Source organism: Arthrobacter sp. NPDC055585 (genome assembly GCF_053619115.1).
Genome location: NZ_JBSHIT010000011.1, coordinates 56768 through 113652 on the forward strand (window position 1 = coordinate 56768; position 56885 = coordinate 113652).

52 protein-coding genes (2 of these 52 running past the window's edge) are annotated in these 56885 nt (G+C 66.1%); 43 read left to right on the top strand and 9 right to left on the bottom strand.

Features of this window, described 5'->3' with window-relative positions; genetic code table 11:
• Positions 1-248, bottom strand: partial view of a MoaD/ThiS family protein gene (locus tag ACWGQ2_RS16560; protein WP_452019212.1) — the 5' portion only. Its footprint begins 13 nt before the window's first position; only the first 248 of its 261 coding nucleotides appear in the window; the start codon lies at positions 246-248; its stop codon lies beyond the left edge, outside the window.
• Positions 249-1349 carry a GTP 3',8-cyclase MoaA gene (moaA, locus tag ACWGQ2_RS16565; protein ID WP_452019214.1) on the bottom strand — a complete coding sequence of 367 codons (1101 nt, stop codon included), beginning with the start codon at positions 1347-1349 and terminating at the stop codon, positions 249-251.
• Positions 1350-1495: 146 nt separating this feature from the next.
• Between moaA and ACWGQ2_RS16570 the strand changes: the two genes are divergently transcribed.
• The 5 genes from ACWGQ2_RS16570 to ACWGQ2_RS16590 all read left to right on the top strand — a co-directional run bounded on the left by ACWGQ2_RS16570 (position 1496) and on the right by ACWGQ2_RS16590 (position 9232).
• Positions 1496-3028: a molybdopterin-dependent oxidoreductase gene (locus tag ACWGQ2_RS16570; RefSeq protein WP_452019216.1), complete on the top strand. Its 1533-nt coding sequence runs from the start codon at positions 1496-1498 to the stop codon at positions 3026-3028.
• 252 nt (positions 3029-3280) lie between these two features.
• Entirely contained in the window at positions 3281-4513 is a 1233-nt protein-coding gene (locus ACWGQ2_RS16575; protein ID WP_452019218.1) for a CaiB/BaiF CoA transferase family protein, read from the top strand.
• Positions 4513-5307: a citryl-CoA lyase gene (locus tag ACWGQ2_RS16580; protein WP_452019219.1), complete on the top strand. Its 795-nt coding sequence runs from the start codon at positions 4513-4515 to the stop codon at positions 5305-5307. The genes ACWGQ2_RS16575 and ACWGQ2_RS16580 overlap by 1 nt, the downstream gene beginning before the upstream one ends.
• Positions 5308-5367: 60 nt before the next feature.
• Complete coding sequence (gene acnA / locus ACWGQ2_RS16585) at positions 5368-8151, top strand: aconitate hydratase AcnA (RefSeq protein WP_452019220.1); 2784 nt, start codon at positions 5368-5370, stop codon at positions 8149-8151.
• Positions 8152-8173: 22 nt separating this feature from the next.
• Entirely contained in the window at positions 8174-9232 is a 1059-nt protein-coding gene (locus ACWGQ2_RS16590) for an MBL fold metallo-hydrolase (RefSeq protein ID WP_452019222.1), read from the top strand.
• A gap of 9 nt (positions 9233-9241) precedes the next feature.
• Here ACWGQ2_RS16590 and ACWGQ2_RS16595 read toward each other — a convergent pair whose 3' ends face one another.
• From ACWGQ2_RS16595 to ACWGQ2_RS16605, 3 genes are all read right to left on the bottom strand, one after another.
• Positions 9242-10096 carry a fumarylacetoacetate hydrolase family protein gene (locus ACWGQ2_RS16595; protein ID WP_452019224.1) on the bottom strand — a complete coding sequence of 285 codons (855 nt, stop codon included), beginning with the start codon at positions 10094-10096 and terminating at the stop codon, positions 9242-9244.
• Positions 10096-11124, bottom strand: a complete 1029-nt coding sequence (locus ACWGQ2_RS16600) for a cupin domain-containing protein (protein WP_452019226.1) — start codon at positions 11122-11124, stop codon at positions 10096-10098. Before ACWGQ2_RS16600 ends, ACWGQ2_RS16595 begins: the two co-directional genes overlap by 1 nt.
• A 116-nt stretch (positions 11125-11240) precedes the next feature.
• A complete protein-coding gene (locus ACWGQ2_RS16605; protein WP_452019228.1) occupies positions 11241-12182 on the bottom strand; it encodes a LysR family transcriptional regulator in 942 nt (313 codons plus the stop codon).
• 111 nt (positions 12183-12293) lie between these two features.
• Between ACWGQ2_RS16605 and mdlC the strand changes: the two genes are divergently transcribed.
• The 13 genes from mdlC (at position 12294) to ACWGQ2_RS16670 (ending at position 28521) form a co-directional block, all read left to right on the top strand.
• The gene (gene mdlC / locus ACWGQ2_RS16610; protein WP_452019230.1) at positions 12294-13877 is read left to right on the top strand and encodes a benzoylformate decarboxylase; all 1584 of its coding nucleotides are present in this window, start codon (positions 12294-12296) and stop codon (positions 13875-13877) included.
• 8 nt (positions 13878-13885) lie between these two features.
• Entirely contained in the window at positions 13886-15001 is a 1116-nt protein-coding gene (locus ACWGQ2_RS16615; protein WP_452019232.1) for an ABC transporter ATP-binding protein, read from the top strand.
• Positions 14998-16815 (top strand): ABC transporter permease, encoded by a 1818-nt coding sequence (locus ACWGQ2_RS16620; protein ID WP_452019234.1) that lies wholly within the window; start codon positions 14998-15000, stop codon positions 16813-16815. The genes ACWGQ2_RS16615 and ACWGQ2_RS16620 overlap by 4 nt, the downstream gene beginning before the upstream one ends.
• 72 nt (positions 16816-16887) lie before the next feature.
• Positions 16888-17991 carry an ABC transporter substrate-binding protein gene (locus tag ACWGQ2_RS16625; RefSeq protein ID WP_452019236.1) on the top strand — a complete coding sequence of 368 codons (1104 nt, stop codon included), beginning with the start codon at positions 16888-16890 and terminating at the stop codon, positions 17989-17991.
• Positions 17992-18117: 126 nt separating this feature from the next.
• Positions 18118-19479, top strand: a complete 1362-nt coding sequence (locus ACWGQ2_RS16630) for an MFS transporter (protein ID WP_452019238.1) — start codon at positions 18118-18120, stop codon at positions 19477-19479.
• A gap of 65 nt (positions 19480-19544) precedes the next feature.
• Positions 19545-20732: an acyl-CoA dehydrogenase family protein gene (locus ACWGQ2_RS16635; protein WP_452019240.1), complete on the top strand. Its 1188-nt coding sequence runs from the start codon at positions 19545-19547 to the stop codon at positions 20730-20732.
• Between the two features lie 25 nt (positions 20733-20757).
• Positions 20758-22137, top strand: a complete 1380-nt coding sequence (locus ACWGQ2_RS16640; RefSeq protein WP_452019242.1) for an MmgE/PrpD family protein — start codon at positions 20758-20760, stop codon at positions 22135-22137.
• Positions 22134-23279 (top strand): citramalate synthase, encoded by a 1146-nt coding sequence (locus ACWGQ2_RS16645; protein ID WP_452019244.1) that lies wholly within the window; start codon positions 22134-22136, stop codon positions 23277-23279. Before ACWGQ2_RS16640 ends, ACWGQ2_RS16645 begins: the two co-directional genes overlap by 4 nt.
• Entirely contained in the window at positions 23276-24508 is a 1233-nt protein-coding gene (locus ACWGQ2_RS16650; protein ID WP_452019246.1) for a CaiB/BaiF CoA transferase family protein, read from the top strand. Before ACWGQ2_RS16645 ends, ACWGQ2_RS16650 begins: the two co-directional genes overlap by 4 nt.
• Positions 24505-25308, top strand: a complete 804-nt coding sequence (locus ACWGQ2_RS16655; protein ID WP_452019248.1) for an enoyl-CoA hydratase/isomerase family protein — start codon at positions 24505-24507, stop codon at positions 25306-25308. Before ACWGQ2_RS16650 ends, ACWGQ2_RS16655 begins: the two co-directional genes overlap by 4 nt.
• A gap of 8 nt (positions 25309-25316) precedes the next feature.
• Complete coding sequence (locus ACWGQ2_RS16660) at positions 25317-26807, top strand: aldehyde dehydrogenase family protein (RefSeq protein ID WP_452019383.1); 1491 nt, start codon at positions 25317-25319, stop codon at positions 26805-26807.
• 52 nt (positions 26808-26859) lie between these two features.
• A complete protein-coding gene (locus ACWGQ2_RS16665) occupies positions 26860-27714 on the top strand; it encodes an IclR family transcriptional regulator (RefSeq protein ID WP_452019250.1) in 855 nt (284 codons plus the stop codon).
• 63 nt (positions 27715-27777) lie between these two features.
• On the top strand, positions 27778-28521 hold the full coding sequence (locus tag ACWGQ2_RS16670; protein ID WP_452019252.1) for an IclR family transcriptional regulator: 744 nt from the start codon (positions 27778-27780) through the stop codon (positions 28519-28521).
• Between the two features lie 27 nt (positions 28522-28548).
• Here the strand turns inward: ACWGQ2_RS16670 and ACWGQ2_RS16675 are convergent, their stop codons facing one another.
• On the bottom strand, positions 28549-29760 hold the full coding sequence (locus tag ACWGQ2_RS16675; RefSeq protein ID WP_452019254.1) for an FAD-dependent monooxygenase: 1212 nt from the start codon (positions 29758-29760) through the stop codon (positions 28549-28551).
• Between the two features lie 257 nt (positions 29761-30017).
• On the opposite strand from ACWGQ2_RS16675, the gene ACWGQ2_RS16680 reads away from it, so the two are divergent.
• The 10 genes from ACWGQ2_RS16680 (at position 30018) to ACWGQ2_RS16725 (ending at position 38443) form a co-directional block, all read left to right on the top strand.
• Positions 30018-30794 carry an electron transfer flavoprotein subunit beta/FixA family protein gene (locus ACWGQ2_RS16680; protein WP_452019256.1) on the top strand — a complete coding sequence of 259 codons (777 nt, stop codon included), beginning with the start codon at positions 30018-30020 and terminating at the stop codon, positions 30792-30794.
• 13 nt (positions 30795-30807) lie between these two features.
• On the top strand, positions 30808-31800 hold the full coding sequence (locus tag ACWGQ2_RS16685) for an electron transfer flavoprotein subunit alpha/FixB family protein (RefSeq protein ID WP_452019258.1): 993 nt from the start codon (positions 30808-30810) through the stop codon (positions 31798-31800).
• Positions 31800-33566, top strand: coding sequence for a cytochrome b/b6 domain-containing protein (locus tag ACWGQ2_RS16690; protein ID WP_452019260.1), 1767 nt, complete (start codon positions 31800-31802; stop codon positions 33564-33566). The genes ACWGQ2_RS16685 and ACWGQ2_RS16690 overlap by 1 nt, the downstream gene beginning before the upstream one ends.
• A gap of 45 nt (positions 33567-33611) precedes the next feature.
• Positions 33612-34409 carry a tyrosine-protein phosphatase gene (locus ACWGQ2_RS16695; protein ID WP_452019262.1) on the top strand — a complete coding sequence of 266 codons (798 nt, stop codon included), beginning with the start codon at positions 33612-33614 and terminating at the stop codon, positions 34407-34409.
• A 27-nt stretch (positions 34410-34436) separates the two neighbouring features.
• Positions 34437-35711 (top strand): molybdopterin molybdotransferase MoeA, encoded by a 1275-nt coding sequence (locus tag ACWGQ2_RS16700; protein ID WP_452019264.1) that lies wholly within the window; start codon positions 34437-34439, stop codon positions 35709-35711.
• A gap of 41 nt (positions 35712-35752) precedes the next feature.
• Positions 35753-36247 (top strand): cyclic pyranopterin monophosphate synthase MoaC, encoded by a 495-nt coding sequence (gene moaC / locus ACWGQ2_RS16705; RefSeq protein WP_452019266.1) that lies wholly within the window; start codon positions 35753-35755, stop codon positions 36245-36247.
• Positions 36244-36741, top strand: a complete 498-nt coding sequence (locus ACWGQ2_RS16710) for a MogA/MoaB family molybdenum cofactor biosynthesis protein (protein ID WP_452019268.1) — start codon at positions 36244-36246, stop codon at positions 36739-36741. Before moaC ends, ACWGQ2_RS16710 begins: the two co-directional genes overlap by 4 nt.
• Positions 36731-37171, top strand: a complete 441-nt coding sequence (locus ACWGQ2_RS16715) for a molybdenum cofactor biosynthesis protein MoaE (protein ID WP_452019270.1) — start codon at positions 36731-36733, stop codon at positions 37169-37171. The genes ACWGQ2_RS16710 and ACWGQ2_RS16715 overlap by 11 nt, the downstream gene beginning before the upstream one ends.
• Before the next feature lie 16 nt (positions 37172-37187).
• Positions 37188-37946, top strand: a complete 759-nt coding sequence (gene dapB, locus ACWGQ2_RS16720) for a 4-hydroxy-tetrahydrodipicolinate reductase (RefSeq protein ID WP_452019272.1) — start codon at positions 37188-37190, stop codon at positions 37944-37946.
• Between the two features lie 92 nt (positions 37947-38038).
• Entirely contained in the window at positions 38039-38443 is a 405-nt protein-coding gene (locus tag ACWGQ2_RS16725) for a hypothetical protein (RefSeq protein ID WP_452019385.1), read from the top strand.
• 68 nt (positions 38444-38511) lie between these two features.
• Here ACWGQ2_RS16725 and ACWGQ2_RS16730 read toward each other — a convergent pair whose 3' ends face one another.
• Entirely contained in the window at positions 38512-39684 is a 1173-nt protein-coding gene (locus ACWGQ2_RS16730; RefSeq protein ID WP_452019274.1) for a heparan-alpha-glucosaminide N-acetyltransferase domain-containing protein, read from the bottom strand.
• Between the two features lie 90 nt (positions 39685-39774).
• On the opposite strand from ACWGQ2_RS16730, the gene dapA reads away from it, so the two are divergent.
• The 6 genes from dapA to ACWGQ2_RS16760 all read left to right on the top strand — a co-directional run bounded on the left by dapA (position 39775) and on the right by ACWGQ2_RS16760 (position 47032).
• On the top strand, positions 39775-40695 hold the full coding sequence (dapA, locus tag ACWGQ2_RS16735; protein WP_152228470.1) for a 4-hydroxy-tetrahydrodipicolinate synthase: 921 nt from the start codon (positions 39775-39777) through the stop codon (positions 40693-40695).
• Between the two features lie 5 nt (positions 40696-40700).
• A complete protein-coding gene (locus ACWGQ2_RS16740) occupies positions 40701-42392 on the top strand; it encodes a ribonuclease J (RefSeq protein WP_452019276.1) in 1692 nt (563 codons plus the stop codon).
• Positions 42393-42501: 109 nt separating this feature from the next.
• A complete protein-coding gene (locus tag ACWGQ2_RS16745; protein WP_452019278.1) occupies positions 42502-45351 on the top strand; it encodes a DNA translocase FtsK 4TM domain-containing protein in 2850 nt (949 codons plus the stop codon).
• A 19-nt stretch (positions 45352-45370) separates the two neighbouring features.
• Positions 45371-45976 (top strand): CDP-diacylglycerol--glycerol-3-phosphate 3-phosphatidyltransferase, encoded by a 606-nt coding sequence (gene pgsA, locus ACWGQ2_RS16750; protein WP_452019280.1) that lies wholly within the window; start codon positions 45371-45373, stop codon positions 45974-45976.
• Positions 45973-46476, top strand: a complete 504-nt coding sequence (locus tag ACWGQ2_RS16755; RefSeq protein WP_452019282.1) for a CinA family protein — start codon at positions 45973-45975, stop codon at positions 46474-46476. Before pgsA ends, ACWGQ2_RS16755 begins: the two co-directional genes overlap by 4 nt.
• A 130-nt stretch (positions 46477-46606) precedes the next feature.
• Positions 46607-47032, top strand: a complete 426-nt coding sequence (locus ACWGQ2_RS16760) for a helix-turn-helix domain-containing protein (RefSeq protein WP_422401734.1) — start codon at positions 46607-46609, stop codon at positions 47030-47032.
• 88 nt (positions 47033-47120) lie between these two features.
• On the opposite strand, the gene ACWGQ2_RS16765 is transcribed toward ACWGQ2_RS16760, so the two are convergent.
• Positions 47121-47597, bottom strand: coding sequence for a MarR family winged helix-turn-helix transcriptional regulator (locus tag ACWGQ2_RS16765; protein ID WP_452019284.1), 477 nt, complete (start codon positions 47595-47597; stop codon positions 47121-47123).
• 105 nt (positions 47598-47702) lie between these two features.
• Between ACWGQ2_RS16765 and ACWGQ2_RS16770 the strand changes: the two genes are divergently transcribed.
• The 8 genes from ACWGQ2_RS16770 to dapF all read left to right on the top strand — a co-directional run bounded on the left by ACWGQ2_RS16770 (position 47703) and on the right by dapF (position 55543).
• Positions 47703-47927: a DUF3046 domain-containing protein gene (locus ACWGQ2_RS16770; RefSeq protein ID WP_452019286.1), complete on the top strand. Its 225-nt coding sequence runs from the start codon at positions 47703-47705 to the stop codon at positions 47925-47927.
• A 210-nt stretch (positions 47928-48137) separates the two neighbouring features.
• The gene (gene recA, locus ACWGQ2_RS16775) at positions 48138-49187 is read left to right on the top strand and encodes a recombinase RecA (protein ID WP_422401731.1); all 1050 of its coding nucleotides are present in this window, start codon (positions 48138-48140) and stop codon (positions 49185-49187) included.
• Between the two features lie 9 nt (positions 49188-49196).
• Entirely contained in the window at positions 49197-49769 is a 573-nt protein-coding gene (locus ACWGQ2_RS16780) for a regulatory protein RecX (protein ID WP_452019288.1), read from the top strand.
• A gap of 73 nt (positions 49770-49842) precedes the next feature.
• Positions 49843-51141, top strand: coding sequence for a coiled-coil domain-containing protein (locus tag ACWGQ2_RS16785; protein WP_452019290.1), 1299 nt, complete (start codon positions 49843-49845; stop codon positions 51139-51141).
• Positions 51142-51222: 81 nt separating this feature from the next.
• The gene (locus ACWGQ2_RS16790; RefSeq protein ID WP_452019292.1) at positions 51223-52038 is read left to right on the top strand and encodes an aggregation-promoting factor C-terminal-like domain-containing protein; all 816 of its coding nucleotides are present in this window, start codon (positions 51223-51225) and stop codon (positions 52036-52038) included.
• Positions 52039-52155: 117 nt separating this feature from the next.
• Positions 52156-53691: a tRNA (N6-isopentenyl adenosine(37)-C2)-methylthiotransferase MiaB gene (gene miaB, locus ACWGQ2_RS16795; protein ID WP_452019387.1), complete on the top strand. Its 1536-nt coding sequence runs from the start codon at positions 52156-52158 to the stop codon at positions 53689-53691.
• Entirely contained in the window at positions 53688-54596 is a 909-nt protein-coding gene (miaA, locus tag ACWGQ2_RS16800; RefSeq protein ID WP_452019294.1) for a tRNA (adenosine(37)-N6)-dimethylallyltransferase MiaA, read from the top strand. The genes miaB and miaA overlap by 4 nt, the downstream gene beginning before the upstream one ends.
• Positions 54593-55543: a diaminopimelate epimerase gene (gene dapF / locus ACWGQ2_RS16805; RefSeq protein WP_452019296.1), complete on the top strand. Its 951-nt coding sequence runs from the start codon at positions 54593-54595 to the stop codon at positions 55541-55543. Before miaA ends, dapF begins: the two co-directional genes overlap by 4 nt.
• Before the next feature lie 51 nt (positions 55544-55594).
• Here dapF and ACWGQ2_RS16810 read toward each other — a convergent pair whose 3' ends face one another.
• Positions 55595-56206, bottom strand: coding sequence for a class I SAM-dependent methyltransferase (locus tag ACWGQ2_RS16810; RefSeq protein ID WP_452019298.1), 612 nt, complete (start codon positions 56204-56206; stop codon positions 55595-55597).
• A gap of 144 nt (positions 56207-56350) precedes the next feature.
• Between ACWGQ2_RS16810 and hflX the strand changes: the two genes are divergently transcribed.
• Positions 56351-56885 carry the 5' portion of a GTPase HflX gene (gene hflX / locus ACWGQ2_RS16815; protein WP_452019300.1) on the top strand. The gene runs 1034 nt beyond the window's last position, so only the first 535 of its 1569 coding nucleotides appear in the window; the start codon lies at positions 56351-56353; the stop codon falls past the right edge of the window.

A 56885-nucleotide genomic window follows, 5' to 3' on the forward strand; every position in this document is an offset into this window, starting at 1 on the left:
AACGGGGGCAGGATGTCCACCGTGTCCGCGGGCTCCAGCAGGCGGGAGTGGTCCCGGACCGCCACCTCGTTCACCAGGAACGTACTGCGGCCGATCACGGTCTGCAGGACGGGGGTTCCCTCCGGAGCATCCGGGTGCAGCGCCGACAGTTTCTCCAGGAGCTCAGCGAGCTGCAGGTTTCCTGCGTCCAGGGTTTCTTCTTCGATGCCTGCCGCTGCCTTCGCAGCGCCAAAATAGCGGATCAGCACTTAGCCACCTATCGCACTCATGGTTCGTTCGGGCTGCACGTAGTCCGGTGCGCCCAGGCCGGCATGGTCCATGCCGTGGGCCTTTGGTTTGCCCCACATCGCTTCCTGCCATCGGCGGGCGACGGCGGCGTCGTCCCCGGTGCTGCGCAGCAGTTCCAACAGGTCAGTTTCTTCGTGTGAGAAGAGGCAGCTGCGCACCTTGCCCTCAGCTGTGATGCGGGTGCGCCGGCAGTCGGCGCAGAAGGGCTCGGTGACGGAGGCAATAATGCCGACGACGCCGGCCACCTCCCGGGGAGAGGTCCGGTGCCGCACCTCCCAGCGTTCGGCCGGTGCGCCGTCGCGGTTGCGCGGATCCGGGGTCAGGACGAACTCCTCCTCCAGCCGGGCGCGGATCTCCGCGGCTGTGATCATCCCGTCGCGGGTCCAGCCGTGGTCGGCGTCCAGCGGCATCTGCTCGATGAACCGCAGTTCAAAACCGTGCTCCACGGCCCAGGCCAGGAGCCGGGGCGCTTCGGCGTCGTTGATGCCGCGCATCAGGACGGCGTTGATCTTGATCAGGCCCAGGCCCACACGGGCTGCTTCTTCCACGCCGGCGAGGACACGGTCCAGGAACGGTCTGCGGGTGAGCTGCGCAAAGGTGCCCGGATGCAGGGAATCCAGGGAAACGTTGATCCGGGTCAGCCCGGCGGTCTTGAGCGCGGCGGCTTTTTTGTCCAGGCCCAGTCCGTTGGTGGTCAGCGAGACCGGCAGCTCAGGGTGGTTGGCGCGGATCCCGGCAATGATGTCCACCAGATCCGCCCGGACCAGGGGTTCCCCGCCGGTCAGCCGCAGTTCCCGAACACCCAGGGAGCCGACGCCGATGCCCACCAGCCGGATGATTTCCGCAGCGGTGAGGACCTTGTCCTTGGGCAGCCAGTCCAGGCCCGACGCCGGCATGCAGTAGGTGCAGCGCAGATTGCACTTGTCCGTCAGGGACAGGCGCATGTCAGTGGCGCGGCGTCCGTAGCGGTCCACCAGCCCGTCGAGGGCCTCCGGGACAGCGGTTTCCTCCACAGCAGACTGCGGCCGTGTGAAAGAGGGCATGCCCAGCTCAGTTCCCATCCCCCGAGTGTAGGCCGTTTCACACCGGGTCTCTAGGAAGGGCAGGCGGGCGGGGGCAGCAGCACCGCCCGCCCCTGCCATAATCAAGGAAACGCCCGGAATTCGCCGGCGTGCCGAGCCGTGCTGCGGCGAAGGAGATGACACCTATGCCAGGAACCCGTTGGTTCTCCGCTGCAGCGGGTGTGGTTGCTGCGGGAATCGCGGCAGCCGCCGGGGAACTGGCGGCGGCTGCACTCAGTCCCGCACTCTCACCGGTGACGGCTGTAGGTTCCGTGGTTGTCGACGCCGTTCCGGCTCCGGTCAAAGACTGGGCCATCGCCGTGTTTGGCACATCGGACAAATTGGCGCTGCTCGCCGGCATGCTCCTGCTCATTCTGGCCGTAGGTGCAGTCTGCGGACTGCTGGAAGCGAAGCGGCCTCCGTGGGGTTCGGCTATCCTGGCCGGCTTCGGGGTCCTCGGAGCCGCCGCCGTCCTCACCCGTGCCCAGTTCAGTCCGCTGGCCCTGCTTCCGCCGCTTGCCGCAGGCCTGGCCGGCGTGCTGGTGCTTCGCGGATTGGCTTCCCGGATTCGGCGGTACGGGCAGTCACCCGAAACCGGAGCCGAAACCGGAGCCAGCCGGCGGGATGTCCTGCGGGCAGTCGGCGGGGGAGCTGCGGTGGCAGCGGCTGGGGGCGGGTTGGCTGTCGCCGCCAGGAGTTCCCAGGTTGCGGTGGATGACCTGCGTGCCAACCTGCAGCTTCCCCCCGCGGTTCAGCCGGCAGCTGCCGTCCCGGCCGGGGCAGAGCTTGGTATCCCCGGGGCAGAACCCCTGATCACTCCCAACCCCGACTTCTACCGGATCGATACCGCGCTGCGGGTTCCGCTCATCAACCCGGATACCTGGCGCCTGCGGGTTACCGGGATGGTGGACCGGGAGGTGGAACTTAGCTACGCCGACCTGCTGGCCAAACCGCTGCAGGAAAGCTGGGTGACGCTGGCCTGTGTTTCCAACGAAGTGGGCGGGTCCCTCATCGGCAACGCGAAATGGCTGGGCTGGCCGGTGCGCAGTCTCCTCGCCGCAGCGGGTGTGCAGCCCGGCGCGGACACCGTACTGTCCACCAGTGAGGACGGCTGGAGCGCCACCACCCCGCTCGAAGCGCTGACGGATGCCCGCGACTCGCTGCTGGCCGTTGCCATGAACGGTGAGCCGCTCCCGCCCGAACACGGTTTCCCGGTCCGCCTCGTGGTGCCCGGCCTTTACGGTTACGTCTCGGCCACCAAATGGGTCACCGAGCTGAAGGTATCCCGCTTCGCCGACGAAACCGCTTACTGGACGGACCGGGGATGGTCCGAGCGCGGCCCGGTTAAGCTCTCCTCCCGGATCGACACTCCTTCCCGGGGCGCGGACCTCGCCGCCGGCAAAACCACGGTGGCCGGCGTCGCCTGGGCGCAGCACACGGGCATCAGCGCGGTGCAGGTGCGGGTCGACGACGGCGGGTGGCAGGACGCGCGGCTGGCTGCCGGCATCTCGGCGGACACCTGGCGGCAGTTCTCCGCCGACGTCGACCTTCCGCCGGGGGATCACACCCTGACGGTGCGGGCGGTGGACGCCAGCGGCACCGTCCAGGATGAAGCGCAGCGTCCGGTGGTTCCGGACGGCGCCACAGGGCTGCACACCGTCAGCGTCAGTGCCGGCTGAGTACTCCGAAGCCGGACATCCCGGCACGGGTCCGGGGGAGGGCAGCCCCGTTCCGCTGAATGATCGAAGCGGTTCGGGTTCCGGGGCGGGGTGCATACAGTCCTAGTGGCGGGCTGATCAGCGGCTCGCGGAGACTGGGCACGGACCAGGACGGTTCCCTGCCACGGGAGGGCCAACGGCGGTTCAGCTTGCCGCCGGGCGAATCCGGGCAGCTGGGATCACTGCCTGAACGTGCCCCGGAAAAGGACTGTTATGAGAACGAACCTGCTCGACGGCGTCAGGGTGCTGGACTTGACGAATGTGCTGTCCGGACCGTTTGCCGGCTATCAGCTGGCGCTCATGGGGGCTGATGTCCTGAAAGTGGAAGCCCACACCGGGGGAGACCTCGCCCGGAAACTCGGTGCTTCCTCAGACCTCAGCGCCCGGCATCTGGGCATCTCCTTCCTGGCCCAGAACAGCTCCAAGCGGTCCCTGACGCTCAACCTCAAATCCGAGCAGGGCAAGACCGTGTTCCGCCAGCTCGTGGAGTCCCATGACGTGGTCCTGGAGAACTTCCGCCCCGGTGTGATGGACCGGCTGGGTTTCGGCTGGGACGTGCTGAAAGAGATCAATCCCGGCATTGTCTACTGCGCCATCTCCGGCTTTGGGCAGAGCGGGCCGCTGCGCGACCGCCCCGCCTATGACCAGATCATCCAGGGAATGTCCGGCCTGATGTCCGTTACCGGTGACAGCGGAACCGCCCCGCTGCGGGTCGGAGCTCCGATCGCAGACACCGTGGGCGGGTTCGCCGCCGCGTTTGCCATCGCCTCCGCGCTGGTCCGGCGCGGACGCACCGGCGAAGGAGCGTTCCTGGATGTGTCCATGCTCGAAGCCACCCTCACGGCTATGGGCTGGGTGGCGTCGGACTACCTGGTGGGCGGCAGCACCCCGGTGCCGATGGGCAACGAGAACCGCACGGCAGCGCCGTCGGGCACCTTTGCAACCGCCGACGGCGACTTCAACATTGCAGCCAACAAGCAGGAGCAGTTCGAAGAACTATGCCGGGTGCTTGGACGCCCCGAGCTGGCGGCTGATCCGCGCTTTGCCGAACGGGAATCCCGGAAGTCCAACCGCCTGGCGCTGAAAGCTGAACTGGAGACTGTCCTGAGGACCCGGCCAAGCGCCCACTGGGACAAGGAATTCGCTGCTGCCGGGATCCCTGGAGCTCCCGTGATGGACGTGGCCGAAGTTCTGGGCTCCCCGCAGATCGTTGAGCGGAATCTGGTTTCCACCCTGCGGATCGATGCTGCAGCCGGCATCACCGGCACGGGTGTGGGGCCCGACGGCGATATCCGGCTGCTCGGCGCCCCGACCCACGTGGACGGCGCTCCGGTAGGCCCGGACACACCCCCGCCGCTGCTGGGCGAGCACACCGACACGGTACTCGCAGACCTGGGCTACACCGCCGGGGAAATAACCGCCATGCGCAACGGAGGTGTTATCTGATGGAGAGGTCAGCGTGGTGGAGCACCTCGATTTCGGACATCTCTCCCGGAGTGATTCGCTACTGGGGATATCCGGTGGAACAGCTCATCTCCTCGGGCGACGTGAGTATGGCCGGCATGGCCTGGCTGATGACCAGGGGAGAGCTGCCCAGCGTTGCACAGGCCCGGCTGCTGGAACGTGCCCTTGTCGCCGGGGTGGACCATGGACCGCAGGCTCCGTCCATCGGCATTGCCCGGATGGCCATGACCTGCGGGGTGGGCATCAACAACGCCATGGCCTCGGCAACCAACGTGCTGGGGGACGTGCACGGAGGGGCAGGCCAGGAACTCATGGAGATTTTCGAAACCATCCTTGCAGATCCCCGTCCCCTTCCGGAGGCAGTGGAAGCTGAGATCGCCCGGCTGCGTGCAGAGAACCGGTATGTTCCCGGCTTCGGACACCGTTTCCACCCGGTGGATCCGCGCCGGGCACCGCTGATCGCCGCCGTGGAGCAGGCCCGGAGTGAAGGAGTCGTTGACGGCCGGGTACTGGACACAGCCCTGGAGATCGAACGGCAGATCAACCGCGGCCGTGAGCGTCCGGTGCCCATGAACATCGACGGCGCCACCGCCATCATTTACGCGGAGCTGGGATTTGCCCCGGTCCTGGGGCGCGGTTTGTTTATCCTCTCCCGCTCCATCGGGGCGCTGGCACACGCCTGGGAGGAATCGAACTCCGGGCTGCGCAACAAGGGACCGGAGCACAGAACAATCCTGCCCGACTACGTGGGACCTGCGCCCCGTGAGGTCCCCTGACCACTGGTTCGCCTCCCGGGCACTGACTCCTTGCTTCGCCACCAGAGAAAGACGGCACCCATGACTGCATCTTCCACCCCGGACCCCGCCGGAGAGCTTCCAACCGGGGCGGCCGGCGCAACCGGCCGCCTGGAGATCTCCACAGGACCGGTGCGTTACGTGGACATAACCCATGTCGACGGCGTGGAGAAGCTTCCGCTGAGCCTGAAGATCCTGCTTGAAAACGTGCTGCGGCACGGCGCAGGAACGGAGGCGGTGCACACACTTATCCGTGCGGCGGCCGGAGAAGGGACCGAGGACCAGGAGATTCCGTTCCGCCCGGCAAGGGTCCTGATGCAGGACATGGCGGGCGCTCCGGTGATCCATGACCTGGTGACGCTGCGGGCGGCGGTCGCTGCCGGCGGAGGGAACCCGGCCCGGATCAAGCCGGTGATCCCGGCAGAGCTGGTGGTGGACCATTCAGTGATAGTGGACAGCGCGGGGAGCCGCTCCGCGTTCAGCCGCAATGCCGGGTACGAATTTGAACGCAATGAGGAGCGCTTCCGGTTCCTGCGGTGGGCGCAGGAGGCGTTCGACGGGCTGCGGGTGGTTCCTCCGGGCCGCGGCATCATTCACCAGGTCAACATCGAGCACCTGACCCGCGGGGTGATGACGTCAGAGGCTGAGGGGGAACGGCTGGCATACCCGGATTCATGTGTGGGAACGGATAGCCATACAACGATGGTCAACGGGCTGGGAGTCCTTGGCTGGGGTGTGGGCGGAATCGAAGCGGTCTCTGCGCTGCTCGGCCACCCCCTGTCCATGCTCGTTCCGCCGGTGGTGGGTGTTGAATTCACCGGGAGCCTGCCGGCAGGGAGCACAGCTACGGACCTGGTCCTGAGCATCACGGAGCTCCTGCGCCGGCACGGCGTGGTGGGCAAGATTGTGGAGTTCCACGGGCCGGGCATGGCCGGCGTTCCGGTGGCGGACCGCGCCACCATCGCGAACATGTCGCCTGAATTCGGATCCACTGCCGCGTTGTTCCCGGTGGACGCAGCAACCATGGAGTATTACCGGCTCACGGGCCGGCCCGAAGAGCAGGTTGAACTGATCGAGGCCTACGCCCGGGCACAGGGAATGTGGAGCGACGGCGGGCGGACACGGGCGCGTTACCAGGAGTCCCTGCACCTGGACCTCTCCGCAGTGGTTCCCTCCATCGCCGGCCCGTACCGGCCGCAGGACCGGATGCCGCTGGATACCGCCCATGACCGGTTCCGCCGCGACCTGGCGCTCCTGCTGGCGAAGGAGGGGGAGACCGCCGGACTGCCCGGTGGCGGCGGTGTTCAGCTGCCGGCCGTTCCGGGCAGCGCTGGCGAACAGACGCCCGGCGGACCGGGTGCACCGGAACGCCCGCTGCGGCACGGCGATCTGGCCATCGCTGCCATTACCAGCTGCACCAATACGTCCAACCCGCACGTGATGATGACAGCGGGCCTGCTGGCCCGCAACGCCGTCCGGCGCGGACTGAGCGTCCCCCCGTGGGTCAAGACGTCCCTGGCTCCTGGATCCCAGGTGGTGACGCGTTACCTCGAACAGGCCGGGCTGATGCCGGACCTGGAGAAGCTGGGCTTCCACGTAGTGGGCTACGGATGTACCACCTGCATGGGTAATTCCGGCCCCCTCGCTGAACCCGTCTCCGCCGCCGCGAAGGACGCGGTGCTGACCTCCGTCCTGTCAGGGAACCGGAACTTTGAGGGCCGCATCAGTCCCGACGTCCGGATGAACTACCTTGCCTCCCCGCCGCTGGTAATCGGCTATGCGCTCGCCGGGACCATGGACACCGACCTGGTCCGGGACCCGCTGGGCAGGGACGAGGAAGGCAATGACGTGTTCCTTCAGGACCTGTGGCCTTCCCCGCAGGAAGTGGAACAGGAATTGAACCGTGCCCTCACCCCGGCCCTGTTCCGGGACACGTATGCCCACGCGTTCGCTGGTTCCCCGCAGTGGCAGGAGCTGGATGTCCCGTCCGGTCCGTCCTACGAATTCGGTGAGTCCACCTACATGCGCAGCTCCCCGTTCCTGGACGGGGCAGGGATTACCCCCGCACCGGTCACGGACCTCTACGGCGCCCGGGTGCTCCTCAAGCTGGGGGACTCGGTCACCACGGACCACATCAGTCCGGTGGGACAGATCCGGCCGGAGAGCCCGGCCGGAACATATCTGCTGGAGCAGGGCGTGGCCCGCCACAGCTTCAATACATACGGCTCACGGCGCGGCAACCATGAGGTAATGGTCCGCGGCACGTTTGCCAATGTGCGGCTGAGGAATGAACTGGCCGGGGGCCGGGACGGTGGATATACCCGGACCCAGCCGGCGGGGGAGGACATGACAGTGTTCGACGCCGCGGAGTACTACCGCAGCACCGGCGTACCGCTGCTGATTCTTGCAGGCCGGGAATACGGGAGCGGGTCGGCTCGTGACTATGCTGCCAAAGGCACCAGCCTGCTGGGTGTAAAGGCAGTGCTCGCCGAGTCTTATGAGCGGATCCACCGCTCGAACCTGGTCGGCATGGGCGTTGTTCCGCTCCAGTTCCAGCCCGGTGCAGACACGTCGAACCTGGGACTGGACGGCACGGAGGAATACAGCGTGTCCGGCTTCGCTGAATTCACCGGAGGCCGGTGGCCCCGCACCGTGCGCGTAACAGCCCTCAGAGCGGACGGCACCGCTGCGGTCTTTGAAGCCGATGTCCGGGTAGACACTCCGGCGGAAGCCGAGTACATCCGGCACGGCGGCATCCTGCCCTTTGCTTTCCGGGACGCGCTGCGGGAGGAAGCAGCAGCGGCCCGTACCCCTGTTGCCCGCTGAACGACGCAAGGACCGCACATCTATGACCACACCGGTTAGCAGCCAGGAGTTCCAGGCGCAGAGCGAAGGCCGCCTGCCTGCAGCCGAGGAGGTAGCCGAAGGAGTGTGGACGCTGCCCCAGCGGAACAGGCCCGGCCACATGCCCTTTACGCTCTGCTATCTCATCGCGGACAGCGCGGGAGGGATCCACGTGCTGGATCCCGGCTGGGACCTGGACGGCAACGCCGGAATTCTGGAGGCAGCGCTGACCCGGCTCGGCGCCCCGTCCGGCGTGCCGGTCTCAGCGATCGTTACCCACCTGCACCCGGATCACACCGGACTGGCGGGGCGCCTGAAAGCGCTCCATGGAAGCCGGGTGGTGATGCACCGCCGCGAGCACGAGGCGCAGCAGGCCTATGCGTCGTGGGTATCGGACCGGTCAAAAATCCGGGCGGACCTGGAGAGGTGGGCGGTCCCGGCCGGACGTTTTGAGGAAGTAATGGGCTATGCCGCGGGCAGCCCGCGGGTGGTGGTGCCGGCAGACCAGCTGGTGGAGGACGGCGAGCTGCTGCAGATACCGGGCAGGCGGCTGCGGGTGCTGCACACGCCTGGGCACACACCGGGTCACTTGTGCCTGGTGGACGAGGACCGGCGGCTCCTTTTCTCCGGCGACCAGCTCCTGCCCCGGGTGACGCCGGGGATGGGCGCCGCGGGCGGGTTTCCCGGGAATCCGCTGGAGCTTTACCTGCAGAGCCTGCAGCGGCTGAGTGCCTATGACGACTGCGAGAACCTCCCCGGCCACGAATACCGTTACCGGGGCATTGCCGCACGTGCCCGGGCCATCGCGCGCAGGCACCTGATCCGGACCGCCGAAGTGGAACGGGTCCTCCTGGCGGATCCCGGGGCTGCCGTATGGCAGACCGCGGAACGGCTCAGCTGGGGCCGGGGCTGGGACGCGCTGACCCGCCACTATCTGGTTTCGGCCCTGCGGCAGACTGCCATGCACATGGCCCTGGTCCAATCCGGGGCGCACACGGATGCATTTGAGGCCTGGGGCCGGCCGAATGCAGCCGGCCCCAGGCCTCATAACACCCAGCGGTGAATGCCGCCGCTAGCTGCGGGCAACCACCGGCATGGTCAGCTCCCCGACCTCGGGGATCGTCAGCACTACGGTTTCGCCGGGCAGGATCTGGCCGACGCCTTCGGGTGTGCCGGTCGCGATGACGTCGCCCGGCTGCAGAGTCATCACCTCGGAGTACACCTCAATGAGCTTGGCAATCCCGTAAATCAGGTAGGACGTGTTGGAACGCTGGCGTTCTTCGCCGTCCACCGTCAGCCAGAAATCCAGGTTCTCGGGGTCCGGGACTTCATCTGCGGTAACGATGTACGGGCCCAGCGGAGTGAAAGTGTCGAACGACTTCCGGAAGGACCGGTCCTCCTCGCCGCGGAGGGTGATGTCCAGCAGAGGTGTGTACCCGAAGACGTAGTCCAGCGCGTCCTTGGCGGAAACCCGGCTGGCGGTCCGGCCGATGATCACACCAATTTCAGCCTCATGGTCGAACCGCCGGTCCTCCCAGGGCAGCTCAATCGCTCCGTCCGGACCGACGATGGAAGTCACTGCCTTGAGGAAGCCCTTGCGCACCTCTGCGGTGAGGATCTTGCGGTCGGTGTAGACGCCGTTTTCGCCGCCCATTTCCTGCTGGTGCTTGTGGTAGTTAACCGGTGCGGCAAACAGGTTGCGGGGACGCGGCTGCGGAGCACGCAGCGTAACCTCGGCCTCCGGGATGCCCCCGCCGGCGGCTACCCGCTTGGCGGCCGGAGCCTGAAGCGAAGCCCAGCCGGAGATCAAGGCATTCATCCGTTCATCTGCCGAAGTATGCGGCGGAAGCAGATCCGTGAGATCAACAACCGTGCCGTCTTCGGCCAGGGCACCGATGAGCTGTTCGTTGAAGACGCAAACCCGCATTACTTCGCCCCCTGCTCACGCCAGAGACCCAGTGCCGTAATGGCCGGACGATCGGTATAGGAGAAAAGCACGGTGTCCTCATCTGTGTGGTTGTGGTGCGAGTGTTCGTACCAAAGGGGAATGGCGAGCGTGTCGCCCTTTGTCCATTCGATCTTCTGGCCGTCCACAATGGAGTATCCGCTGCCGCTGACCACGTGGTAGACGGTGCTGTGCGTGTGCCGGTGGGACAGAGTGTCCACACCCGGCCGGATCAGCTGGAGGTAAGCGGAAATGGTGGTCATGACCGGCCCGCCGGTGACGGGGTTCTTGTACTCGACGATGATGTCATCGTACGGGTCGCCGTCGCCGTCGCGCAGGTAGTCAAGGGCAGCCATGGCATCGGCCAGCTTGTACACAAGCGGCTGCTGCAGCTGGTGGGGCTCGCCGTAGGTCTTGGCCAGCATGCCTTCGATGTATGCCGCCGGCATGGCCTTGTCCACGGGCTGTTCGATTGCGGACTCATCAATGATGTACTGGTTCAGCCGGCTGATCAGCGGGGAATCCAGGCCGTCCAGCCAGATCATGGGACCCTCGCCCTCATGGCCGTGCTCATGCCAGTGCAGCGACGGCGTGAGAAGGAAATCTCCCACTTCCATGGGCACCCGCTGGCCGTTCACCACGGTGTAGGCGCCTTCGCCTTCCACAATGAAGCGCAGGGCCGAGGGAGTGTGGCGGTGCGGAGGTGCCACTTCGCCGGGCATTACCAGCTGGAGGGCTGCCCAGAGGGAATCGGTGGCACCGGTGCGCTGGTCCGGTCGTGAGCCGGGGTTCCGGAATCCCAGGACACGGCGCAGCGCATCCTCCAGGGGCACAACCTCGCCGGCGCGGACCATCAGTTCCCGGGCCTGCTCGTAGCGCCAGATGTGGGGTACCAGGTTCGTTTTGGCTTCGGAGCCAATGCCGCCCATCAGCTTCCATAGCGGGGAATAGTTGTTCTCAGCCAACTCGGCGTAGAACGCCTCATCGGCGGTGACTGTCTCGGTCGTCATCACGGCTCCATTCTGCAGGACAGACTTTAATTCCGCTTACTAGAATGTTGCAGCCGTCACTCTTCCGTCAAGGGGCCTCTCGCTGGGTGAAATTGCGTCACGCCGCGACACAGGGCTCAGGCAAAGCCGCCGGCAACGCGGACACTGTTGGCAGCCGGGCTGTGCCGGGCCTGCACCGAGGAGGTGACGGTGTTGCGGAACCACTCCATCTCGGCTGCGGGCAGTTCGCGCCGGAGGGTGTAGATGGCCACCTGGGTTACCGGCAGGTCATATGGAAGGCGGAAGACGCGGAGGTTGTGGCGCCGCGTCAGCCGGCTGGCCACGCCGGCGGGTGCATAGGAGATCAGGTCGCTGCCCTCCAGGAGCTCCGGAAGTGAACTGAAGGTGGGAATGACCACCGAGACCCGCCTGTTGATGCCCAGTTCCCTCACCCGTGCATCCAGGGCCGTGTGGCCCGTGGAGGTGGCAACCGCTACGTGTTCCTCACCCTCATAGGTACCAAGCGCCGGCTCCTCTGAGATCCGCGGATGGTCGGCGGCGCACAGCCCCACGTATTCCTGGTTGAAGAGCACGTCCCTGCGGATGTCCGACTCGTCCAGCCGGGTGGTGCAGATGGCGGCGTCAGCGGCCCCGGTGCGCAGGTCATGCAGCACGGTGGCGAGGTTCAGGGAATCGATTTCGAGAGTCACTCCGGGCGCCTCGCTGCGGACGGACCGCAGGATCGAGGGCAGCAGCCCGCTCACGCCCGCGTCGGTCATGCGCAGCCGGAAGCGGCGGGTAGAGGTCCGGGGCTGAAAATCCCCGGGGGGTTCCATGATGTCATCGAGTGATTCAAGGACACGGCGGAGCTTGGGATAGAGTTCATGCGCTGCCGGCGTGGGTTCCAGTCCCTGGCCCTTCCGCTGGAAGAGCGGGTCCCCGAAGTGTGACCGAAGTTTACGCAGCGTGTAACTGACGGACGGCTGGCTGATGAACAAACGTTCGGATGCATGGGTCACGCTGCCGGTCTCGTAGACGAGTACAAAAACACGGAGCATGCCGAGGTCATAGGTGGCCATCACCTGACTATAAGTAGTGTCTATGTCGGCATCAAGTATTCATTGTTTGAGTTTATGTTCAGGTCTCCTAGGGTGATATGGAACACATTCACCAAAATCAAAGGGATCCACATGGCGGCGACAAACCGCGAAGCAGCATATGAGTTGCTGCGTCGAAAGGGGATGACAAAAGTCTTTGGCAACCCCGGATCAAATGAGCTCCAGTTCCTCAAGGACTTTCCCGCGGATTTCCACTACATCATGGGACTCCACGAAGGCGCCGTAATGGCGATGGCGGACGGCTACGCCCAGGCTTCGGGTGAAATCCCACTGGTAAGCCTGCACTCTGCCGCCGGTACCGGAACGTCCATGGGCGTACTGGCAAACACCGTCCAGTCCAAGTCTCCCGTGGTTGTGCTCTCGGGCCAGCAGCTCCGGGACATGGTTGGCCAGGAGATCATGGTGAGCAGCGCCAACGCCGCACTGCTGCCCCAGCCGATGACAAAGTTCAGCGCCGAGCCGCTCTCGGCAAACGACGTCGTCCGCACGCTGGCACAGGCAATTCACCTGGCGGGAATGCATCCCAAGGGCCCGGCACACGTCTCGATTCCGCACGATGACTGGGACCACCCGGTAGACGACAACACGCAGATGACCATCTCCAGGACGGTCCAGGATGCGCTCACGCTGGCACCCGAACAGCTTCAGGAACTGACTGCCCTGCTGGACCAGGCGGTCTCGCCGGTACTGGTACTGGGGCCGGAGGTTGACGCCACCTGCTCCAACGACGTCGCAGTAGCCCTGTCGGAACGGCTCGGCGCCCCGGTCTGGATCGCCCCCTCGCCCGCCCGCTGCCCCTTTCCGACGGACCACCCGCATTTCGCGGGCCTGCTGCCAGCCAACGTAGCGGACATTTCCCGGCTCCTTTCCCGGCATGACCTGGTCCTCGTGGTCGGTGCGCCGGTCTTCCGCTACCACCACGACAAGCCGGGAAGCTACCTTGCCGAAGGCACCCGCCTGGTCCACGTAGCCCAGGACCCGGACGAACTGGCACGGGCACCCTTCGGCGATGCCTACCTGGCACCCGTGGCGGACACGCTTACCGGGCTGGCCGAATCGGTCCGTCCCCGTCCCAACACCACTGTTCCGGCGCGGCGCATTCCGTCGCCGGGGATCGACAGGCCCGGCCGTATGCACCCCGATACGGTGTTCCGGGCCATCCAGGAGACCGGACCGGACAACCTCATCCACGTTGTCGAGTCGACGTCCACGGCTGAGTCCTTCTGGGCGCACGTTCAGCTGCGGACGCAGGGCTCCTTTTATTCAGCGGCCGCAGGCGGTCTCGGTTTTGGCCTCCCCGCCGCCGTCGGGATCCAGCTGGCCCAGCCCGGACGCCGGGTTGTCGCCGAGATCGGCGACGGTTCCGCAAACTTCGGCATTACGGGCCTCTGGTCCGCCGCCCGCCACAAGCTTCCGGTGGTCTTTGTCATCTTCCGCAATGAAACATACGGAGCCCTGGTCAATTTCGGCCGGCGTCTCGACACCCTCGGAACACCTTCCTTCGAGCTTCCGGGAATCGATTTCGTGGCCATTGCAAAGGGCTATGGAGTCCGGGCTGAATCGGCAGCCACCGAGGCCGAGCTTCGCGACGCACTGACCCGGGCCTTCAGCGCCCAGGAGCCGGTGCTGATCGAGGCGTTCACTTACTTCGAATAGGCAGAACAATGAAGATTACTATCGAAAACCTCCAGCTGCGGTACGGCAAGTTCACCGCAATCGATAACATGAACGTCGAAATCGGGGACCGCGAATCAGTGGTTCTGCTGGGTAAATCCGGCTGCGGAAAAACCAGCACCATGCGCTGCATTGCCGGCCTCGAGCAGCCCACTGCCGGCCGCATCACCATCGGAGACACGGTGGTCTTCGACGCAGAGGCCGGGATTAACCTTCCGCCCAACAAACGCAACGTCGGCATGGTGTTCCAGTCCTACGCCGTCTGGCCGCATATGACGGTCTTCGAGAATGTGGCCTACTCCCTGAAAATCCAGGGAATCGGCAAAACTGAAATCAAGCAGCGGGTCCATGAGGTCCTGGAGCTCGTTGGCCTGGAGGACTTTGCCGGCCGCGGCGCCAGCCTGCTCTCCGGCGGCCAGATGCAGCGTGTGGCCCTGGCCCGTAGCCTGGTGATGCGCCCCGACGTCCTGCTGCTCGACGAACCCCTCTCGAACCTGGACGCCAGGCTGCGCGACCGTCTGCGCATCGAACTGCGCGAAATCCAGCTCCAGCTGGGTTTGACCACGGTGTACGTCACCCATGACCAGCAGGAAGCCTTCGCACTCGCCGACCGGATCGCGCTGATGCAGGACGGCATCATCGTCCAGATGGAAGATCCCACGTCCATGTACCTGGAGCCGGCGAGCGCGTCCATTGCACACTTCCTCGGCGTCTCCAATGTGCACCGCGTGGATCCCGCCGCGGGGGGTAAATGGACCATCTCAGGCAGCAGCCTTGTTCTGGACTCAGCCGGCGCAGCAGATACACAGGGGGAGGACCTGCGGGCTTGCTTCCGCAGCGAGGACCTGCTGCTTTCGAGCACCGGCGCTGCAGGGGCAAACAGCTGGCGGGGCACCGTAAAGGTAGCCAGCTTCCAGGGCAGCAGCATCCGCTATGCCGTTGATATGGGAGCGGACGTGACCGAGCTCGATATCCTGGCACCGCTCGGAGCCGCTGAGCGCTTCTCGCCCGGACAGGAAGTATGGGTGACCATCAGGCCCGAGGCTGTGCAGGTTCTTCCGCAGAACCCGGAGCCCCGGCAGCTCGGCGCGGCGGTGGCAGCATGACCGCCACGCTTCCCTCAACCACGTCGAAGCCGAACACGTCCCCGGACGGCGGCTCAGCACCAAAGCGGGAGAGCCGGACCCCGGCTCCCTCACGCCGCCGGCGCGGACTGGTGGCACTGAAGAACCTCCGGCGGGAAATCCCCAGCGGCATTCTTGGCGTGCTGCTGTTCTTCCTGATCATCCTGCCCATCATCTTTATTGTCATCGCGGCGTTCTCCACCGCGGTGCCGCGGCCGGGCAACACCCAGGTAGGCACCTTCACCTGGGCGAACTTCGGAATCCTGGGCACCCCCGAGGGAGTCCAGAGCATCATCAATTCCCTGATCATCGGAGCAGGCGCAGGCATACTCTCCCTGCTGATCGGGGCGCTGCTGGCCTTCATTGCCGCGCGGACTGACGCTCCCTGGAAGCGGTTCATCTACATCACCGGCATTGCGCCGATGTTCCTGCCCGCACTTGTGGGCGCCCTGGCTTGGTCCATCCTGGCCAGCCCCAGCGCCGGCCACCTGAACCTCTTCCTGGACGCCATCGGGATCGGCGGATCGCTGAACATCTACTCCTACGGCGGAATCATCTTCGTCCTGGGGCTCTACTACGCACCGTACGCATTTATGCTCACGTACAGCTCCTTCTCGATGATGAACGCTGACCTGGAAGAGGCGGCATCGGTTCACGGTGCCAGCCTGGGACGCCTGTTCCGCACCGTTACCCTGCCGCTGTCCATCCCGGCGCTGGCAGGTGCCGCGATCCTCTGCTTCACGCTCGCCATGGAGAACTTCCCGGTCAATGCGATTCTTGGCAACCCTGCCGGCATCGAGACCCTTCCCACCTACATCTACCGGCTGATGGCCGGTGACTCCCGTCCCAACGCCGCGGCCGGCATAGCCATTGCCCTCACGGTAGCCGTGGTGGCAGTGACCTGGCTGCAGCAGAGAGTGGTCAACCGCAAACGGTTCACCACGATGACCGGCAAGGGCAACCGCCCGCGCACGATCCCGCTGCGCTGGCTTCGCTGGGTGGCCACAGGCTTCGCCGCGGCATACTTCGCGCTGGCCGTTGTGCTGCCGGTGGGGGCCCTCGTCTTCACCGCCATGGGCGAAAAGACCTACATCAGCCGGTTCTCGGACCTCTTCGGCGGTTTCTCCGCGCACCGGCTGGTCCAGGCCGTCAGCCAGGCTGACTTCCAGCAGTCGACGTGGAACTCGATCCTCATGGCACTGTGCGCCGCTGCCGCCGGCACCCTGATTGCCTTCATGGCCTCCTACGTACGGTTCCGTACCACTTCCAAGGCCGGGCAGCTGCTGGAACAGGTTTCAATGCTTCCGCTGGCCATCCCGCAGGTGGTCCTGGGCATGGGCATCCTCTGGGGATGGCTGACCCTGCCGCTTCCGGTCTTCGGCACGCTCCTGCTGCTGGTCATTGCCACGGTGGCAGTGAACATGCCGCAGGGGTACCGCAGCATCTCCTCGTCGATGCTGCAGATGGACGGCGACCTCGAACACAGCGCCGTCATGCTCGGTGCAGGCCGGCTGAAGGCGGTCCGTGACATCACCATTCCGCTGATGCGCACGGGCATGGTGTCCACGCTGCTGCTGCTGCTCATGCTGGGACTGCGGGAGATGAGCGCCATCCTCTTTGTCTACACCTCGGATACCCGGGTGCTTTCCATCCTGGTGTTCCACAGCTTCGAGAACGGCAGCATCAGCTACTCCGCGGCAATCAGCCTGGTGTTCGTCCTGCTGATCGCAATCGTGGCGATCGCCACGCAGATCATCGGCATCCGCGAAAAGAAGTTCAAGGAACCCGCCAACTAAGTCCCGGTGCCGGGACGTGAAGACGCGGCCCGGCCCGCCTAGCAATGACGCTAAACAACGAAAGGCTCATCCATGAAGAAGCGCACTGGCAGCATTGCCTCGCTTGCCGTTCTGATGCTGACGCTGACCGCGTGCGGTTCCGCGTCTGCCAACTCCGTGGTCACGGACGCAGCAGAGGTGGATACCGCCGGCGGCAGCCTGGTGATCAACGGGGAACAGATTGCCGACCAGGAAACCTATGAAGCGGCCAAGGAACAAACCCTCACCGTTTACACCGGCTACCAGGAAGCCAACCAGCACGTCCTGAACGAAGCGTTTACCGAAGACACCGGCATCAAGGTGGAATTCGTCCGCGACGTGACGAACAAGCTCTCCGAGCGGGTGCTCTCCGAAGCCGGCGCCGGGCAGCTCGGTGCAGACGTGCTGATCACCTCCGACTACAAAGTGGCCAACGGCTTTGACGAAGCCGGAATCTGGGACAGCTTCGTTCCGGCTTCCGTAGAGGATCTGCCCGAGGTCCAGCACAACGACGGCAAGTTCGTCACGTTCGCCAACGTTCCCGTCACGTTCGCCTACAACACGAACAACGTCTCGGAAGAAGATGCACCCACCTCCTGGAAGGACCTGCTCGATCCGGCCAACGAAGGCAAGATCGGCATTGTCCAGGGCAGCGCCGGCGGCTCCTCGATTGCACTGAACCGGTTCATCCAGGAAGAAGTCGATCCGGACTACTGGACCAAGATGGCCGCCCTCAAGCCCACGGTCTATGACAGCGGCGGACAGCGCCAGGAAGCCCTGGCCCGCGGCGAACTCAACGTAGCCACAGCCGGTACTGCCGCAGTGAATGTTGCCATCACGGAGGACGGCGCCCCGATCGAGTACGTGGTGCCTGAGGAGGGAATTGTGCTGTTCAGTTTCTTCGCCGGCCGGACGGCTGACAGCAAGAACCCCGAAGCCGCCGAGGTGTACCTGAACTATGCGCTTTCCGAACGCGGACAGTCAGTGATCCGTCAGGTGGGGGACTACTCAGTCCGCGCGGACGTGGACCCGCCCGCCGCTGCCGGCCGGGATCTGCCGCGGCTGGATTCAGACCAGGTCTGGCTGATGCCGGCTGAGGATGAACTGACCTACGCCTCTGAGGACGCAGCACTCTGGCGCGCCGCCTTCGGGCGCTAGCGTTTCGGCCGCCGTCCCAAACGGGACTGTGTCCTGATTAGTATCCATAAGCCAAAGCCCGGCACGGATTCCGTGCCGGGCTTTGGCCTGCCTTTCCCCGGCCCGCATCCGTGATTGGACACCAGCATGTCAGCCGTTGCCGCCGCCCCGCTGCCCCAGGGGCATCCCTTTGCCGCACTTCGCCACCGTGGCTATGCCCTTTTCTGGGGTTCTGCCCTGGTCTCAAACACCGGCACCTGGCTGGGCAACCTGACCGTCCCCTACGTGCTGTACCAGGCCACGGGCAGCGCCTTCTGGGTGGGGCTCGCCGCGGCGGCCCAGTTTGGTCCGGCGCTGGTGCTCTCCCCGCTGGGCGGACTGCTGGCAGATTCAGTGGACCGGCGGGTCCTGCTGCTGTGGACCCAGGTCTGTCTGGGAGCCGCCGCGCTGGCGATGTGGGTGCAGTGGGCCTCGGGCCTGCATTCTCCGGTCCTGCTGATCACGCTGCTGACGATCTCCGGTGTGTTCAACGGGCTGAACAACCCGGCATGGCAGTCCCTGGTCAACGATCTGGTGCCCAGGCAGGACGTCATCTCCGCCGTCACGCTGAATTCACTGCAGTTCAACCTGGCCCGTGCGCTGGGCCCCGCCCTTGCCGGTGTCCTGCTCGCCACTCTTGGCGCAACCTGGGCTTTTTTCCTCAACGCGGTGTCCTTCAGCGTGGTGGTGGTGGCCCTGTTGTTCGTGCGGGCGCACCGGGCGGTGGCTAAACCGTCCAGCCGGCAGGGTTTCGCCGCTCAGTGGCGCGAGGCAGCGGTGTACCTGGCATCCAGCCGTCCGCTGCTGCTGGCCGTGGCGCTGTGCTGCCTCGTGGGCATGCTCAGCAACCCGATCTTCAGCATGACCGTGGTTTTCGCCGAGACGGTTTATCACACCGACGCCATTGGCCTGGGCCTGCTGACCGCGGCACTCGGCGCCGGGTCGGTTCTCTATGCGCTGGCCGGACTGCTGCGCCGGAGGCGTCAGCCGTCCTTTGCCCGCGCCGCGGTTCTGGGCGTCACTGCCCTGGGTGCAGGCCATGTCCTCCTCGGCTCGGTGTCCGCGATGGGATGGGGGATCGCAGCCGCCGTCCTGATCGGCGCGGCCTTCCTTGCCGCCATGTCCACCTTCAACTCCGTGATCCAGCTGCTTGCCCCGGACGCACTGCGCGGCCGGATCCTGGCGGTGCGGCACATGGTTTTCTCCACCTCCGTGGCTGTCGGCGCCCTGCTGGCGGGCGCCCTCACTGATGCGCTGGGGGTGCGGACCGCCTTCCTGATCCTGGGTGCCGGGCTGGCTCTTGCAGCGCTGATCCTGTTCTGCTTCCCGGGGGCCGCTGCCTTGCTGAACCGCGCCGCGTCTCCGGCGAAACCGCGGCCGCAGGCCAGTAAGGGACGCCGGAAGCTGCGGAATGTGCAAGGCCGGAAGCGGCAGCCCAAAGAAACTGCCGGACCGAATTCCACCCGGTGATACATCCGGTTTCACAGCGCCCCGGGCGCGGCTTCACTGGTCACAACACGACCTAAGGAGTAACCATGGCAGGCAACATCGAGTCCTCTGCATTTGGGCTAACTGAGGACCAGCTCGTCATCCGCAAGGCGATCGACGATCTGTGCACCCCGTTCGACAACGAGTACTGGCGCAAACACGACGCCGCCTCCACCTACCCGGAAGAGTTTGTGGATGCCCTCTATGACTCCGGGTTCATGAGCATGCTCATTCCCGAGGAGTACGGCGGCGGCGGTGCTGACATCCGCGACGCCGCGGTGGTGCTCGAGCAGATCGAACGCAACGGCTGCCACGCAGGCGCCGCCCGTGCCGGCATGTACACCATGGGTGCGATTCTCCGCCACGGATCACTGGAGCAGAAAGCCGAGTGGCTGCCGAAGATTGCCTCTGGCGAACTGCGTCTGCAGTCCTTCGGCGTCACCGAGCCGGATGCCGGCAGCGACACCACCCGCATCAAGACCTTCGCTGTGCGTGAGGGTGACGAGTACGTGGTCAACGGCAACAAGATCTTCATCTCCCGCGTCCAGCACTCCGACCTGCTGCTGCTGCTGACCCGCACCACCAAGCGGGAAGACGGGGTCAAGCCCACGGACGGCTTCACGGTGCTGCTGGTGGACCTGCGCAAGGCCATCGAAAACGGCCAGATTGTTGCCACGCCCATCAAGACGATGGTCAACCACGAGACCAACGAGCTGGCCATCCGCAACCTGCGGGTGCCCGTTGCCAACCGCATCGGCGAGGAGGACAAGGGGTTCCGGGTGATCCTCTCCGGCATGAACTCCGAGCGGGTGATTGTCACCAGCGAGTACATCGGCGCAGGGTTCCACCTGCTGGACCGCGCCGTGCAGTATGCAAACGAGCGCGAGGTGTTCGGCCGCAAGATCGGCCAGAACCAGGCACTTCAGGTTCCGCTGGCCCGGGCCTACGCCCAGCTCCAGGCAGCTTCGCTGATGCGCTGGCGTGCCGCCGAAATGTATGCCGCGGGGGAGAACCCGCGCTTTGAAGTGAACGGTGCGAAGCTGCTGGCCTCAGAGGCGCTCTGGGCGGCGGCTGACGCGGCGTTCGACACCTTCGGCGGGTACGCTGCCGCTGAGGAATACGGCATCGAACGCAAATGGCGGGAAGCCCGGCTGCCGCGCACCGCACCGATCAGCAACAACCTGGTGCTGGCCGGCATTGCGCACGGCACTCTCGGCCTGCCGAAGTCGTTCTGACGCCTTGGCCGAGTACTCAGCGGAGATGGGCGCCACCGAGGTTCTTGCGTCCTATGCCGTGTCCGGTGCCCCGGCTTCCTCGCTCCACCGCGCGGAGGTAGCCAGGGCCCTTGTGGACACAGTGGCCGTGACCCTGGGCGGGGCGGGGTCGCCCGGCGAGCGCATCCTGCGCACCTGGGCCCGGGCCGAGTCCCCGTCAGGCCCCGCCACCGTCTGGACCACAGGGGAGAAGACCTCGGCGTCCACCGCGGCCCTGGTGAACGGGACGGTGGCACACCTCCTGGATTTCGACGACATCTCCCCGTCCATGCCCCTGCACCCAAGTGCCGTGCTGATGCCGGCGCTGGTGGCGGCAGCAGAGGCATGGGGTGGTGCCGCCGCTGAGCCGGAACGTTTTATCTCTGCCTATGACGTGGGCGCGGCAGCATTCCGCGCCCTCGCGGAACTGCTGCCGCAGCATGTCCACTACGGCCGGGGCTGGCACAGCACGTCCACCATCGGCAGGCTTGCCGGGACAGCTGCCCTTGCCCATCTGGGGCGGCTTGACCTGGATTCAGCCCGCCATGCTCTGGGTCTGGTGGCCTCCCTGGCCGCGGGGTCACGGCCCAACTTCGGGTCCATGACCAAACCGCTGCACGCCGGGGCGGCCGCCCGCGACGCCGTTATGGCCGTGGAGCTGGCCCGGGCCGGGTTCACCTCGAACCCCCAGGAGCTGGAATCGCCCAATGGGTTCCTGGAACGCTACGGCGATCCGCAGCTTGCTCCGGTCGGTTCCGCAGCCCAGACTCTGGACGAGCGCCTGGAGTACTGGACGGAAGCCTGGGTCCATGACTGGGGACTCAAACGCTACGCCAGCTGCTACGGGACGCACCGCGGCATAGACGCCATGCTGCAGATCCGGGCGGAGAAGCCCCGCAACCCGCCGGTCTCCATCCGTGCCACCCTGCACCGGAGGGGCAGCAGGCCGCTGCGCCGCACTGCACCGGCGTCGGGCACTGAAGCGAAGTTCAGTCTCGAGTACGTGCTTGCTGTGGCCTACCTGCGCGGTGAAGTCACCTTGGATGACTTCACCGACCGCGCCTTCGCGGATGAGCAGGTCCAGAAGCTGATGCGGACGGTCAGCGTGGGGGAAAGCGATGAGCCGCCGGTCGGACCCGCCGAGTACGCCACGGGCTTCACGGTTGTTGAGGCAGTCTTCCCGGACGGTTCCACCACCGCCGCACGGGTGGAGATCACCCACGGCCAGTACGCGGACCCGCTGACGGATGAGGAGCTCCGCGCAAAAAGCATCGACTGCGTGCTGGCCGGCGGCTTTCCGGCCGAACTGGCAGACCAGATCATCGAGGTGGTCCTGCAGTCCCCGGGACCGGACTTCACCTCCGTCATTTCAGGAAGGAACCAATGAGCAACGGCAGGCCCACTGTCCTCATCCAAGAGGAGGGGATGCGCGAAGGCATGCAGATCGAAAGCCGCGACATCCCCGTCGCCGCAAAGATCCGGCTGCTGGACGCGCTGTCACGCACCGGTTTGAAGCGCATCATCGTCGGGTCATTTGTGAGTCCCAAGTGGACCCCGCAGATGGCCGAGGTGGAAGCAGTGATCGACGGGTTCACTCCGGCAGAAGGGGTGGAATACTCCGCGATCGTGCTGAACCGCAAGGGTGAGGAGCGCCGGGCGGCATACGCCGGCAAACTGACCCTCCCGGACCCGGCGCTTGGACGCATCAAGGTCCACCTCTGCGATGTTTTTGTACGGCGGAACGCCAACCGGAGCCAGCAGGACGAAATCGATGCCCTGGAAGCCTCCGTCGCCTCCGCACAGGCAAAGGGAATCACCCACGCAGAGATCTCCATCAACGCTGCCTGGGGCTCCAACTGGCTTGGCGAGTTCAGCGAAGACGAGCGGATGCGGCTGCTGCAGCTGCAGTACGACGCGTGGACTTCCGCGGGAATCCCGGTCACCCGGATTCAGATCGGCGACCCGATGAGCTGGAACACGCCGGCAGCCATGCGTTCGATGATGCGCCGAGTGACCAGGACCTGGCCCGATGTCCGCAACTACCATCTGCACCTGCACGACGCCCGCGGCATGGCGTTGCTCTCGGCCTACGTGGCCATGGAGGAGCTGGATGAGCGGCACACCCTGCTGATAGACACCGCCATCGGCGGCATGGGCGGCTGCCCCTACTGCGGCAACGGCCGCGCCACCCGGATGATCCCTACCGAGGACTTTGTGCATCTGCTCGAATCCGAGGGAATCGAGACCGGAATCGACCTGCCCCTGCTGATCGAAGCGGGCAAGATCGCCGAGGAAGTGGTGGGGCATCCGCTGTGGTCCAAAGTGACGGCGGCAGGTCCCCGGCCCTATGGAGCCGACGTGTACCCGATGGACATGCCGTTTATTGAAACGTTTGAGGAAGCCCAGCATTTCCGCCTGGGGCCGTCCGTTTACGAGGGCGCACTCTCGCCCTGGCGGGAGCCGGTGCGTTCCCCCGTGCGGGACGACTACGAAGCACGGCTGAGCACAGCAGAGGAGAAGGCATCATGAGCGTCAACGGATCGCTGGAGGGAATCCGCATCATCGAGATCGGCACCAGTGTGGCGGTGCCGTACGGCTGCCAGATCCTGGCCGACTTCGGCGCCGAGGTGATCAAAGTGGAACGCCTCAACGGGGGCGACGACGCCCGCACCTGGGCGCCGCTGAGCGGCGGCATCTCCATCACCTTCCTTTCGCTGAACCGGAACAAGAAGTCGGTGGTACTCAATTACAAGGACGAACGCGGTGCCGAACTCCTGGAAGAGCTTCTCGGTACCGCCGATGTCCTGGTGCAGAACCTGCGCCCGGGCGCCCTGGCAGCTGCCGGCTTCTCCTGGGAACGAATCCGGGAAATCAACCCGCGGCTGGTTTACGTGGAAATGACGGGCTACGGACGCACCGGCCCGCGCCATCAGCAGCCGGCCTATGACGCCATGCTGCAGGCTTACGCCGGAGTGGTGGCAATGACCGGATCCGACGACGGCCCTCCGGCACGCGTGCCGCTGTCCATGATGGATATGGGCACCGGCATGTGGCTGGCGCTGGGCGTTTTCGACGCCCTGCGCCGGCGTGAGCAGACCGGTGAGGGTACCCATGTGGAGGTCTCGCTGCTCCAGACGGCCCTCGCCTGGGTCAATACCCCGCTGATGTCCGTTGCCGCAGGGAGCCCGGTGCCCGAGCGCCTGGGTTCCGGATTCCGCGGCAACGTGCCCAACGGTGCTTTCCCGGCGTCAGACGGCTACGTGTTCCTTTCGGTTGGCAACAACGAGAGTTTCTACCGGCTGCTGGATGCCCTGGAAGCCGGGCATCTGCGCGATGAACCGGGGTTTGAGGACAATCTGGCCCGGGTGGCCAACCGTCACACCGTCAATGAGCGGCTTGGCGAGGCCACATCCAAGTTCACGATGGAGGACCTGCTGGAGCGCCTGGACCGTGCGAAGGTGCCTCATTCTGCGGTCAACACCCTGGACCGGGTGCTGGCCGATCCGCAGGTGGAAGCCCTGGCCCAGCTCGAGGCCGTGCGCCATCCCCGCCTGGGCGAGGTCACCATGGTGAACACGCCGATCACCTTCAACGGGGAGTATCTGGCCCACCGCCGCACCCCGCCGGAACTCGGTTCGGACACCGCCGAAGTTCTTGGCGCACTGGGGCTCACCGCAGAGCAGATTGACGGGCTGCTCGCTGCCGGCGTCATTGAGGCCGCAGCGGGATCCACAACAGGTGAAGGAGAGAATTCATGAGCGACGGACTGATTGCCGGCAGCGCTGACGAGGTCCTGTATGAGGTCCGGGACCAGGTTGCCTGGATTACCATCAACCGGCCCGAGCGCCGCAACGCGATCAGCCGGCATACCGTGCAGCTGCTCGTCCAGGCTTTCGTCGAGGCCGAGGAAGATCCGGATGTCTGGGCCGTGGTTATCACCGGAACCGGTGACAAGGCATTCTGCGCCGGCGGTGACATGAAGGAAATGGACAGCGTGGCACGGGCCGGACGCCAGGTTCATACCCCGATGACCGGCCAGTACCGTGCCCTCCTGGAAGTAATCCTGGAGACGTACAAACCCGTGATCGCCGCCATCAACGGCCATGCCCTCGCGGGCGGGTGCGAGATAGCCCTCGCCTGCGACATCCGCATAGCCGTTGCCGGATCCACCGTGGGCCTCACCGAAGCGCGGCGGGGGATGGGCGCCAACTTCGGCTCCGTGGTGCTTCCCCGCCTGATTCCCCGGGCCCTGGCGATGGACATGCTCTATACCGCCCGGATGGTGCCGGTGGAGGAAGCCCAGCAGATCGGCCTGGTGAACAAGGTGGTATCCCGCGAGGACTTCGAGTCGGAGGTGAAGAGCTACGTTGCAGGCATCGTCGCAAACTCGCCGGTATCACTTCGGCGGTACAAGGAGATGGCGGTGAAGAGCTGGGGCCTGCCGGTCAGCTCGGCACTGCGCCTGAACGTGGGCCCGAATCCATACACCAGCGAGGACCGCGCCGAAGGGGTCCGTGCCTTCCTGGAAAAGCGCACCCCGCAGTGGAAGAACAGGTAGGAAGAATGATGGATGTGCTTGATGCAGGGGCCGGGACGCAGCGGCTGCCGCTGGGCGGCACGTGGAGCGCAGGCGGGGGAACCGGGCTGCAATCCAGGGACGCTGCCACAGGCGAGGTGCTCGCCGAGCTGGGCACCGTAACGGCGGAAGAAGTACGGGACGCCGCCGCCGCGGCCGCCGCGGCACAGCGGAAGTGGGCGGCACTGCCGCCGGCAGCGCGTGCCGGGGTGCTTCAGCGCGCCGGCGAACTGTTTTCACAGCACACGGATGAGATAACCCCCTGGCTTGTCCGGGAGAGCGGGGGAACGTGGGCCAAGGCCGCGACAGAGGTGTTCGCTGCAGTCGCCGAATGCGGTGAAGCAGCCGCCCTGCCGACCCATCCGCACGGGCAGACCCTGGCCACCAACAAGGCACGGTGGTCTTTCTCGCGGCGGATCCCTGCCGGGGTGGTCTCGGTCATCTCTCCGTTCAACTACCCGCTGACGCTCGGAATCCGGTCCGTGGCTCCGGCGCTGGCCCTGGGGAATGCGGTGCTGCTCAAGCCGGACCCGCGCACCTCCGTCAGCGGCGGCGTCCTGATCCAGCGGATCTTCGAAGCGGCGGGGCTGCCTGCCGGGGTGCTGCAGGTCCTCCTTGGCGGTTCCGAGATTGGTGCCGCCGTGGTGAACGCGCCGGAGGTCCGCATCATCTCCTTCACCGGTTCCACGGCGGCCGGCCTGAAGGTGGGCGAAGCTGCAGCAGCACAGATGAAGCGGGCGCACCTGGAACTTGGGGGCAACAACGCAGTCCTGGTGCTCCCGGGCGCTGACACGAAAGCCGCGGCGGCTGCCGGGGCTTTTGCCTCCTTCCTGCACCAGGGCCAGATCTGCCAGGCAGCCGGCCGGCACCTGGTGCACGAATCCCAGGCGGAGGAATACACCGCGGAGCTGGCGAGGATTGCCGGTTCGCTGGTTGTTGGAGATCCGTACCGCGAGAACGGGGTACAGATAGGCCCCGTGATCGACGCCGGACAGCTTGCCGCCGTCAGCGCGATGGTGGACGCCTCTGTGGCGGCCGGTGCCGAGGTGCGTGCGGGGGGCCGGGCGGAAGGCAGGCACTACCTGCCCACCGTGCTGGCCAACCTGGATCCGCAGATGCCGGTGTGGCGGGACGAAATCTTCGGTCCGGTGGCGCCGGTGCTGGTCTACCGCAGCGTGGATGAAGCAGTGGAACTGGTCAACGCCAGCCCGTACGGGCTGTCCGTGGCCGTGCTTGGAGACGCCGGCACCGCGATGTCGGTGGCGGACAGGATCAGAAGCGGCGTTGTGCACATCAATGAACAGACAGTGGGAGATGAGGCCACCGCGCCGTTTGGCGGTATGGGTGCATCCGGCAACGGCGCCCGGTTTGGCGGGGCGGAAGCCAATTACGAGGCGTTCACCGAGACACAATGGGTCACAGTACGTCCAGCCATTGAGACCTACGCCGTGCCGTCCGGCCAGGCTCCGCTCAACGGATAGAATCGCCGGGTGGCGGGCCGAAACGGCCGGTAACAGGATAGACGGAGATTTTATGGCGGGCAGCGGTATTGCGGACCAGAACGATGACACAAAACGGTCCGTTCTGGGCAGGGCATTTGAGATCCTGGACTGTTTCGAGGGCGGACAGGAAATGACCGTCGCCGGAATCTGCGAACGGACCGGCCTGCCTCCTGCCACTGTCCACCGTATGCTCGCTGCCCTGGTGGAGTGGGAGGGCGTAGAGCGCCTTGCCCGCGGCCGCTACCGGCTCGGTGCCCGGATCTGGCGCCTGGGGGTGAGCGCCCCGCAGATCCGCCGCCTGCGGGAACTGGCACAGCCGTATCTGGTCAATCTGCACATGGCAACGCGCGGAACGGTGTACCTGGGCGTCAGGGACGGCCAGGACGCCGTCTTTGGGGACCGGATTACCCGGGTCAAACCCACCGCAGCATCCTCCTTCGTGACCCGCCGGATGCCGCTGCAGAGTACGGCAGGCGGCCGGGTGCTGCTGGCCTACAGCGACGATGCCTGGCGCCGTATCCAGAAGGAAGCGGCGGAGGAAGCCGCGGGATATGGTTCCGGACTGCCCGACGACGGCGCGTCCGCAGGCGCCCGGCCTGCGGACGGACTGGCCGCACTGGGCCATGAGCTGGCAGTTATCCGGGCCCAGGGCTACGGGGTAATGCGTGACGACGGACTGCCCGGACGCACTTCCGTAGCTGCGCCCGTCTTTGGCGAACTCGGGACCGCGGTGGCCAGCCTGACCGTATCCTTCCCGGAAACCCGCATCCCGGAACCCCGTACGATTCTTCCCCAGGTCCTGGGAACGGCCAGGGCGATCAGCGCGGACCTCTCCCGGCACTCGCTGCCCGGGGCCGGAGCGGCCGGCGGGGATTCGTCGTACTGAGTTTTCCGGCGACATCGGCCAGAATCACGTTCTGCAGGGCGAGATCCCCGCTATGGTCGAACTATGACTGTCAAGAAGGACGAGCCCACCTATCCGATCGGGTCCGTGGACAAGGCACTGCGCCTGGTGGTCCTGGTCTCCGAGCATCCGTCCGGAATCCGGATAGGCGAGGCCGCCGGCACGCTCGGCGTGGCTCCTTCCACTGCGCACCGGCTGCTGCAAATGCTGGTGCACCGCGGGTTCGCACGCCAGGATCCGGAGACAAAGGCCTATTATCCGGGGGAGACCCTGGACCGTCTTTCGGACCAGCGTGAGCGCGCACGCCAGGTGGCCCGTCCAATTCTTGCGTCCCTGGTCGAGGAGTCCGGCGAGACGGTGCACCTGTGCATTCTTGATGGCTGGTCTGCCCTGACCATTGCCTCTGTGGAGAGCCCGCACCTGCTGCGGGTCGGGAACCGTGAGGGCCACGCCCAGCCGGCCGTGCGCAGCGGCATGGGCCGGGTCCTGCTGTCCGGGAAGGACGCCCCGGTGCCTCCGGCAGTGCTGGAGTCTGCCGGCGTGGATCCGGAACGCTTCGAAGCACATTTGGCGGAGGTTGAGGCCAACGGGTATCTGCTGCAGCACGGTGAAGTGGAGCATGGGGTCAGCGCCCTGGCCGTTCCGGTGTACAGCCGCGACGGCGAATCGGTGGACTACGCCATCGGGCTCACCTACCCGACCGGAAGGATCCCTGAAGAATCGCTTTCCCCGCTGGTGGATCACATGAAAAAAGCAGCGGTGCAGCTCGCGAACGAACTGCACCGCTGACGGTTTCGGGCCGGGCCCGGCGGCAGGCTAGACCGGGTAGCGGCGTTCCTGCGGCGCACGGTCAAGCGGCATGAACATCCAGTCCAAGTTGGAGTAGTCCTTGGGATCGTGGTCCCGGAAGACGTAGTTGCGCATGTTCCGGGCGACTCCCTCGATGTGGAAGAGCTCTCCGGCGGCGCGCGCCAGGCGCTGGATGTTGCCGGCATGCTTCAGGCGGCGGTCCTGGTATGCCGTGAAGGCTTCCTCGACGTCGTCCGTGCGGGTGAGTTCTTCCGAGATCGCGATCGCATCGTCGATGGACTGGGCACCGCCCTGGGCCAGGTACTGCAGCATCGGATGGGCGGCGTCGCCCAGCAGTGCCACGCGGCCGTTCACCCATACCTCTGCCGGTTCGCGGTCATACATGGGCCAGCGGATGTCCCTGCTCAGGTACTGCCCGGCGTTCTGCACGGCGTCGCAGCACACCGAGAACCGGGCATCCAGTTCTTCAGGGGTTCCCCAGTTGTCATGGTCCGGTGAGTACGCATCCGACTTGAAGACAGCCACGTTGTTGTACAGCTTTCCGCCGCGGAGCGGGTACTGGATCAGGTGCATGTTCGGGCCGAGCCAGCAAAGCACAGCGGGGGAGGACGTGACGTCTTCGCCCACGGCTTCAATGGGAACAGTGCCGCGGTAGGCCACGTACTTGGAGGCAACCAGGCCGTCATCCACGATCGCGCCGCGCAGGTTTGACCGCACGCCGTCGGCTCCGATGACGGCATCCGCGATGTACTCCGCACCCGCCAGTGTCTTGACCAGGACTGTTCCGTCAGCCTGGTTGGCCGCGCTGAGAACCTCGGCGTCCGTTACCAGCTGCACCCGGCCGCTCTCCTGGCAGGCTTCCAGAAGTGCTGCATGCAGGTCGGCCCGGTGGGTGACGATGTACGGGTATCCGTAGTGTTCCTCGAACTCCTTGCCCAGATCGATGGTGGCGATGGTCTGGCCGGTCACCGCATCAATGTAGATTTTCCGCTCCGGAACGACGGCGTCCCGCTTTACCTTGTCCAGTACTCCCAGACGGTCAAGGGCGGACAGGGCGTTCGGGGCGAGCTGGATGCCTGCACCCACTTCCGCGAATTCGGGGGCACGTTCCAGGACAAGGACGTCCTTGCCGTTGCGTGCGAGGCCGGCGGCGGCGGCAAGTCCGCCGATCCCTCCGCCTGCCACCAGGGTCTGGACCTTTGTTGGCTCTTGCGTCATGACTTTCTCTCCTCCGGTGCCGAATCGGCAGCACCCGGTCGGGACCACGATTCTCAACTGATTCTGTAAGGTGGAACGGTATTCGTTTATACAGAATATGGAGCAGGGGATGCCGCGTCAATGGGCGGATGCGGCACTATCAGCCAGTGAGAGGACGGGTACTGCGCCGGCGTTCGGCCCCCTAGGCTGTCAGCGATGAGATCGAGGTGTTGCCCGCGGGATGGGAGCCCCAAGCATCCGCAGACAAAGGAGCCGTAATGAAAATCGTTGTCCTGATCAAGGAAGTCCCTGATACCTACGGGGAACGCAAGCTGTCCCTGGAGACAGGGCTGGCGGATCGTGCAGCCGGTGACGCCGTGCTGGATGAAATCGGCGAGCGGGCGGTGGAAGCCGCCCTTGCCCACGCGGACAGTGATCCGGAAACCGAAGTCGTCCTGCTCTCCATGGCTCCGGAGACGGCAAACGCGACCATCCGCAAGGGCCTGGCCATGGGAGCCGGATCCGCTGTGCAGGTGGCTGACGAGGCACTGCAGGGTGCCGACCTGGGGCTGACTGCCGAGGTGCTCGCCGCTGCGGTGCAGCGAATCGGTGCTGACCTGGTGATTACCGGCAACCAGTCCACTGACGGGTCCGGCGGGGTGATGGCAGCGATGGTCGCCGAACGTCTTGGCCTGCCCCAGCTGACCAACCTCTCCGAGGTGGACATTTCGGCAACGGAAGTGTCCGGTACCCGGGTAAGCGACGCAGGTGTGGCGCGCGTATCTGCCGCGCTGCCTGCCGTCATCTCCATCACCGACGCAATGCCTCCCGGCCGCTTCCCCAACTTCAAGGGCATTATGGCCGCGAAGAAAAAGCCGTTCGAGGTGCTCACCGCAGCAGAGCTTGGTGTTGACGCCGAGCGCCTGGACATCCCGAGGTCCATCATGACGCGCGTAGACACGCGGCCTGCCCGCGGGACCGGCGTCAAGATCGTGGACGAAGGCGACGGGGGCCGGCTGCTGGCGGAATTCCTACTCGAAAACAAACTTGCCTAAAGGGGCACCCACCATGACTGAATTCGCAAGTGATTCCATTCTCGTGCTGCTGGACACCCTGCCCGGGGGAGGACTGGCAAAGAGTTCCGCCGGCCTGCTGGGCGCCGCAGAGGGCATCGGTACCCCGGTGGTGCTGCTGGCCGGCAACCCGGCGGAGCTGGGCGAGGCCGCAGAGGCAGCCGCCGCCCTTGGCGCAGCTCGGGTTCTGACAGCAGATATCTCTGCTGCCGGGGCGGATATGACCGTTCCGGTAGTGGACGCACTTGAAGCCGCCGCCGCGCTGGTGGCGCCTGACGCCGTGCTGGTCTCCAATTCCGTGGAGGGGCGCGATGTGGCCGGACGGTACGCCGTGCGTGCCGGTACCGCACTGGCGGTTGACGCCGTGGGCCTTTCACGCGATGCAGAGGGCATAGTGGCCCTGCACTCCGTTTACGGCGGCGAGTATCTTGCAGAGTCAGCACTTACTTTCGGCACGCCCGTCGTGACCGTCCGCCAGGGGGCAGTTGAGGCACGGGCGCAGGCCCGCCCGCTGCAGCAGCAGGAGCTGGAATTCACCCTGCAGGGGGCAAGGGCGGGCCAGGTGCTCTCCTTCGACCCTGCCGTGGTGAACACCTCCCGTCCCGAGCTGCGCGGAGCTGGAAAGGTAGTGGCCGGCGGCCGCGGGCTGGGCTCTGCGGAGCAGTTTGCCCTGGTGGAGGAGCTGGCTGACGAACTCGGAGCAGCCGTGGGGGCATCCCGTGCGGCGGTGGATGCCGGTTATGTTCCGTACGCGCACCAGGTGGGCCAGACGGGTGTTTCTGTTTCACCCCAGCTCTATGTGGCCCTGGGTATTTCCGGTGCCATCCAGCACAAGGCCGGCATGCAGACCGCGAAGACCATTGTGGCCGTGAACCAGGACGCCGATGCACCCATCTTCGAAGGCGCGGATTTTGGTGTTGTGGGTGATCTGTTCACGGTGATCCCGCAGGCCATCAAGGTTTTGCAGGCCAAGAAGGCGGAGTCCTGATGTCCGAAGGCACAGCCCTGCGCAGGGGGCTCCCGCGCCGCGCCGGAGGAGCGCCCTGGCCCGAGGTGGAAGGCAGCCCCGCTCCCGGTTCCGCTCCGGTGCAGACCGCCTCCACAGCTGAGAAAACCGAAGCTCCCGGCCTGCCGGCGATGCAGGCCGATGGTGCGGGCGTGGAGCAGGAGCGTGAGGTCCGCGCTGCTTCCGCAGCAACGGAAACTGAGGCAGCAGCCGCCCCGTCAGGCACCGGCACAATTCAGCTGCGCCGCGGCCTTCCGCGCACACCCGGCGGTGAGGCCTGGCCGGCAGGAGGGGCAGCATCAGTTCCGGCGCCTGCCCGTGCGGAAACAGGTGCCGCCGCCGCAACGTCCGCCGCCGCAACGTCCGCCGCCGCAACGTCCGTGGACGTGGCGCCCGCCGGCAACACGGCCGGCGAAAACGCGCCGGGCACCGGCATGCCAGCCGGCGCAGCACCCGAACCCGCAGCTCCCGGAGGCCCCGGCGGCAGCACCCGGACCTACCGTCTTCGGCAGGGACTGCCGCGGACCACGGGAGGCACCGCATGGCCGTCTGTCAGCGAGGTGCAGGTGCACACCGTGGACGCCGGGACCCCGGCGGCAGCCCCGGCAGCGGATGAGCCGGCTGTTCCGGTGTCCGCAGTACCGGAAACACAGCCGGTATCCGCGGAATCCTCAAAGTCCGCGAACGTGCCGGTGCCCGGGAACGGTGCAGCCCGACCGGAACCGGCAGCGGACACACAGCCCAAACCGAGCACACAGCCCAATCCCGCCGCACAGCCCAACCCGGCCAGTCCGGCGCAGGCGCCCTCCGGTTCACCGGGGGTGCAGGACCCGCCGCGGGTACCGAACCGCTGGGTCAAACCCGGCCTCGCGGCGGCGGCACTGGTCCTGGCCGCTGCTGCGGCTGTGCTGTGCTCGCGCTGGTTCCTCAGCAGCGGGTCAGGAACGTCTTTCCTGGCGGCTTACCCCGGGGAATACCATTTGCCGGAGGGCGCGCCCGTAGGCCTGCCCGCCTGGCTGGGCTGGCAGCATTTTATGAACGTCTTCCTCATGGTGCTGATCATCCGCTCCGGGCTGCAGATCCGCCGCGAGAAACGGCCCTCTGCCTACTGGACGCCGAAGGGGCGGAACAGCGGAAAGGTCAGTCTCACCGTCTGGCTGCACCAGTCCCTGGATCTGCTGTGGCTGGTGAACGGGGCGGTGTTTATTGTGCTGCTGTTCGCTACCGGGCAGTGGATGCGGGTTATACCCACATCCTGGGAGGTGTTCCCCAATGCCGTCTCCGCAGGGCTGCAGTACATGTCCCTTGACTGGCCCACGGACAACGGCTGGGTGAACTACAACGCCCTTCAGCAGCTTGCCTACTTTGTCACGATCTTCATCGCAGCTCCGCTTGCCGCAGCCACCGGTTTCAGGATGTCCGGGATGTGGCCGAAGAAGGCACAAAGGGCGGGCAAGGCATTCCCCATCGAGGCAGCGCGTCGGGTCCATTTCCCGGTCATGCTCTATTTCGTTGCCTTCATTGCCGTACACGTCATCCTGGTCTTTGCCACGGGTGCACTCCGCAACCTGAACCACATGTACGCAGCCCAGGGATCCACCGACCCCGGGGCCTATGCATCCAACTGGACAGGCTTCTGGCTCTTTGTGCTTTCCCTCGCGGTGATCGTCGGGGCGGCAGTGCTGGCGAACAGACCGTTTGTGCTGGCTCCGGTGGCATCGGTGTTCGGCAAGGTCAGTTCCAGGTGAGGGCCGGAACCCTCTGACGAGGAACCGGTCCGCTAGGGTCTGAGCATGGCGATTTCAACCCTGGAAGGAACGTTCAATTTCCGTGATACCGGAGGTCTGCCCCTGACCGGAGGCGGGAGCACCGCGAACGGAATCCTCTACCGCTCGGACGCGGTCAGTGCCCTGACTCCGCGGGGCCTGGCGGATCTGGCAGGTTCGGGAATCAGCGTGATCGTTGATTTCCGGACCCCGGCCGAACAGCAGATGGCACCGGACCGCCTGCCGGCAGGAATGGACGTGGAGAAGGTGGACCTGCCGCTGCTCGAAGGCGCGTTCACGGCCATGGCCCAGACAGCCATGCAGCGGACGCAGCTTCCGGGCAGCGGGGCTGCCGCAGCACAGGCAGTGCAGGCGGCAGTGGACCAGCTGCCCACCCTGGACCGGATCTACACCGGAATGCTGGAACACGGCGCGCAGGTTTTCGCCCGCACCGCCAGGGCCGCTGCGGCCGCCGACGGGGCGGTGCTTGTGCACTGCACTGCTGGAAAAGACCGCACCGGGGTGGCGGCGGCCCTGCTCCTTGACGCCGCCGGTGTGGAAAGGGACGCCGTGCTTGCCGACTACGGGCGCAGCGAACTGCAGCTGGCCGGGGAGTGGTCCGAGCGGATGCTGGGCATGGTTGCCGGCATGGGGGTTCCGCTGACCGAAGGGATCGTCAGGCTTATCAACGGGGCCCCGGCCGAAGCCATCCGCGCGGCACTGGACTGGGTGGAGGACAACCACGGATCCGCTGCCGCCTACCTCCGCTCCGGCGGCCTGCAAGACACGGAACTTGCCCGGCTGCGCGCCCGCCTGCGGGGCTAACGGGCCGCAGGCATAGACTTTCGGCAAGTGACGCCGGGACTGGAGTGGGGGAACGTGAGCAGCGCAGGCAACCGGGTACGTCCCGTGGAAGAACATCAGGAAGCGGTACGTGCGCTGCTGGCACGCAGCCTGCGGCCGCGCGTCCAGGAGCGTGGGCTTTTCGGAGCCGCGGGCCGCATCCTCGCAGAAGACCTCACGGCCCCGCGCAGCCTGCCGCCGTTCGCGAATTCGCAGATGGACGGTTACGCCGTGAATTCCGTCGACCTCACAGCGGCGCCGGCGGGCAGCTTCGTCGAACTTGGGGTCGCCGCTCCCATCCCGGCCGGAGCGCAGGCACCGCCCCTGGCAGCCGGCACTGCCGCCCCGATCATGACCGGCGCCATGCTCCCGGACGGAGCAGACGCCGTCGTACCCATTGAACGTTCGCAGCCGGACACCTTCTACGCGCCGGAGGACCGCGACGGAGCCCGCGTGCACCTGCCCGCAGGCGTCCCGGCCGGCCAGTTTGTCCGTTCAGCAGGCAGCGACATAGCAGCCGGCACCCTGGCCCTGGCAAAGGGGACCCGCCTGGGCCCGGCCCAGCTGGGCCTGCTGGCAGCGCTGGGCATCGCCGAGGTGCCGGTGCTGGCGCCGGTGCGGGTAGCGCTGCTAAGCACCGGGGATGAAGTGGTGGAGCCGGGACAGGAACTGGCCCCGGGGCAGATCCACGACGCGAACTCGACCCTGCTGGCGGCCAGCCTTACCGAAGCCGGAGCGGAGGTCATCCGGTCCCGGATCCTGGCGGATTCCCCGGAGGACTTCCGCACCGCGCTGCGCGATGAACTCGCCCAGGGCGGGGCGGACCTCGTGGTGACCTCCGGCGGAATCAGCAAAGGCGCCTACGAAGTGGTCCGGCTGGCCCTTGCAGCTGAAGGCGTGGAGTTCTTTTCAGTGGCAATGCAGCCCGGCGGTCCGCAGGGCCTTGGCGCCGTCGACGGCGTTCCGCTCCTGGGGTTTCCCGGCAACCCGGTCAGCGCGCTGGTCTCGTTTGAGGTTTTCCTCCGGCCGGCCCTCACGGCACTGACCGGGTTGCCCCTGCCGCGGCGCATCCTCCGTGCCGTCCTGGCGGACGCGGCGGACAGCCCGGCAGGAAAACTGCAGGTGCGGCGCGGACGTTTCGTGGACGGCAGGGTTGAACTGATCGGCGGGCCGGGCTCCCACCTGGTCCACGCCCTCGCCGAATCCAACGCCCTGGTACTGATTCCGGCCGGAACCGGACACCTGCTCCAAGGCGCGGAAGTGACAGTATGGCTCTTGGAGTAACTGCACTTCGAGATCCAGCACACCACCGAAAGGACCCGAACATGTCCGGGGAAGAACACTCCGGGGACGCACCGGCCCTGACCCACGTCCGTGCAGACGGCACCGCCCACATGGTTGATGTCTCCGCCAAGGCCGAGACCTCCCGCGAAGCCACGGCACAGGCCGTGCTGAACACCACCGCAGAGGTGGTGCGGCTGCTCAGCGACGGCGGCCTGCCAAAGGGCGACGCCTTCGCTGTTTCCCGCGTCGCCGGCATCATGGCTGCCAAGCAGACCTCCACCCTCATTCCGCTCTGCCACCCGCTGCCCATCACCAAGGTCACCGTGGATTTTGAACCGGGGGAGAGGTCCGTGACCATGAAGGCTACCGTGAAGACCAAGGCACTTACCGGCGTCGAAATGGAAGCGCTGACCGCCGTGACGGTGACGGCACTGACGCTGTATGACATGGTCAAAGCCGTGGACAAGCACTCGGTCATCTCGGACATCATGGTGCTGGCCAAATCCGGCGGCAAGAGCGGAGACTGGAGCCTGTGATCCGCACTGAGACAGCACCCCGGCGGAAAGCCGCCATCCTGGTCGCTTCCACCCGCGCCGCTGCCGGTATCTACGAAGACGCCGCCGGACCGCTGCTGCAGGACTGGCTGTACGCCCAGGGCTTCGACGTGGTGCTCGCCGAAGTGGTGCCCGACGGCGAGGAGGTGGGCCAGGCGCTTCGGCGCATGCTGGCACTGGAACCCTCGGTCATCATCACCAGCGGCGGCACCGGCATCAGCCCCACCGACGCCACCCCGGAACAAACCCTTCCGCTGCTGGACCGGCAGGTACCCGGCGTGATGGAAGCGCTGCGTGCCTATGGGCTCAGCAAGACTCCCATGGCGGCGCTGACCCGCGGATACGCAGGGACAGCCGGAAGCACCTTTGTACTGAACCTGCCGGGCTCACCGTCCGGCGTCACGGACTCGCTGACGGTCCTGGAACCGATCCTCGGACACATCTGCGGCCAGCTGGAGGGCATCAATGAGCACTAGCGAAGTAGTTCTGGCATCCGTCGGAAACGACGTGCTGGATACCGAAACCGCCTACTCCGCCGTCTGGACGCCGCAGGCAGGCGCCGTCGTCACCTTCAGCGGGATCGTCCGCAACCACGACGGCGGCAGGGACGTCCGCTCCCTCGGGTACAGCGCTCATCCGACCGCCTCAGCGGTGATTGCCGGCGTCGCTGCCCGGATCGCCGAGAAGTATGACGGCGTGCGTCTGTGGGCGGCACACCGCACCGGACCGCTGGAAATCGGGGACGCTGCCCTGGTGGCCGCGGTGGCCTCCGCCCACCGCGGAACGGCCTTCGCAGCCTGTTCCGAACTGGTGGACACGGTCAAGGCCGAGGTGCCGATCTGGAAGGAACAGGCGCTCGCTGACGGAACGGTGGAGTGGGTGGGCGTCAGCGACGCCCCGGCCTGACCGGTAATCTGGAGCCATGAGCAATAAACTGCCCGTCGCGGTGCTTGGAGCCACCGGACGCATGGGGTCCGAAGCCGTCAAAGCCGTTGAAGCGGCACCGGACATGGAACTGGTGGCTGCCCTCGGCCGGCAGGACCCGCTGCAGACCCTGGTTTCCGCCGGCGCGCAGTACGTGGTGGACCTGACGGTTCCGGACAGCACCGAAGCCAACGTGCGCTTCGCCGTCGAACACGGCATGCACGCCGTGGTGGGCACCACCGGCTGGGATGCCGGACGCTTGGAGCGGCTGGACGCCCTGCTGGCTGAACACCCCGAAACCGGCGTGCTGATCGCCCCGAACTTCGCGCTGGGTTCCGTGCTCGCGTCGGCTTTCGCAGCCAAGGCGGCACCGTACTTCGAATCCGTCGAGATCGTGGAGCTGCACCACCCGAACAAGGTGGATGCGCCGTCGGGAACTGCGGTCCGCACCGCCGAGCTGATGGCGGCCTCCCGCGCCGAAGCGGGAACACCGGCCTCCCCGGACGCCACCGTCAAGGAACTTCCCAGTGCCCGCGGCGCCGACGTCGAGGGCATCCGGGTCCACTCGGTCCGCCTGCGCGGGCTGGTCGCGCACCAGGAAGTCCTGCTGGGCGGCGAGGGTGAGCAGCTCACCATCCGCCACGATTCCTACGACCGGGCGTCCTTTATGCCCGGCGTCCTCCTGGGCCTGCGCGAAGTTGCCGCGCACCCGGGCCTCACCGTCGGACTCGACGGTTACCTCAACCTGAACGCCTAAGGAAACCCCCGTTGTCCACCTTCTTTTCCGGCCTTTTCCATAACCGCGCCAAGATCGGCGTCCTGCTGGTCACGGTGCTCCTGGTTTTCTACATGCTGGTGGTCGCCCAGCGCGGCTGGCTGCTGCTGACCTCGGACGGCCTGATTACCAAGGCGATGGGAGCGGCCTACTTCGTGCTGCCCGCCGTCGGCGTCTGGGCACTGGTCCGCGAGCTGCTCTTCGGCGTCCAGACCGAGAAAATGGCCCGGATCCTCGCCGATGAAGGCGGACTGCCCGTGGACGATCTTCCCCGCACACCGGGCGGCCGGATCATCCGCGAAGCAGCCGACGCCGAGTTCCCCAAGTACCAGGCAGAAGTCGAGGCCGACCCTGAGCAGTGGAGGGCCTGGTTCCGGCTGTCCTGCGCTTACGACGCCGCGGGTGACCGCAAGCGGGCGCGTTCCTCGATGCGCCAGGCCGGCAAGCTCTTCAGCGGCTCAGTTCAGGCGAGTAGCTAGTTCAGCCGAGTAGCTAGTTCAGCCCAGCGCCTAGCCGGGCCCGGCCCGGGCCGCCGTGCGGGCACAGGTCAGTTCCGGTTTCCGGTCAGTTTCCCGTCGCGGGCCAGCCGCGAGGCTCCGGAGGCCACCGTTTCCAGCGGTCCGCGGGAGCCGAGCTTGACGAACGCGATCCCGATCAGCACCGCGGCAGCTGCCTGCAGCCAGAACACCCAGGACGGGTCAAGCGCCGGTTCCTGGGCATCGACCAGTGCCATCACCCAGATGTGCATGCTGTAAAGCGTCAGGGTCATTGCACCGGCGGCGGAGAGCGGCAGCAGCAGGTTGGGCCGCGCGCGGGTCAGCAGGAGGCAGACGCCGACGACGGCCGCTGCGGTGCCGCTGGTATGCAGCAGATCCAGCGTGGTCCCCGAATGCGGCGCACTCACAGCCAGCCACCACCAGGATCCCGACTGCTCCACCCCGGTCAGGTTTACTTCCAGCATCCGGCCGATCGGCCACTGCTGCCCTGACTCGGTTGCCAGCAGCTCGGCGAATCCGCCCGCATCGATGAGCAGGTAGGCACTGATGAACTTGGCGGCCACTGCGGCGAAGATGCCGCCGATCACCAGACCCGCCTGAACGGTGAGGGAACCCAGATTCAGCCGGCCGATGACCATTCCGACCAGCAGATAGCTCAGCCACTGAACAGTGGGGTAGAACCCGGTGAAGAACACGTCTGCGGCGAGCGTGGCGGGCTCGGCGAAGTGTTCCCACGTAATGTTCCCGCCCACGTCCGGCGGATTAAGGTTCTCCTGCAGCCATGGCCGCACCAGATAGGCCAGGACGGGGGAGAGGCAGATCCAGGCGCCCGCCCAGGCGGCCAGCCGGCCCAGGGGCATGGAGGTAAAGGGCAGCACCATCAGGAACAGCACGGCGTAATGGAACAGAATGATGGCGATCGAGATGTCCAGCCCGCCCAGCAGCAGCCCGATGAGCGCAATGACCACGGCACGGGCGGCTATGCCGCGCCGGCTGGCTCCGGGGGAGCGGCCGGTCCCGGGGCTGGAACCGCCGGTTAGCAGTGCGATGCCGATGCCCGCCACGACGGCGAACAGGGCTGAGGCACGCCCGGAGAAGGCAAGTGCCACAAAGGTGGGTTCCCCGGTTGCCGGGTCGTAGAGGGGGAAGATGTGCGTGGACATCATGCCCAGCAGTGCCACCCCGCGGGCCGCATCGATGCCCGTCAGACGCGTTCTGCTCATGACGGAATCGTCTCACAGGCCCCGCCCGCCCCGGGGCCGCACCGGTGTCCGTTTGTCCCAATCGCAGCTCCAACGGGTAACGTTTTACCCATGGCAGACTCTGATATTCGTTCCCGTCCGTTTGGGACCCTGGTGACCGCCATGGTCACCCCTTTCACCGCTGACGGTGAAGTTGACTTCGACGCCACGGCGTTCCTTGCCAACAAGCTGGTCGAGGACGGCTGCGACGGGCTGGTTGTTTCCGGTACCACCGGTGAGACCTCCACCCTGGAAGACAGCGAAAAAGAAGACCTCTTCCGCGTTGTGGCGCAGACTGTCGGCGGCCGCGCGAAGGTCATCGCAGGAACCGGCACCAACCACACCTCGCACTCAGTGGAGATGGCACGCCGTGCCGAGCGCGCCGGTGCCGACGGCCAGCTTGTGGTGACGCCGTATTACAACAAGCCGACCCAGGCTGGCGTGATCGCCCACTTCGACGCCGTATCGGCTGCCAGTGATCTGCCCATCATGATTTATGACATCCCGGGACGCGCCGGGATTCCCATCGCCACAGAGACGATGTTCCGCCTCGCGGAGAACCCCAAGGTCCTGGCGCTCAAGGACGCCAAGGCCGACTTTGCCGCCGTGACCAGGGTCCTGGCCAACACGACCCTGGACGTTTACGCCGGTGACGACGGACTGACGCTGCCGTGGATGGTGGCCGGAGCAGTCGGCGTCGTCAGCGTCAGCGCCCACGTTGCCACCGGCGCGTTCCGTGCCCTCGTGGACGCCGCCGCCGCAGGAGATTTCGACAAGGCCCGCAGGATCCACTTTGAGCTGGATCCGGTAGTGCGAGCCGTAATGACACACATACCAGGTGCCATTTCCGCCAAACAGATCCTGAAGATGCAGGGAGTGATCCCCGACGCCGCTGTAAGGCTGCCTCTGGTGGCTCCCGATGCCATTGAAATGGAAGCTGTCCTGGCGGACCTGGCCGAAGCAGGATGGGACTTTTCCCAGGACAAGGCGTAACAAACATGATTGAAGCTGCGGGTACCGCATTGCAAACCCCTCCCCGTCTCGAAGACGGAACACTACGGATCGTTCCGCTGGGAGGGCTCGGAGAAATCGGCCGTAACATGGCTGTCTTCGAGATCGACGGCAAACTGCTCATCGTGGACTGCGGGGTGCTCTTCCCCGAAGAGACCCAGCCCGGCGTCGACCTGATCCTGCCGGACTTTTCCTACATTGAGGACCGGCTGGATGACGTAGTGGGCGTCGTGCTCACCCACGGCCACGAGGACCACATCGGCGCGGTTCCCTACCTGCTGCGGCTGAAGAAGGACATTCCCCTGATCGGTTCGCAGCTGACGCTGGCGCTGATCGAGGCGAAGCTGCAGGAACACCGCATCAAGCCGTTCACCCTCACGGTGAAGGAGGGCCAGGTAGAGCAGTTCGGCCCGTTCGAGTGCGAGTTCGTGGCCGTGAACCACTCCATTCCCGATGCCCTTGCAGTCTTCATCCGCACACGGGCCGGCAACGTCCTGCACACCGGTGACTTCAAGATGGACCAGCTGCCGCTGGACGGCCGCATTACGGACCTGCGTGCCTTTGCCCGGCTGGGCGAAGAAGGCGTGGACCTGTACATGGCTGACTCCACCAACGCCGACGTCCCGGGCTTCACATCCCCCGAAGGCGCCATCGGCCCGGTACTCGAAGAGCTCTTCGGCAAGGTCAAGAAGCGCATCATCGTGGCGTCCTTCTCCTCCCACATCCACCGCGTGCAGCAGGTGCTCGACGCCGCTGCAGCGCACGGCCGCAAGGTCTGCTTCGTGGGGCGCTCCATGGTCCGCAACATGGCCATCGCGGAGAAGCTGGGTTACCTGCACGTCCCCGAGGGAATCCTCGTGGACCTGAAGAACGTGGATAACATGCCGGACCACAAGCTGGTCCTGATGTCCACCGGTTCGCAGGGCGAGCCCATGGCAGCCCTGTCCCGCATGGCTAACGGAGACCACCGCATCAGCATCGGCAAGGGTGACACCGTCATCCTGGCCTCCTCCCTGATCCCGGGCAACGAGAACGCCGTCTTCCGCGTGATCAACGGCCTGATGAAGCTCGGCGCAGACGTGGTACACAAGGGCACCGCCAAGATCCACGTTTCCGGCCACGCCTCTGCCGGCGAACTGCTCTACACGTACAACATCCTCAAGCCGAAGAACGCCATGCCCGTGCACGGCGAGACCCGGCACCTGATCGCCAACGGCAAGCTCGCAGTCCAGACCGGCGTCCCGGAGCAGAACATCATCCTGGCCGACGACGGCACCGTGGTGGACCTGGTGGACGGCAAGGCCCGGGTTGTCGGCGCCATCGAGTGCGGCTTCGTCTACGTGGACGGCTCCAGCGTCGGCGAGATCACCGACACCGACCTCAAGGACCGCAGGATCCTCGGCGAGGAAGGCTTCATCTCCGTCATCACCGTGGTGAACCGCAGCACCGGCACCATCGTCTCCGGCCCGGAGATCCACGCCCGCGGCTTCGCCGAGGATGACGCCGTGTTTGACGAGATCAAGCCCAAGATCAGCAAGGCACTGGAAGAAGCGGTGACGTCCAACCGGGACCACACCGCCTACCAGCTGCAGCAGGTTGTCCGCCGCGTGGTGGGAACCTGGGTCAACCGCAGGCTGCGCCGCCGCCCGATGATCGTCCCGGTGGTTCTCGAGGCCTAGGCACGACGCCGATTCCTTCCCCGGATGCACGCCGGTCCGGGGAAGGAACAGCGCCCGTTTGGCGCGTATATTCGCCGGTTTGTCCCCGCTCTCCGGTAGCGTGGCACCTATGGCGACTCGTACTTCCCCTGCCGCGCGCGGCAGTTCCACCAGCCGGACTCCAGCCCGCGGCGGCCAGAAGTCCGCGCAGCGCGGGAAGTCTTCCAGCCGCCCTGCCGCCAAGGCCCAGCCCGAGGAAACGCTGCCGCTTCCGCTGCGGGCCATCCAGGGTGCCTGGATGGGCGTGGCCCGCATCGTCGGCGCCGGCGTCCGCAAGCTTGGCACCGACGTTGCACCGGACCGCGAGATCCGCCGGGACGGAACCGGTTTCTTCCTGATCCTGACCGCGCTCCTGATCGCCACCGTTGAATGGTGGGCGCTGCGCGGCCCCGTGGCAGACATCATCCACGCCGGCGCTGCAGGCACGTTCGGCTGGATGGCCGTAGTGCTGCCCTTTATGCTCCTGACCGCCTCAGTACGGCTGTTCCGGTATCCCGAACGGCACCGGGCCAACGGCCGCATCAGCATCGGGCTGACCATCATGCTCTGCTCCGGTGCCGGCATCACGCACCTGATCGGAGGCGCCCCCGCGCTCTCCGACGGGTTCGACCGGCTCTGGGTCTCCGGGGGCATCGTCGGCTTCCTCGTCGCCGGACCGCTCTCAGCCGCCATCACCGCGTGGCCGGTCATCGTCCTGCTTTCGCTGCTGGTCTTTATCTCCGTCCTGATCGTCACCGCCACGCCGTTCCGGCACATTCCGCTGCGCCTGCGGGCCCTGTACGAGCACCTCATGGGCCAGGACCTGGCCGCGGACGATCCCGAAGCCCACGACCAGAGCTACCTGTACGCCACGGAGCGCCCGGCGAAGCCCAAGAAGGAACGCCGCTTCGGCCGGGCCAAGAAGGAAGCTGAGGAGGAGCACAGCGACGGGTTCGCCGGAGACGAAGCTTTCGAAGCAGCGCTGCTGCGGGACGAGGAAGAGCGCCAGGAGGCGGCTGCCGCAGCCGAACCGCAGGTCCCGCCGGGAGTGCGCCGTCCCACCAAGTCCGAGCTGGCTACCCAGAAACTCCGCCGCGACCAGGGCCTGGAAGACGCCGAGCCGCCCACGGAAGCCATTTCCCTGGTGCCCGAGGCAGCGGCGTCGCTCGTCGCCGCTCCGCCCGTTCCGCCGGTTCCTTCCCGCCCGGTGGCTCACGTGCCGCCGTCGGCCCCCATCCCGCAGCGCACCGAACAGCTCCAGCTCTCCGGCGACGTCACCTACACGCTGCCGCCCTCGGAATTCCTGCCTTCCGGCCCGCCAGCCAAGGAGCGCTCCGAAGCCAACGACGCCGTCGTGGCGGCGCTGACCCGCACCCTGGAGCAGTTCAACGTGGACGCCAAGGTCACCGGCTTCTCCCGCGGTCCGACGGTCACCCGCTACGAGATCGAACTCGGCGAAGGCACCAAGGTGGAGCGCGTCACGGCGCTGTCCAAGAACATCTCCTATGCCGTCGCCAGCTCCGACGTGCGCATCCTCTCGCCGATCCCGGGCAAATCCGCCATCGGCATTGAGATCCCGAACGCGGACAAGGAAGTCGTTGCCCTGGGTGACGTGCTGCGCTCCAACGCCGCCCGCAAGACCGAGCACCCCATGGTCATGGGGGTGGGCAAGGACGTCGAGGGCGGGTTCGTCGTCGCCAACCTTGCCAAGATGCCCCACCTGCTTGTTGCCGGCGCAACCGGCGCCGGCAAGTCCTCGTTCGTGAACTCGATGATCACCTCCATCCTGATGCGCTCCACCCCGGACGAGGTGCGGATGGTCATGGTGGACCCCAAGCGTGTGGAGCTAACCGCCTACGAGGGCGTTCCGCACCTGATCACGCCCATCATCACCAACCCGAAGAAGGCTGCCGAGGCACTGCAGTGGGTGGTCCGGGAAATGGACACCCGCTATGACGACCTGGCGAACTTCGGCTACAAGCACATCGACGACTTCAACAAGGCTGTCCGCAACGGCAAAGTGGTGCCGCCGGCCGGTTCCAAACGTGTCCTGAAGCCCTACCCGTACCTGCTGGTGATCGTGGACGAGCTCGCGGACCTCATGATGGTCGCCCCGAGGGACGTCGAAGACTCAATCGTGCGCATCACCCAGCTGGCCCGTGCGGCCGGCATCCACCTGGTGCTGGCAACGCAGCGTCCGTCCGTCGACGTCGTAACCGGCCTGATCAAGGCCAACGTGCCTTCGCGCATGGCCTTCGCGACGTCCTCGGTCACTGACTCCCGCGTGGTCCTGGACCAGCCCGGCGCGGAGAAGCTGCTGGGCCAGGGCGACGCCCTGTTCCTGCCGATGGGTTCCAACAAGCCGATCCGTGTCCAGGGCGCCTGGGTCACTGAATCCGAGATCCACCGCGTGGTGGAGCACGTCAAGAACCAGCTCCAGGCAACGTACCGCGAGGACGTCACGGTCACCGCGCCGAAGAAGCAGATCGACGACGACATCGGAGACGACCTCGACGTGCTGCTGCAGGCTACCGAACTGGTGGTAACCACGCAGTTCGGCTCCACCTCCATGCTCCAGCGCAAGCTGCGGGTCGGCTTCGCCAAGGCCGGCCGCCTCATGGACCTGCTCGAATCCCGCGGCGTGGTGGGCCCGTCCGAGGGCTCCAAGGCCCGCGACGTGCTGGTCAAGCCGGATGACCTGGCAGCAACCCTTGCCGCCATCCAGGGCGGCGAGGCGCTGGCCGGGCCGGACGCCGCTGAAACCGCAGCGCTGGCGGACAACGCCAACGTCAACCACGGGTTCGACGCCGGGGGACCGGTGGACCTGGTGGCCCAGGACCTGGACTCACGGCCGCAGGCACAGGATTATTACGACGGCGCCGAGGGATCCAGCGACGACGGCGACGGTTCAGAGGACGCGTGGAACCTCACCGGCCGCTGAATCCGGTTAGGCTGGTTTCGTGAGCAATTCTGGAACCGAACGGGTACCCACCCTCAATATCGCCAACGTCCTGACGGTCATCCGCATCGTCATGGTGCCCCTGTTTATCTGGTTTCTGGTGGCCGACGACGGCAGGGACGGACTCTTCCGCTGGCTGGCGGTGGCAACGTTCGCCGTGGCCATCTACACCGACAAGCTCGACGGTGACCTGGCCCGCAGCCGCGGACTGATCACCGACTTCGGCAAGATCGCCGACCCCATTGCGGACAAGCTGCTGATTGGCTCCGCCCTGGTGATGCTCTCCATCCTGGGTGAGCTCTGGTGGTGGGTGACCATCGTGATCCTGGTCCGCGAAATCGGCATCACCGTGATGCGCTTTGTGGTGATCCGCTACGGCGTCATGGCAGCCTCCCGCGGGGGCAAGCTCAAGACCGTTATCCAGACCTTCGCCATCTTCCTGTTCCTGCTGCCGCTGACTTCGTGGCTGGGGGACTGGGCCTGGTGGATCAGCGCCACCGTGATGGCCGCCGCCGTCGTCGTCACCGTGCTGACCGGGCTGGACTATGTTGTCCAGGCAGTGAAGCTGCGCGCCGGAGCCCGCGGGAATACGGGCCACACCGCATGAGCACCGTCCCGGAGCGGATCATCGCCGCAGCCGCAGCGGCCGGGAAACGGATCGCCGCCGCCGAATCGCTGACCGCGGGGATGGTCGCTGCCGAACTGGGGACCGTTGCCGGCGCATCTGCAGTGCTGCAGGGCGGGGTAGTTGCGTACCAAAACAGTGTCAAGAACAAGGTCCTGGGCGTGGACGGGGCGCTGCTGGCCTCAGCCGGCTCGGTCGATGCCCGGGTTGCCGAGGAAATGGCAGCCGGCGTGCGCACTCTCCTGGACGCAGATTTTGGCGTGTCCACCACCGGTGTTGCCGGTCCGGACCCCCACGACGGCAAGGAAGTCGGCACCGTGTTCATTGGCCTCGCCGGTCCCGGCGGCGCCTCTTCGCACGAATTCCACTTCGACGGGGACCGCGCGTCAATCCGGTCCCAGGCCTGCGCCGCCGCCCTTGAGCTGCTTGCCGGTCAGTGGAGCCCTGAATCCGGAAAAACATCCGGTCCTCGCAGCTCCTAACGCAGCCCGGGAACAAATCCGCAGGGGCGTCAGTTGTTAGTATCAGGAACCACCAAGGTTTCCGGTTTAGGATCGTAGACATTCCGCGGTTTCCACCGCGGACGGATCGATAAGGGAGCAGGACATACACATGGTAAAGCAACCCGTGTCCGTGAACGGCGTCATTCGCTGGCGGGATGTAGGGTTGGCGGAAGATGCACACCGGGAGCCTAAGGAGCGCAAGATGGTAGTTCTACGCCACGAGATTGGTGATGTACTCCGCGACGTACGCCAGCGCCAGGGCCGTACCCTGCGTGAGGTGTCGCACAGTGCCCGGGTTTCGCTCGGTTACCTGAGCGAAGTTGAGCGGGGACAGAAGGAAGCTTCTTCTGAACTCCTGTCTTCAATCTGCAGTGCTCTCGATGTACCTCTGTCCCTGATGCTTCGTGAGGTCAGTGACCGTGTGGCCAGTGCCGAAGGCGTTTCCATTCCCGATACCGTTCCTACGGAGTTCTCGCGCGAGTTTGCCCGCGAACTCCCGGAGGACCTGGCTCGGGACCTGGCCCGCACGCCGTAACAACCTCGGGCAGCCGCCATTTGCTGCCCGTCCCAAGACACACCAAAAGACCCCGTCCGAAGGCGGGGTCTTTTGTATGTTCCGGGTGTTACCTGCCTGCGCCGGGGACTTCGGAGGCGTTGAGTTTGTGGAGCAGCACGCTGAGCGTATGAACCTCTTCCTCATCCCAGGAAGACAGCAGCGAACGGAAGTGCTTCTCCCGCGCCCGCTGGGTTGTGGCCAGCTGTTCACTGCCGGATTCGGTAAGGCTGATGGTCTGCGCCCGGCCGTCCTCGGGGTCGGCCTGCTTCTCGACCAGGCCCAGGGACTCGAGCATAACGATCTGCCGGCTTACGGAAGGCTTCCCGACGCCGATGGCCGCTGCCACGTCCGTCAGGCGAAGCGGCCCGCGGCGCTGCAGAAGGACCAGAAGCCCGTAGGCGGCCGGCTCAAGGTCAGGATGCACTGCCCTGGCCACACGCTGGGACGCTGCCCGCGCCCGGCGCCACAGGACGCTCAGCTCCTGTTCGAGGTTCTCTATGGCCTGGTTCGGTGCGGGAACGGTTGCCGGCGGCTTATCGGTCATGGACCCTATTCTAGGCGGCGCAGCCCATTCGCCCTGGTCTTCGCGCTGTGGGTGAACAGGCTCTGCCGGGCGCAGCGGAGCGGGAAGGCGTGAGAGGATTAATTGATGCGAATCAGTGATTTCTGGCGGCTTATGGACGACGAATTCGGGTCTGCCTATTCCCGTGTGCTGGCAGCGGACCTCGTGCTGACCGGGCTGAACGGACGGACGGCCCTGCAGGCGCTGGAGAACGGAACTGATCCGAAGCGCGTCTGGCTGGAGGTCTGCGAGATGCAGGAAGTGCCGCGGGAACGCCGGCTTGGGCGGGACATCAAACCTAAAGAGGCCTAGACACGCGGGGAGGCCTATTCGAATATCTGTTCGGATCCCGATATGCTCCTACACAGGGGCAGCAACTGGTCCGCCCCGCTCCGGCTGTCCACACCGGCATCTGGCCGCCACGGCAATGTCAGTGCCGTCGCATACGGTTTTCAGTGAGCAACCGACAGTCGGCCCACGGGCCGGGAACAACAGCAACAGCCACAACAACAGAGGTGAAGAATGGCCGCTCCAGACCGCGCCAAAGCACTCGAAGCAGCACTGGCCCAGATCGACAAGCAGTTCGGCAAGGGCTCGATCATGCGGCTGGGCGACGAGACCCGCGCCCCGATCGAAACAATCTCCACCAGCTCCATCGCGCTGGACATCGCCCTGGGTATTGGCGGACTTCCCCGGGGACGCGTCGTGGAGATCTACGGACCCGAATCCTCCGGTAAGACCACCGTGGCACTGCACGCCGTGGCCAACGCGCAGAAGAACGGCGGTATCGCAGCGTTCATCGACGCCGAGCACGCCCTGGACCCTGAATACGCCAAGAAGCTTGGCGTCGACACCGACGCCCTGCTGGTTTCCCAGCCGGACACCGGTGAACAGGCCCTGGAGATCATGGACATGCTGGTCGGCTCCGGCTCGCTGGACATTGTGGTCATCGACTCCGTGGCTGCCCTCGTGCCCCGCGCCGAAATCGAAGGCGAAATGGGCGACAGCCACGTGGGCCTGCAGGCCCGGCTGATGAGCCAGGCCCTCCGAAAGATCACCGGACGCCTGAGCCAGACCAAGACCACCGCCATCTTCATCAACCAGCTGCGTGAGAAGATCGGCGTCTTCTTCGGCAGCCCGGAGACCACCACCGGCGGCAAGGCCCTGAAGTTCTATGCTTCGGTCCGCATCGACGTCCGCCGCATCGAGACCCTGAAGGAAGGCACCAACCCGGTTGGTAACCGAACCCGGGCCAAGATCGTCAAGAACAAGATGGCCCCGCCTTTCAAGCAGGCTGAGTTCGACATCATTTACGGGCAGGGCATTTCCCGCGAAGGCGGCCTGATCGACATGGGCGTGGAGCACGGCATCGTCAAGAAGTCCGGTGCCTGGTTCACCTATGACGGAGACCAGCTGGGACAGGGCAAGGAAAACTCCCGCCGCTTCCTCCGGGACAACCCGGAACTGGCAGACGAAATCGAACGGCGGCTGCGCGTCAAGCTCGGCGTTGACGCCCAGCCCGAAGAGCAGGCCCCTGAAGGCAAGGCCAGCGCGGCAGCAGCCGGCGCGTAGCTAGCGCCAATGCAGCAGCGCCGCCGCAGGCCGGGGGTGGATGGCCAGGAAGGCCCCACCCCCGGTTCCGCGGCCGATTCAACGCCGGAGGCAGACCCGCACTCAGTTGCCCGCGCGATCATCCTGCGCCAGCTGACCAGCTCGGCCAAGAGCCGGAAGCAGCTCGCAGACAAACTGGCAGAACGGGACGTGCCCGAGGACGTCGCTGAAGCCGTGCTGGACCGGTTCGAAGAAGTCCAGCTGATTGACGACGCGGAGTTTGCCCGCATGTGGGTCCGCAGCCGGTCCCAGACCCGATCCCTGGCACGGTCTGCGATCCGCAGGGAGCTCGCCGGAAAGGGTATTGAGCCTCAGCTGGCCGAAGAGGCCTTGGAACAGATCACCGCCGATGACGAAACCGAGGCAGCCCGGGATCTTGTAGAGCGAAAACTCCGCCGCGCGTCCGTTCCCGAAGACGCCAAGGAACGGGACAAGCTTGTCCGGCGGCTCGTTTCAATGCTCGCCCGCAAAGGCTATTCGCCATCCCTGGGATTCTCTGTAGTCAACGACGCGCTCGGCGCACGCCGGAACGGCGAAACGTAACCGTCCAGACCCGTCCCGAAGGCCCCGGCAGCGGGTGCCGTATGCTGACATCACTATGTTTACTGTGAGGCTAATGGGGCGGAAGTTGCAGACCCCTGCCCTGACTGCAGCCACAGCCGCCGGCATGCTTGCCGCTGCTCTGCTTGCGGGCGTGTCCCCGGCCGCTGCCGATGAGTATCCGTCCTGGGAGGACATCTCGGCGGCGAAAGCGAATACATCCGCCACCGAAGCGCAGGTCCTTGAGCTCGAAGAGCATCTTGACCGGCTGTACGACGAGGCGGGCAACCTGGGCAACGCCGCCGTTACGGCGTCCGGCCGCTACGACGAGCTGCGGTCCGAACTTGAAGCCAGCGACGCAAGGCTGGCTGGCCTTTCCGCCCAGCGCAGCGCTGCGTCCGCCCGTGCTGAGGAGCTGCGCAGCCAGGTGGGAGCACTGGCAGCCCAGACCTACAAGACAGGCGGAATGGACAGCACCGTCCTCTTTCTTCTCGACGCTGAAGAGGGCGTTGCGCATCTTGACCGGATCACCACACTTTCACTGGTAACCGAGCGCACTTCACGCCTCTTCGATGAAGCGGAGGCAGCCGAACAGGCAGCAGCTTCCCTGGAAGAAGCGGAGGAGGCCGAACGGGAGGTTCGCGGAGAACTCGCGGCCGCGGCCCAGGCCCAGTATGAAGACGCCCAGTCTGCAACCGCGGCGGCAGAGGAAGCCGTTAGGGCACAGGAAGAACGCACTGCGGTGCTGGCTGCGCAGCTGGCAGACCTCCGCCGCACCAGCGTCGAAGCAGAACTTGCCCGCCTGCAGGCCGACAGATTGGAAGAGTCGGTACGCCAGCAGGCAGAAGAAGCACGGCGTGCGGCCGGAAAAACGCCGCCGCGCGAGGCTGAACAGGTGATTAATCCCACAAATCCCACCCGCCCCGCACCGCCTGAATCACCCTCGGCTCCCGCTCCGGCCCCCGTACCGGTTCCGTCAAACCCGCCGGTGGCAGCTCCTCAGCCGCCTGCTCCCGCCCCTGCGCCGGCACCCGCTCCGCCACCGCCGCCCCCGGCAGCGCCGGTAAATGATCCTGCCGGTGCGCAGGCGTATGCGTCCTCGCTTATGGGTGGTCACGGATGGAACAGCGGCGAGTTCCGGTGCCTCGTGGATTTATGGAACCGGGAATCAAACTGGCTGACCAGCGCCATGAATCCGTACAGCGGAGCCTACGGAATTCCACAGTCGCTTCCGGGGGACAAAATGGCAGCTGCAGGCAGTGACTGGCGGACCAACTACCGCACGCAGATCCACTGGGGCCTGAGCTACATCAGCCAGCGCTACGGCACCCCGTGCGGCGCCTGGGCGCACTCGGAGCTTAAGGGCTGGTATTAAAGCGGCTCCGTTACACAAACGCAACACGGCCGTTACCAATTCGCGATCTGTCTCAGAATTGCTGTGTACAGTCCCGGACCTATGGAGAACTCACAGGGCCGTCGTGAACAGAGGCAGCAGCGCGCCATGCAGCGCCGCCGCAACCGGATGAAGGTTGGGGCCGTTGCCGTCCTCGGCGGAATCATGGTGGTCGGAACCGCCGGCAGCGCAGTCGGTGAAGAAGACCTGCGTGCCACCGCAGGAATCCAGCTGGCCAGCCTTGCCCTGCCGCTGTTCACCGACGCACCGGTGGCCGAACCCGAGGCATCACCGTCGAGCGCGCCGGACACTGAAAGTACGGACACCGCTGCACAGGCCATGCCCACGCCGGAGCCCGGCGCAGAGCAGCACGCCGCAGAGGAGCAGGCAGCGGACCAGCAGGCCGCTGCAGCAGAGCAGGCCGCCGCAGTGGAGGCAGAAGCGCAGGCTGCCGCCTCCCGAGAAGCCGAAGCCGCAGCCGCCGCCGAACAGGCTGCTGCAGAGCAGGCCGCCGCTGAACAGGCTGCCGCCGAGGAAGCCGCCCGGATCGCTGCTGCCTCGGTTCCCGTTGATGACCCCGCAGGCGCCAAGGCCTATGCCGCGTCTGTCCTGGGCGGCCACGGCTGGGAAGCTTCCCAGATGACGTGCCTGGACACCCTGTGGACCAAGGAATCTGAATGGCTTACCAGCGCTACGAATGCCAGCTCCGGAGCGTACGGCATCCCGCAGGCGCTGCCGGGCGTCAAGCTTGCCACCGCCGGCGGTGACTGGCAGACCAACTACCGCACGCAGATCAACTGGGGCCTGACCTACATCGAGTCCCGTTACGGCAGCCCCTGCTCGGCGTTGAACTTCCACTACGCCAACAACTGGTACTAATCCCAAACCGCCGAAAGGCCAGTTACGGCTCTTCCCAGCGCTCAAAAGAGCCGTAACTGGCCTCTCGGGGGAAATTGCGGAGCGGTGCCCGGCGGGACGTACCCTTGTAGGGTGAGCCTGTCTGTATCCCGTCCCGCGTCCGAACCGCTAGCCGGCCCGGCCGCCGAAGAGCACCAGCGCACCTACCAGGTGCGGACCTTCGGCTGCCAGATGAACGTCCACGATTCCGAACGGATCTCCGGCCTCCTCGAAGGCGCAGGGTACGTTCCGGCCCAGGAGGGCGACGCCGACGTCGTCGTCTTTAATACCTGCGCCGTGCGCGAGAACGCGGACAACAAGCTATACGGCAACCTCGGACAGCTGGCCCGGGTCAAGGAATCCCGCCCCGGCATGCAGATCGCCGTCGGTGGCTGCCTGGCGCAGAAGGACCGTGACACCATCCTGGCCAAGGCGCCGTTTGTCGACGCCGTCTTCGGCACCCACAACATCGGTGCCCTGCCCGCCTTGCTGGAGCGGGCCCGGCACAACGACGCAGCGCAGCTGGAGATCCTGGAATCCCTGGAGGTTTTCCCCTCCACGCTGCCCACCAAGCGGGACTCCGTCTACTCGGGCTGGGTGTCCATCTCCGTCGGCTGCAACAACACCTGCACGTTCTGCATTGTCCCGTCCCTGCGCGGCAAGGAACGCGACCGGCGGCCGGGGGAGATCCTCGCCGAAGTCCAGGCCCTGGTGGACGACGGCGCGATCGAAGTGACCCTGCTGGGCCAGAACGTGAACTCCTACGGCGTTGAGTTCGGCGACCGCGGTGCCTTCGCAAAGCTGCTGCGCGCCTGCGGGTCCATTGAGGGACTCGAGCGGGTCCGCTTCACCAGCCCCCACCCGGCGGCCTTCACGGACGACGTCATCGACGCCATGGCCGAAACCCACAACGTGATGCCCCAGCTGCACATGCCGCTGCAGTCCGGCTCGGACAAGGTCCTGAAGGACATGCGCCGGTCCTACCGGTCCAAGAAGTTCCTGGGCATCCTGGAGAAGGTCCGCCGGCAGATGCCGCACGCCGCCATCTCCACGGACATCATCGTCGGGTTCCCGGGGGAGACGGAAGAGGACTTCCAGGCCACGCTCGACGTCGTTGAGCAGGCCCGGTTCGCCACCGCCTTCACCTTCCAGTACTCCAAGCGTCCCGGCACGCCCGCTGCCGAGCTGCCGGACCAGCTGCCCAAGGCAGTGGTGCAGGAGCGTTTCGAACGTCTCACCGCGCTGCAGGACCGCATCGCCGCCGAAGAGAACGCCAAGCAGATCGGCACCACAGTCGAGGTTATGGTCACCGCTGCGGCAGGCCGCAAGTCCGAAGAAACCGGACGGCTTTCCGGCCGGTCCCGCGACCAGCGGCTGGTGCACTTCTCCGTGCCCGACGGCGCCCCGGTTCCCCGTCCGGGAGACCTCGTTACCGTTCCGGTCACGTCTGCAGCTGCCTTCCACCTGGTAGCGGACCCGGCAACCGCCGCCGACTACTCGCTGCGCCGGTCCCGGGCCGGAGATGCCTGGGACCGTTCGCAGGCTGAATCCTGCGGTGTTCCGGCTCCGGCTGCCGACGGCGCCGCCCGTGCCGGCGTCTCGCTCGGCATGCCCGCCCTGCCGCCGCGCCGGTGACAGCCGCACCGCTGCCCGTTCTCGCCGTCGTCGGTCCCACCGGAACCGGCAAGTCCGACCTCAGCGTGGCCCTGGCCCAGCGGCTGGGCGGGGAGATCATCAACGCCGATTCGATGCAGTTCTACCGCGGCATGGACATCGGCACCGCCAAGCTGCCCAAAGCTGAGCGCGGCGGAATCCCGCACCACCTGCTGGACATCCTCGACGTGACGGAAGAAGCCAGCGTCTCCGCGTTCCAGACCCAGGCACGGGAGGCCATCGACCAGATCCGCGCCCGCGGCAAGTACCCCATCCTGGTGGGCGGCTCCGGACTCTACGTCCGCGCGGCACTGGACGTGCTTGAATTCCCCGGCACGGATCCGCAGCTGAGGCAGCGGATCGAAGCCGAGCTGGAGAGCGAAGGCTTCGAAGCGCTCCGCGAACGGCTGCGCACCGTCGACGCCGTCTCCGCTGGCCGCTTGGGCGATGCCCGGCGCGTGGTGCGCGCGCTGGAAGTCCACGAACTCACCGGACGTCCCTTCAGTTCGTTTATGCCCAGCCGCACCTACCACCAGCCGGCCATCCAGCTGGGGCTCGACGTCGAACGTCCCCTGCTGCACGAACGCCTGGCCCTGCGCGTGGACCGGATGGTCCAGCACGGCCTGCTGGAGGAAGTCCGCGCCCTTGACGCTGCCGGACTGCGCACCGGACGGACCGCCTCGCGCGCCCTGGGCTACGCCCAGTTCCTGAAAGTCCTCGACGGGCTCTGGAGTACCGAACAAGCCGTGGAAGACACCGTGGTGGCCACCCGCCAGTTTGCGCGCCGCCAGCTCACCTGGTTCCGTGCCGATCCGCGCGTCACGTGGCTGGACGCCCGGGATCCCAACCTGCTTCAGTCGGCGCTCACCGCTATTCTGGATCAGTGAGCACAACTTCCCCCGCCGCCCTGTCCGCCTCCGGCCTGCCGTCCGGCCTTGCCGGTCTCGCCTTCGCGAAGGGACACGGTACCGGCAACGATTTTGTCCTGGTCGCCGATCCTGACGGGCTGCGGGACTTCGACGCCGCCGAGGTTGCCGCAGTCTGCGACCGCCACAACGGCATCGGTGCCGACGGCTTTATCCGCGCGGTGCGCTCAGAGCACCTGCCCGAAGGCCAGGCACTGCTGCAGACCAATCCGGATGCAGAGTGGTTTATGGACTACCGCAACGGTGACGGCAGCATCTCGGAGATGTGCGGCAACGGCGTGCGCGTCTTTGTGCACTTCCTGCTGGAAGAAGGGCTCGCGCAGCTCGCCGAAGGCCAGGCACTGCCGATCGGCACCCGCGCCGGCCTCAAGACGGTCACCCGTACGGAGAACGGCTACGCCGTGGACATGGGCCCCTGGGAGTTCATCTTCCCGGACCACGCTGCCGCCAAGGCCATGGACACCGTGGTCAACGCCGGGGGACTGGAAGTGCCCCGGCCGGGCCTTTCCGTGAGCATGGGCAACCCGCACACCGTCGTCGCGCTGGCTGAACTGACTGAGCTTGCCGCCACCGACCTGACGAGGGCGCCGGTGGTTGAACCAGTCCCGGAAGAGGGCACCAACGTTGAGTTTGTGGTTCCCGCTGAACCGCTGGTGCTCGACGGCGTTGGCCAGCTGACCATGCGCGTACACGAACGCGGGGTGGGGGAAACCCTCTCCTGCGGCACCGGAGCCTGCGCAGCAGCCGCCGCCACCCGTTTCTGGGCCGGCGCCGGAGCACCGAACAGCTGGAGCGTGGCAGTGCCCGGCGGAGTTCTGGGCATCCGGTTCCTGACTGGGCCGGAAGGCCGCGAGCACGTGGAACTGAGCGGACCGGCCGTGCTGGTAGCCCGCGGAACCCTGCTTTAGGCCAAACGCCGGGCTGGCTTCCGGCGGGCGGTATCCAGCGCCGTCGGCGCCTTAGGCGCTGCGCTGGACCTTCAGGATGCGGAAGGACTTCGCTGTACTGTGCCGCGCGACGTCAAGGTCCGAACCCAGGTTTTCGTCCAGCCAGCGCTGGAGTGAATCCGAGCCCAGGTTCTTCTGGACTACCAGCCACGCTGTGCCGCCCGGAGCCAGCCGCGGAAGCCACAGCAGCAGCAGTGCATGCAGCTCATCCTTGCCGATCCGGATGGGCGGGTTGGACCAGATGGTTTCAAAACGCAGGGACGGGTCGACGTCGCCGGGCAGCGATGCGTGGACATTTCCCAGTGCCAGCGTGGCCGCGTTGTCCCGGGTCAGGCCCAGGGAGCGTTCGTTGACGTCCACGGCGTACACCTGCGCCTGCGGAGACTTCAGTGCCATGGTCAGGGCGATCGGGCCCCAGCCGCAGCCAATGTCCAGCAGGTTGCCCGCGGGAGCCGGATCGGGAATACCGGAGAGCAGTACCTGCGTTCCCTTATCAATGCCGTCGGGGGAAAAGATCCCTCCGGAAGTTGCGAGGGTGACCTCGCGTCCTGCCAAGGTGACACGCAGCGGCCTGCGGACCTCCGGCGTTGCCGGCTGCGAACTGAAGTAATGCTCTGAACCCATAACTACCAAGATTAGTGGCTGTACGGCATCCGGGCCCCATTCGGCTCCGAGGCCCGGAAATGCACTTATTGCACAACCCGCCGGATGCCCGCCACAATGTGGGTCCACTGGCCTACCATGGTTAACACCGCTTCTAAGGAGATTATGACCATCAACAATTCCCGTCCCGCTGCCGGCTCGACGCCCACAGATTTGAAGCCCGAAGAGATTCAGGGCGTTATCGACCGGATCCTGGCCAAGGAAGACGCAGCTGCTGCCAAGCAGAGCGTGAACCCTGCCGTTGGATTCCGCGGACAGGCACAGGCCTTGTCTGCACAGGAAGCGGAGCACTCGGACTACGACGGGGATCAGCAGGACCTCGCGGACCGCCGTGCCCTGCGCCGTGTGGCAGGACTGTCCACGGAACTCGAGGACGTCACCGAGGTTGAATACCGGCAGCTGCGCCTTGAGCGTGTTGTGCTCGCCGGCCTGTGGACGGAAGGCACAGCGGCCGACGCCGAGAACTCCCTGCGCGAACTTGCTGCACTGGCTGAAACGGCCGGTTCCGAGGTGCTGGACGGAATGATCCAGCGCCGTCTGAAGCCGGACCCCGGAACCTTCCTCGGCTCCGGCAAGGCCCAGGAGCTCAAGGACGTTGTGATGGCCACCGGCGCGGATACCGTCATTGTGGACAGCGAGC

Coding starts and splice junctions, on each gene's coding strand:
- moaA (WP_452019214.1), bottom strand. CDS start 1,349: ATGGGAACTGAGCTGGGCATGCCCTCTTTCACACGGCCGCAGTCTGCT.
- ACWGQ2_RS16570 (WP_452019216.1), top strand. CDS start 1,496: ATGCCAGGAACCCGTTGGTTCTCCGCTGCAGCGGGTGTGGTTGCTGCG.
- ACWGQ2_RS16575 (WP_452019218.1), top strand. CDS start 3,281: ATGAGAACGAACCTGCTCGACGGCGTCAGGGTGCTGGACTTGACGAAT.
- ACWGQ2_RS16580 (WP_452019219.1), top strand. CDS start 4,513: ATGGAGAGGTCAGCGTGGTGGAGCACCTCGATTTCGGACATCTCTCCC.
- acnA (WP_452019220.1), top strand. CDS start 5,368: ATGACTGCATCTTCCACCCCGGACCCCGCCGGAGAGCTTCCAACCGGG.
- ACWGQ2_RS16590 (WP_452019222.1), top strand. CDS start 8,174: ATGACCACACCGGTTAGCAGCCAGGAGTTCCAGGCGCAGAGCGAAGGC.
- ACWGQ2_RS16595 (WP_452019224.1), bottom strand. CDS start 10,096: ATGCGGGTTTGCGTCTTCAACGAACAGCTCATCGGTGCCCTGGCCGAA.
- ACWGQ2_RS16600 (WP_452019226.1), bottom strand. CDS start 11,124: ATGACGACCGAGACAGTCACCGCCGATGAGGCGTTCTACGCCGAGTTG.
- ACWGQ2_RS16605 (WP_452019228.1), bottom strand. CDS start 12,182: ATGGCCACCTATGACCTCGGCATGCTCCGTGTTTTTGTACTCGTCTAC.
- mdlC (WP_452019230.1), top strand. CDS start 12,294: ATGGCGGCGACAAACCGCGAAGCAGCATATGAGTTGCTGCGTCGAAAG.
- ACWGQ2_RS16615 (WP_452019232.1), top strand. CDS start 13,886: ATGAAGATTACTATCGAAAACCTCCAGCTGCGGTACGGCAAGTTCACC.
- ACWGQ2_RS16620 (WP_452019234.1), top strand. CDS start 14,998: ATGACCGCCACGCTTCCCTCAACCACGTCGAAGCCGAACACGTCCCCG.
- ACWGQ2_RS16625 (WP_452019236.1), top strand. CDS start 16,888: ATGAAGAAGCGCACTGGCAGCATTGCCTCGCTTGCCGTTCTGATGCTG.
- ACWGQ2_RS16630 (WP_452019238.1), top strand. CDS start 18,118: ATGTCAGCCGTTGCCGCCGCCCCGCTGCCCCAGGGGCATCCCTTTGCC.
- ACWGQ2_RS16635 (WP_452019240.1), top strand. CDS start 19,545: ATGGCAGGCAACATCGAGTCCTCTGCATTTGGGCTAACTGAGGACCAG.
- ACWGQ2_RS16640 (WP_452019242.1), top strand. CDS start 20,758: ATGGGCGCCACCGAGGTTCTTGCGTCCTATGCCGTGTCCGGTGCCCCG.
- ACWGQ2_RS16645 (WP_452019244.1), top strand. CDS start 22,134: ATGAGCAACGGCAGGCCCACTGTCCTCATCCAAGAGGAGGGGATGCGC.
- ACWGQ2_RS16650 (WP_452019246.1), top strand. CDS start 23,276: ATGAGCGTCAACGGATCGCTGGAGGGAATCCGCATCATCGAGATCGGC.
- ACWGQ2_RS16655 (WP_452019248.1), top strand. CDS start 24,505: ATGAGCGACGGACTGATTGCCGGCAGCGCTGACGAGGTCCTGTATGAG.
- ACWGQ2_RS16660 (WP_452019383.1), top strand. CDS start 25,317: ATGGATGTGCTTGATGCAGGGGCCGGGACGCAGCGGCTGCCGCTGGGC.
- ACWGQ2_RS16665 (WP_452019250.1), top strand. CDS start 26,860: ATGGCGGGCAGCGGTATTGCGGACCAGAACGATGACACAAAACGGTCC.
- ACWGQ2_RS16670 (WP_452019252.1), top strand. CDS start 27,778: ATGACTGTCAAGAAGGACGAGCCCACCTATCCGATCGGGTCCGTGGAC.
- ACWGQ2_RS16675 (WP_452019254.1), bottom strand. CDS start 29,760: ATGACGCAAGAGCCAACAAAGGTCCAGACCCTGGTGGCAGGCGGAGGG.
- ACWGQ2_RS16680 (WP_452019256.1), top strand. CDS start 30,018: ATGAAAATCGTTGTCCTGATCAAGGAAGTCCCTGATACCTACGGGGAA.
- ACWGQ2_RS16685 (WP_452019258.1), top strand. CDS start 30,808: ATGACTGAATTCGCAAGTGATTCCATTCTCGTGCTGCTGGACACCCTG.
- ACWGQ2_RS16690 (WP_452019260.1), top strand. CDS start 31,800: ATGTCCGAAGGCACAGCCCTGCGCAGGGGGCTCCCGCGCCGCGCCGGA.
- ACWGQ2_RS16695 (WP_452019262.1), top strand. CDS start 33,612: ATGGCGATTTCAACCCTGGAAGGAACGTTCAATTTCCGTGATACCGGA.
- moaC (WP_452019266.1), top strand. CDS start 35,753: ATGTCCGGGGAAGAACACTCCGGGGACGCACCGGCCCTGACCCACGTC.
- ACWGQ2_RS16715 (WP_452019270.1), top strand. CDS start 36,731: ATGAGCACTAGCGAAGTAGTTCTGGCATCCGTCGGAAACGACGTGCTG.
- dapB (WP_452019272.1), top strand. CDS start 37,188: ATGAGCAATAAACTGCCCGTCGCGGTGCTTGGAGCCACCGGACGCATG.
- ACWGQ2_RS16725 (WP_452019385.1), top strand. CDS start 38,039: ATGCTGGTGGTCGCCCAGCGCGGCTGGCTGCTGCTGACCTCGGACGGC.
- ACWGQ2_RS16730 (WP_452019274.1), bottom strand. CDS start 39,684: ATGAGCAGAACGCGTCTGACGGGCATCGATGCGGCCCGCGGGGTGGCA.
- dapA (WP_152228470.1), top strand. CDS start 39,775: ATGGCAGACTCTGATATTCGTTCCCGTCCGTTTGGGACCCTGGTGACC.
- ACWGQ2_RS16740 (WP_452019276.1), top strand. CDS start 40,701: ATGATTGAAGCTGCGGGTACCGCATTGCAAACCCCTCCCCGTCTCGAA.
- ACWGQ2_RS16745 (WP_452019278.1), top strand. CDS start 42,502: ATGGCGACTCGTACTTCCCCTGCCGCGCGCGGCAGTTCCACCAGCCGG.
- ACWGQ2_RS16755 (WP_452019282.1), top strand. CDS start 45,973: ATGAGCACCGTCCCGGAGCGGATCATCGCCGCAGCCGCAGCGGCCGGG.
- ACWGQ2_RS16760 (WP_422401734.1), top strand. CDS start 46,607: ATGGTAAAGCAACCCGTGTCCGTGAACGGCGTCATTCGCTGGCGGGAT.
- ACWGQ2_RS16765 (WP_452019284.1), bottom strand. CDS start 47,597: ATGACCGATAAGCCGCCGGCAACCGTTCCCGCACCGAACCAGGCCATA.
- ACWGQ2_RS16770 (WP_452019286.1), top strand. CDS start 47,703: ATGCGAATCAGTGATTTCTGGCGGCTTATGGACGACGAATTCGGGTCT.
- recA (WP_422401731.1), top strand. CDS start 48,138: ATGGCCGCTCCAGACCGCGCCAAAGCACTCGAAGCAGCACTGGCCCAG.
- ACWGQ2_RS16780 (WP_452019288.1), top strand. CDS start 49,197: ATGCAGCAGCGCCGCCGCAGGCCGGGGGTGGATGGCCAGGAAGGCCCC.
- ACWGQ2_RS16785 (WP_452019290.1), top strand. CDS start 49,843: ATGGGGCGGAAGTTGCAGACCCCTGCCCTGACTGCAGCCACAGCCGCC.
- ACWGQ2_RS16790 (WP_452019292.1), top strand. CDS start 51,223: ATGGAGAACTCACAGGGCCGTCGTGAACAGAGGCAGCAGCGCGCCATG.
- ACWGQ2_RS16810 (WP_452019298.1), bottom strand. CDS start 56,206: ATGGGTTCAGAGCATTACTTCAGTTCGCAGCCGGCAACGCCGGAGGTC.